Source organism: Rhizobium sp. RU36D (genome assembly GCF_900176345.1).
GTDB lineage: Bacteria > Pseudomonadota > Alphaproteobacteria > Rhizobiales > Rhizobiaceae > Allorhizobium.
The window spans coordinates 1-57,671 of the sequence record NZ_FWXU01000028.1 but is presented as its reverse complement, the minus strand read 5'-3'; the positions used below and the strand labels follow the sequence as shown (position 1 = coordinate 57,671).

Genomic DNA, 57,671 nt, shown 5'->3' with positions numbered 1-57,671 from the left:
GCTGCTAACTCTCGTGTTCTTGCTGCTCTGGGGCCGAAATCTGTTTGACTGGTGCCTGGGACGCCAGACTGCAGTTCTAGCCGGGGGAACGGCCCTCATGCTCGCCGGTGGCGGGTCCATTCTCGCGCTGGTGGCAGCCGGGATCATTCACCCAATCAACGAACTCAACGGTGCGACCAAGGACTGGGGACTTATCCGTCTGATCGCGGGGCACACGCTGATAGGCTTCGTCTTGTTCGGCCTTGTGGCGCTAACCGCCATGTCCATGGGCGCCCTCGTCCAGCGCCAGGCGGGTGGACGGGCCAGCCAGTGGCTATTTTACGGCTATCCTCTGGCCCTGCCGCTGACGGTGTTGCTGGCGGCATTCTTCATCGGGGATGGCATTGGCCGATGGCTGGCGCCGTTGCTCCTGGTGCTGTCGTGGACACCGCTGCTGGTTTGGCGGCCCGACCGGGCCGATTTGGTCAGGCTCCTGACTGTCCTCGGCGGCTGCGCGGTGCCGATCGCCTTATATGCATTGTACATGGCTCTGCTGTGGCACGGGCCGACAGAGACCCTGAGCAACGGCACCCAAGGCGACATCGCCCACAGCGCTGGCGTGATCCACACGCTGAAGGTCTCCCTCTATCCGCTGTGGAACCTGGCGGCAGAAGGCAATATACTGCCCTACGGCAATACACCACCGATGATTTATGGAGCGGCCTTCCTCAACGTTCCGGGCTTCGACGCCATGGCCTTCCTCACCTGCAGCAATGGGATCTTTTTCGGCTGCTGGCTGGCCAGCGGCCTTTATGGCGCGGCGAATGCGGCGCGGGAGCAGGGAGAACCGCTCCGCGATCCGTGGTTCGTCCTGCTGGTCACTGCCCTGGTGATGACGGCGACGCGCTATCCGAGCTTTGCCGTGGATTCGCCCGCCGTGCCGCTGGCCATACCGCTCATTTTCTCGGCCTTCGCTCTGCGGCCACTGACAGCCGGCAGTCCGATCGGCACGGCAGCGGCAGGAATGAGCATTGCCGCCGGTGCGGCCCTTTCCAAGATGGCGGTATTCGTCTCCTGGCCCCTGATCCTCGGCTTCGACCTTCTGCAGCTCTTCTTCAGACGACGGCCCACCCGGGGGCAGCTAACGGTTATTGTGATCGCGGGTTTGGTGGTGTTGGCAGTGGGGTCGGTTAGCCTCATCAACTGGGGGCGCGTCTACTGGCATCTCTACGTACCTGGGCCCGAGGTGCGTATCCTGCTGTTCAACCAGCATGTCTCAGATCCCATGGTGATCTTCATCTCCGCCCTGCGTGACCTTGGCTGGGTGGTGATCGGCCTTGCACTGCTGCGGGTGCGGCTAGGCTTTCTCTCTGCCGCCTACTGGTGCGGGTTTGCTGCCTATGTGGCCTATCCATACCTCTTCTACTCCGTCGCCATGCTGAATCTCCTCGGTGTGGCCCTGGCGGTCATCCTTTATAGGCAGGAGGTTCGCCGGGTCTGGCGCATGCTGCTGGCCGGTGCCGTGATGACGCTACCTTACATCGCAACCCGGGATTATGGCGGGTCGCAGACCTTCTTCGTTTGGGTGCCGGTGATGGTCGCCATATGCCTGTTCTCGCTGGCGCTGGAGGGCCGCCACTTCGTCTTCCTGCGGCGGGCCATGCTCCTGCTGATCACCGCGGGGATGGGATTGCTCGTGGTTGGCGTCGGCGCGGGTTGGGTGCGAATTGATCCCCAGTTCATGAACGGGGACAAGGACAAGCTGACCCCCGCCATGTACGACATGTGGACGAAGGTCCGCACCGATGTGGAAAAGGATGCGCTGTTGTTCACGGACCTGACCGGCCCAGAACAACGCATTGGGGACGGATGGAATTCCTATTCGGCCGTGGCAGAGCGACAGTTCTACTTGTCCTCCTGGTTCACCAGCTTCAACGACCTGCGGATCAACGTGGCGGAGCGAATGAAGCGGCTTGATATCAATGAGAAAGTGCTGAATGGCGAAATCTCGCCGGAGGCGACGGAACTGAAGCGTCAGTATGGGCACTATTATGCGGTCGTGCGCAACGCCCGCCAGGTGCCCGCCGACTTCACGCTGATTTATCGCAACCAGGACCTGAGTCTCTATCGGATCCCGACGGCGGTGGGGCATTGATCACTCAAGGGAGGGATTTCCCACTTTGACCAGGTGATCTACGCCTACCGCCGTGTTCGGTAGCGAACTTTGAACTGTCGGTATCGGCATTCACGCCCCTTTCAGGGCGTTCCTAAAGACGCACTTGTTCCGCATTCGTTTTGTTCTAGGATGAAGAAAAAACGAATGTCGGGAGGTTGGTATGTTGTTGTCGGCGCGGCAGGTTGAGATCATGGCCCTGGCCAAGGAGCAGGGGCGTGTCATGGTGGAGGAACTTGCGGTGCGCTTTGCCGTGACGCCGCAGACCATCCGCAAGGATCTGAACGATCTCTGCGACGAACGGGCGCTCAACCGCATTCATGGCGGAGCGGTGTTTCCCAGCGGCAATGAAAACGTCAAATACGAGGCCCGTCGCTCCATGGCGGCGCTGGAGAAGCAGGCGATCGGGCGCGCCGCCGCTGCCATTATTCCCGATAATTCCTCGCTGTTCATCAATATCGGTACGACGACGGAGGCGGTGGGCGAAGCCCTGATCGATCATCGCGAATTGATGGTGATCACCAATAACATCAATGTTGCCAATCGCTTGAGGATCTTTCCCTCGATTGAGGTGGTTATCGCCGGCGGCGTGGTGCGTGGATCTGACGGCGGTATCGTCGGCGAGGCGGCAGTCGATTTCATTCGACAGTTCAAGGTCGATTTCGCCGTCATCGGCGTCTCGGCGATTGATGAGGATGGGGCGCTGCTAGACTTCGATTATCGCGAGGTGAAGGTGGCGCAGGCCATCATGGCCAATGCCCGCCACGTCATCCTTGTGTCCGATGCCTCCAAGTTCGAACGCACGGCGCCGGTGCGGATCGGCCATATCTCGCAGGTCCACACCTTCATCACCGATCATTGTCCCAGCGCCTCGGTACGCGCGGTTTGCATTGATGGCGATGTGCGGCTGATAGAAACTTCTCAACCGGCCATTTCCTGAACGCGGCGGCTTTTATTTAAAGTTCGTTTGACATTCGTTTCATTTTCGAATTAGATATTCATGCTTTCGCAATTGCAAAAAACTAGTGCAGTGCGAAATGGGTGGGATGATGTCAGGCAAAACGGTTTTCGATATCTTTGTTGTAGGTGGCGGCATCAATGGCTGCGGGATCGCGCGCGATGCGAGCGGCCGCGGCTATTCGGTTGCCTTGGCGGAGATGAACGACTTCGCGTCGGGCACGTCATCCGGCGCAACAAAGCTGATCCATGGCGGCTTGCGCTATCTGGAGCATTACGAGTTTCGCCTGGTGCGTGAGGCTCTGATGGAGCGCGAGGTGCTGTGGGCCATGGCGCCGCACGTCATCTGGCCGCTCCGTTTCGTGCTTCCGTTCCAGAAGGGCGGCATCCGCCCGGCCTGGCTTATCCGTCTTGGCCTATTTCTCTATGATCACCTGGGCGGCCGCAAGCTTCTGCCGGCCACCAAGACTTTGGATATGCGGCGCGATCCCGCTAGCAAGCCGCTGAAGCCGATCTTCACCAAGGCGTTCGAATATTCCGACGGCTGGGTTGATGATGCCCGCATGGTGGTGCTCAATGCCCGGGACGCTGCCGATCGTGGCGCCACGATCCTCAGCCGTTACAAGGTCACGTCCGCCCGCCGGGAGAATGGCCTGTGGCAGGTCACGGTCCGGTCCAATGATTCGCGTGAGACCAGGACGTTTTCTGCGCGCATGCTGGTGAATGCCGCCGGTCCATGGGTGGACCAGGTGCTTGCCGGCGCGGTGGGTAAGAACAACGTGCACAATGTGCGCCTCGTGCAGGGCAGCCACATTATCGTGCGCAAGAAGTTTTCCGATCCGCGCGCATACTTTTTCCAGAACCCCGACAATCGCATCATTTTCGCCATACCCTATGAGGGCGAGTTCACCCTGATCGGGACTACCGACAGGGACTATCGCGACGACCCGAAGGATGTGAAGATCAGCGACGAAGAAGTCTCCTATCTCTGCAATGCGGCAAGTGAGTATTTTCAGGAGCCGGTGCGGCCCGAGGATATCGTCTGGAGCTATTCGGCGGTTCGCCCGCTCTATGATGACGGTGCATCCAAGGCGCAGGAAGCCACACGTGACTACGTGTTGAAGGTGGAGACGGACGGCGGCGTGCCGCTGCTGAACGTCTTTGGTGGCAAGTTGACGACCTATCGTCGCCTGGCCGAGCATGCGCTTGAGAAGATCAGCGAAGCGATCGGGGCTCGCGGCGGTCCCTGGACAGCCGGAAGCTCGCTTCCGGGCGGCGATTTTGCAGTGACTGCGGTCACAAAGCAGGTCCAGGCTCTCAGGGCCTCTTACCCCTTCATTTCGACCGTCTATGCTGAGCGCCTGATCCGATGCTACGGGACCAGGGCGCCCATGGTGCTTGGAAAGGCGAAATCTGAAGCAGAGCTTGGGCGGCTTTTCGGCGGTACGCTGTACGAGGCCGAAGTGCGCTATCTGATGGAATTCGAATGGGCTCGCACCGCGGAGGATATTCTGTGGCGGCGAACCAAGCAGGGCCTGTTCCTTTCGCGTGAGGAAGCAGCGGGCCTTGAGGACTATCTGGCAAGGGAAGCGGTTTTGTAGTCGTGTAGTCGCTTGCCGGTGGAGACATTGCCTGAGGGTTGGGAGGCCCGAGGACGAATGCTGGAATTGCGCAAAGTGTCGAAGATGGTCGGGAACGAATATCATATTCGTCCTACCGATCTGACATTGCAGCGGGGATCGCTGAACGTTCTGTTGGGTCCGACCCTGTCCGGCAAGACCTCGCTGATGCGGCTGATGGCCGGTCTCGACAAGCCGACCGGCGGTTCAATCCATTTCGACGGCGAAGACGTGACCGGTGTCGCGGTGCAGAAGCGCAGTGTCGCCATGGTCTACCAGCAGTTCATTAACTATCCTGCATTTACCGTCTACGAAAACATCGCCTCTCCGATGCGCATCGCCGGCAAGGATGCGGCAACGATCGACCGGGAAGTGCGCAAGGCTGCGGAACTGTTGCGTCTGACACCCTATCTTGACCGTCTGCCGCTCAACCTCTCGGGCGGCCAGCAGCAACGCACGGCGCTTGCGCGGGCCATTGTCAAGAATGCCAAGCTGGTGCTGCTGGATGAGCCGCTGGCCAATCTCGATTATAAGCTGCGTGAGGAATTGCGTGAAGAATTGCCGAAGCTCTTTGCCGAGTCGGGTGCGATCTTCGTTTATGCGACGACCGAGCCTGCGGAGGCGCTGCTTCTGGGCGGCAATACAGCCGCGCTCAGCGAAGGCCGGATCACGCAGTTCGACGAGACGATCAAGGTCTACCGCAATCCGGCCGATCTTCTGACGGCCCGCACTTTTGCCGATCCGCCATTGAACACGATTGATCTCGTGAAGTCCGATGGCAGCCTCTTGCTGGGCGATCGCAAGGTCATGGACCTGCCGGTGCACCTGACCGGCATTCCCAATGGTCCGGTCACCGTCGCGTTCCAGCCGCACCATGTTTTCCTAAAGCCTCGCAGCGGCACGATCGCTCTATCGGCCCGCACGATGGTTTCGGAGATTGCCGGATCCGAGAGCTTCATCCATCTCGACTATGCCGGATCGCGCTGGGTCATGCTGGAGCACGGAATTCACGACATCGATCCAGACCAGACGATCGATGTGCATTTGGAATTGCGGCATCTGATGGCGTTCGATCCCAGGACCGGCCGGTCGTTATCCGGCGCTGGCCACGAAGCGGAATAGGAGGCGAAGAGATGGCACGCATCAATCTTGAACATATTCGCCACGCCTATAACCAAAAGGCCAAAGCAGCCGGCGACTACGCGCTGAAGGAAGTGCATCACGAATGGGACGACGGCGGTGCTTATGCCCTGCTTGGACCTTCGGGTTGCGGCAAGACCACGCTGCTCAACATCATCTCGGGCCTGCTGCATCCGTCCGATGGACGCATCCTGTTCGATGGCGTCGATGTTACCGACTTGACCACGCAGCAGCGCAACATCGCGCAGGTTTTCCAGTTTCCCGTCGTCTATGACACGATGACCGTGTTCGACAACCTCGCCTTTCCCTTGCGCAATCGGCACGTTCCCGAGGCTGAGGTGAAGGCGCGCGTCGACCATATCCTTGAAATGACCGACCTTGCGGGCATGGCGAAACGGCGGGCCAACGGCCTGACGGCCGACCAGAAACAGAAGATCTCCCTTGGCCGGGGCCTGGTGCGGTCTGATGTCAATGCCATCTTGTTCGACGAGCCGCTGACGGTGATCGATCCCCATATGAAATGGGTCCTGCGGTCGCAGTTGAAGCGGCTGCATCGGCAGTCCGGCTTCACGATGGTCTATGTCACCCATGACCAGACCGAGGCGCTGACCTTCGCCGACAAGGTCGTCGTCATGTATGATGGCCAGATCGTCCAGATCGGCACGCCTGCCGAGTTGTTCGAACGGCCGAGCCACACATTCGTCGGCTACTTCATCGGCTCACCCGGCATGAACCTGATGCCGACAAGGATAGAGGGAGCGACAGCGGTTGTCGGCGACCAGCGGATACCATTGCAGGCACCACCGAAAATCGGTGCCGCAAGCCGCATCGAGCTTGGCATCAGGCCGGAATTTGTCCGGCTCGGTGGGGAGGGCATGCCGATCGAGATCCGCAAGGTCGAGGATATCGGGCGCCAGAAGATCGTGCGGGGAAGTTTCTGCGGCAGCCCGCTGTCGATCGTGCTTGCCGAAGACGACGCGATACCGGCCGATGCCAGGGTCACGTTCGATCCCGCGGCGATCGGGATTTATGCCGATAGCTGGCGCGCTGGGGTGGAGGGCTGACCATGGAAAAGACCTGGAACAACAGAGCCTGGTTCATGGTGCTGCCGGTGCTACTGCTGGTCGCATTCTCCGCCGTCATTCCGCTGATGACGGTCGTCAACTATTCCGTCCAGGATACTTTCGGCAACAACCAGTTCTTCTGGGCCGGCACGGACTGGTTCCTCGAGATCCTGAATTCCGACCGCTTCTGGGATGCGCTGATGCGCAATCTCATCTTCTCGATGATCATCCTGGCGATCGAGGTTCCGCTCGGTATCTTCATCGCGCTTAACATGCCGAAATCTGGACTCGGCGTTCCGGTCTGCCTCGTAATGATGGCGCTGCCGCTGCTCATTCCATGGAATGTCGTCGGCACGATCTGGCAGGTTTTCGGACGCGTGGATATCGGCTTCCTCGGCCACTATCTGACGGTTCTCGGCATCGACTATAACTACACGCAGGATCCTGTTGATGCCTGGGTGACCGTCATCGTCATGGACGTGTGGCACTGGACGAGCCTTGTTGTTCTCCTTTGCTATGCCGGCCTCGTATCGATCCCGGATGCCTATTACCAGGCGGCCAAGATCGATGGTGCCTCCCGCTGGTCGGTCTTCCGCTACATCCAGCTGCCGAAGATGAAGCGGGTGCTTCTGATCGCCGTGCTGCTGCGGTTCATGGACAGCTTCATGATCTACACGGAGCCGTTCGTCGTCACTGGCGGCGGACCGGGCAACTCGACGACATTCCTGTCAATCGACCTCGTCAAGATGGCAGTCGGCCAGTTCGATCTTGGCCCAGCGGCGGCGATGTCGATCATCTACTTCCTGATCATCCTGTTGCTGTCATGGATATTCTACACCGTGATGACCAACAGCGACGCACCGGCAAAGTGAGGGAGGGATCCATGGCCAGCACCAATAGAACCGGGCGCTACTCGTTCCTCGTCCCGACGATCTATATCATCTTCCTGATCCTGCCGATCTACTGGCTCGTGAACATGAGCTTCAAGAGCAATACGGAGATCCTGGGCACGTTTTCGCTTTGGCCGCAGAGCCCGACGATCCGCAACTACATGGTGATCTTCACCGATCCGGCCTGGTATAACGGCTATATCAATTCGATCATCTATGTGGCGCTGAACACGGTGATCTCGGTTTCCGCAGCTCTTCCGGCGGCCTATGCGTTCTCTCGCTACCGGTTCCTGGGCGACAAGCACCTTTTCTTCTGGCTGCTGACCAACCGCATGGCGCCGCCGGCGGTGTTCGCGCTGCCGTTCTTCCAGCTCTACTCGGCCTTCGGCCTCATCGATACGCATATAGCGGTTGCCATTGCCCATTGCCTGTTCAACGTGCCGCTGGCGGTCTGGATCCTGGAAGGTTTCATGTCCGGCGTGCCGAAGGAGATCGATGAGACGGCCTATATCGACGGCTATTCCTTCCCGAAATTCTTCTTCAAGATCTTCATGCCGCTCATTGCTTCGGGCATCGGTGTGGCCGCCTTCTTCTGCTTCATGTTCTCCTGGGTCGAACTTCTGATCGCCCGGACCTTGACCACAACAGACGCCAAGCCGATCGCGGCCACCATGACCCGCACAGTTTCCGCATCGGGCATGGACTGGGGCGTGCTGGCAGCCGCAGGTGTGCTGACCATCATACCCGGGGCGCTGGTCATCTATTTCGTTCGCAACTACATCGCCAAGGGCTTCGCCCTGGGCCGCGTGTGAGAGGAGAGCTGGGATGGACTTCTCCTGGATGGCCTGGACACTGCCGACGGCGCTGTTCTTCATCACAATTTTTGCCCTGATCGCCGGCATGGCGGTTTGGGAATACATGTCGCCGGGAGGCAATCCGCGGGTCGGCATATTGCGGTTCGAGACCACGCGAGGTGATCGCCTGTTCATTTCGCTGCTCGGCTCCGCATTCATTCATCTCGCATGGTTGGGTCTGGGAGGACCGAACCTGTGGTGGGCTCTCGCCCTGTCGGTGGTCTACGCGATCGGCGTATTCCGCTTCGTCTAGGGCAAGCCAAAACGGATGGCCGCGAAATCGGGCATCCGCACTGTTTGAACTGCAATCGCAAACCTTTGGGAGGATTATCATGCGACGGCAACTTCTGACGACAACGGCGGTGATGCTGCTGGCATTTACCGGCTCCGCATTCGCAGACATGGACGCTGCGAAGAAATTCCTGGACGCCGAGATCGGCGATATGTCCGTGCTGTCCCGCGCCGACCAGGAAAAGGAAATGCAATGGTTCATCGATGCCGCAAAGCCCTTTGCCGGCATGGATATCAAGGTGGTTTCGGAAACGATCACCACGCATGAGTATGAATCCAAGGTGCTGGCCAAGGCCTTCACCGAAATCACCGGCATCAAGATCACCCATGACCTGATCGGCGAAGGCGACGTGGTCGAAAAGCTGCAGACGCAGATGCAGTCCGGCGAAAACGTCTATGACGCCTATGTCAACGACTCAGACCTGATCGGCACCCACTGGCGCTACAAGCAGGCCCGCTCGCTGACCGACTGGATGGCGAACGAAGGCAAGGACGTTACCAATCCCGGCCTCGACCTTAATGACTTCATCGGCCTGAAATTCACCACCGCGCCTGACGGCAAGCTCTACCAGCTGCCCGACCAGCAGTTCGCGAACCTCTACTGGTTCCGCTACGACTGGTTCAACGATGAGAAGAACAAGGCCGACTTCAAGGCCAAGTATGGCTACGATCTCGGCGTGCCGGTCAACTGGTCGGCCTACGAGGATATCGCCGAGTTCTTCACCGGTCGCGAAATCGACGGCAAGAAGGTCTATGGTCACATGGACTACGGCAAGAAGGACCCGTCGCTCGGCTGGCGCTTCACCGACGCCTGGCTGTCCATGGCCGGCAATGGCGACAAGGGCCTGCCGAACGGTCTTCCGGTCGACGAATGGGGCATCAAGGTCGACGAAAACTCGCGTCCGGTCGGCTCCTGCGTTGCCCGCGGCGGCGACACCAACGGTCCGGCCTCGGTCTACGCCATCCAGAAGTATCTCGACTGGCTGAAGGCCTATGCGCCGGCCGCCGCCAACGGCATGACCTTCTCGGAATCCGGCCCGGTTCCGTCGCAGGGTGAGATCGCCCAGCAGATGTTCATGTACACCGCCTTCACCGCCGATCTGGTGAAGGACGGCCTGCCTGTCGTGAACGCGGACGGTACGCCGAAGTGGCGCTTCGCTCCGAGCCCGCATGGTGTCTACTGGAAGGACGGCATGAAGCTCGGCTATCAGGACGTCGGTTCCTGGACGCTTCTGAAATCCACGCCTGACGACCGCGCCAAGGCTGCCTGGCTCTATGCGCAGTTCGTCACCTCCAAGACCGTGGACGTCAAGAAGAGCCATGTCGGCCTGACCTTGATCCGCGAGAGCTCGATCCAGCACAAGAGCTTTACGGATCGTGCGCCTAAGCTTGGTGGTCTGATCGAGTTCTACCGCTCTCCGGCCCGCGTGCAGTGGTCGCCGACCGGCACCAACGTTCCGGACTATCCGAAGCTGGCACAGCTGTGGTGGCAGGCGATCGGCGACGCATCCTCGGGTGCCAAGACCGCACAGGAAGCCATGGACTCGCTCTGCGCCGAGCAGGAAAAGGTTCTGCAGCGCCTGGAACGCGCAGGCGTTCAGGGTGATATCGGTCCGAAGCTGGCCGAAGAGCATGACCTCGCCTACTGGAACAAGGACGCCGCCGCCAAGGGCAACCTTGCTCCGCAGTTGAAGATCGAGAACGAGAAAGAAAAGCCGATCACCGTCAACTATGACGAACTGGTCAAGAGCTGGCAGAAGTAAGCCAGCTTTGAGAAAGATCGCGGCGGGGCGCCATCTCGTCAACGCCGCATCGCAACTGATAGCTTCGGCCGGAACGTGATCTCACGTTCCGGCCTCTTTTTGTCTGGCTATGCGTTTATCCAGCCTTCGGCCATGGGATGATCGTGGGGCAAAGGCAATGACACGATCCGGCCGCTGCGTGCGCTGTCGTAGAAGGCCGTGATCAGCTCGATCGAGTGATAGCTTTCCTCGATCTCTGGCAGGAAGAAATCCGGCTGGCCTGTCAGCCGCCGATGGATGTCCGTGAAGAAACCCGGGAAGCGCGGCGGTATATGGGGCGCGGCTGCAACGATGGCATCGACCTCTGCTTGCCGGGCGGGGTCTGCGGCCACAAACCGCCATGGCACGGAGCAGACCTGATAGGGTTCATCACTTGACGTGACTGTGAGATGTTCAAAGCAGGCGCGAAACCGCGTGAGATTGCCGGCGCCGCCGAGAGTCACCGACGACGTGATCATGGCACCTTCGCTACTGCGCATGGCAATGGCTGCGCAGTCTTCCGTTTCCACGGTGTTCACGCGCGTTTCGGCAAAGGCGGCGACTTGCGTTATCGGCCCGACAAGATGGGTGGCGAGGTTGTGGATATGGCAGGCGTGGCTGACAAGAACGCCACCGAGTTCGCCGGCCCAGGTGCCGCGCCAGGGTTGTTCCTCGTAATAGCTGGGCGTTCTCTGCCAATGGGTTTCCATGGACAATACATAGGGGCGACCCAGAAGCCCAAGCTTCTTGAGGTCATGAAGCGCATAGTAGCTCGTGCCATAGCGATACTGGAACACCGGGAAGACGTGCCGGTTTGCTTCCTCCGCGGCCGTCTTGATGCGCCTGACATCGGCCATCGATCCGGCCAGCGGCTTCTCGCAAATGACATGCTTGCCGGCTTTCAGCGCCGTTATCGTGAAAGGCGCATGCATCCGTGGCGGCAGGCAGATATCCACGATGTCCACTGTCGCATCGGCCAGGACCTCGGCGAAGTCCGTGACCACTTGCGTTCCGGGAACCAGTTGTGCGGCTTCTTCCGCGCGTTCGCGATTGAGGTCACAAATGTAAGCCACCTCGAACAGATCGGGCAGCTCGGCATAGCCCACAATGTGTTGCCGACCGATGCCGGTGCCGATGACCGCGACACGGATGCGTTTGAGCATTAGAGATTTCCTTCAGCCAGGGCCTGCGCCTGCAAGGCTAGCTCGGTTGCAAGAAATGCGTGGGCCTGGCGCATGGCAGTCTCGGTGCCGTTTTCCCGATCGCTGATCAGCCTGGAAAAGAAGGGCTTCCCGGCCCCCCGCGCATCGAAGTGCTCGACCCCCGAGCGGTCGGCCAGGAAGACGTGATCCGTGCCGGGGCGACCGGAGATATCGATGTATTTGCGGAGTTCCAGATATCCCTCCGTGCCGAGGATCGTCATACGGCCATCACCCCATGTCGGCAACCCATCCGGCGTCAGCCAGTCCACGCGGGCATAGCCGCGCCCGCCATTGCCTTCGAGAAGCACCTCGCCGAAGTCTTGGAAATCCGGGCGATCCGGGTTTGCGACATTGCCGATATGGGCAGAAACCACGCGCGCTTCCGTCGAGCCCGTGAAATGCAGGAACTGATCGAATTGGTGGGCGCAGATATCCGTGAGGATGCCGCCATAGCGATTGCGGTCCCAGAACCAGTCTGGTCGAAGATGGCTGTTACGCCGGTGCGGCCCTAGTCCGACGGTCTGCACCACCTTGCCAATCCGGCCTTCTGTAATAAGCCGGTCGGCCAGCGTCACGCAGTCGACGTCAAGACGCTCCGAAAAGCACACCGTCCATCGGCGGCCGGTATCGGCCACGGCCTGCTTGATCTCGGCAAGCTGTGTCTGTGTCGTGCAGCCAGGCTTATCGACCAGCACGTCCTTGCCATGGCGCATCGCCGCGATGGCAATGCCAGACCGGTCGCTGTTGACAGCCGCGCTCAGGATGAGACCGATGCTGTCGTCCTCAAGGAGCGCTTGTGCGGATTTTTGAGGCGTATCCGGGTAGGACTCGCGAAAAACCTGGCAGAGCTTTTCCGGGGTCTCAGGACCTGTTGCCCAGCCCACACATTCCGCGCCGGCGTTTCGCAGTCCGTTCAGCATGCCATAGATATGATTGTGGTCGATACCGATGACGCCAACGCGCAACCTGGTAGCCATCATCATCCCCCGAGCTTGATGCCGCGAGACCGCAGCAAGGACTGGATATTGACGACGGAACCGCTGTCGATCGAGGCGTTTGCGGCGATGCCGGTCAGGATCGACCACGCACCGGCCACATGGTCGGAGGCGCGACCATAGCGGTCCGGCTCCATGCCTTCGGGGTCGAAGATGTAGCCCAGCATCACAGGGTCCGCGCCGCCGTGATGGCCTTTGCCCTTGGGCACTTCGAGCATGACGGGATGCTGCCCAGCCAGGTGCAGTTCGGTTGTGACCGCATCCTCGTCGGCATGGGCCCGCTCGCCGCCGAAGACGCCGTGCACTTCCACATGCCGGTGGGTGATATCGCCCTTGGTGCCCTGGAACTTGATCTCTAACCCCTCCCAAGGGGAATAGGCGGTGAGGGTGTAGTTGGCGGTCACGCCGCAGGCATAGCGGATATGCGCCTGCATCGTGTCCTCGATGCCGATCTCCGCATCGAAGACACAGAGATCACGGAAATAGCCGTCCTCGCCCTCGGCATCGAGGTACATCGTCTTCAGGCTCTCGTCCGCGGAGAGATCGAGTTCGAAATCGCACTTGTCGGCGACCGGACAGTGCGCGCAACGCGGTCCGCGCTCGGCGAGGCCGAATTCCACGGCCATTTCCGGGGTGTAGAAGGCGCGACGGCCTGAGGCGAGAACCTCCGTGGGTACGGAACCGAGCCACCAGTTCAGCAGGTCAAAATGATGGGTTGATTTGTGAACCAGCAGGCCACCCGAATTTTCCTTTTGCCGGTGCCAGCGGCGGAAATAGTCGGCGCCGTGAACGCGGTCGAGATGCCAGCGGAAATCGACAGCTGTCACCGTGCCGATCGCGCCGGAGGCGATGAGTTCGCGGATCTGGGTGCGCGCGGGCGAATAGCGGTAGTTGAAGGTCACCATGACCTTGCGGCCGGTGGCGGCCTGCGCATCGACGATCTTTTTCAGCCTGGTCAGGTCGATCGTCAGGGGCTTTTCGCAGATCACGTCGCAGCCGGCCTCGAAAGCCCTAACGATATAGTCCGCATGCAGGAAGTCCGGTGTTGCGACCACCACCGTATCCGGTTTCTGCTCCTGGATCAGCCGATCGAAATCCGAGGCGAGATAAGTGGCGACGCCGTTGGTCCCCGGTTTAGAGGCCGCCTTCGCCGCTTCGCCCAGCCGATGGGCGTTGCTGTCGCAAAGGGCCACGATTTCATGTTTGTCGGCGTAGTCATCGATAACGGAATCGCGGAACATCTTATGCCGCGAACCGCATCCAACAATGGCAATCTTCACTGGACTTTGCTCTCTTGCTCGAGGGGCTCCACGCGCTGGCCTGAAGCATCAAAATAATGAAGGTCGGACAGATCGAACCCGAGGGTGACCGGATCGCCGTTCCGATAGGGCTGCCGACCGCTGTCGCTGACAAGCAGCGTCTGGCCGGACGACAAGGCGATATGCAGCAGCGTTTCGCTGCCGAGATATTCGACGAGGCGGATGGTGCCTGGTGCCGTGACCTCGCCGCTGCCGATCCTGATTGAGCTCGGACGCACGCAGAGCGTCAGCGATGGATCTGCAGTCGGCAGATTGGGGATCTGGAAGATCGGCATGCCGGGAACACTGACGTCCGCCCGTCCGGCGGCGCGCGAGACGGTTGCCTGCAGCATGTTGATCTTCGGCGAGCCGATGAAGCCGGCGACAAACAGGTTCTGTGGCCTGGTATAGAGCTCCTGGGGCGTGCCGACCTGCTCGATCTTGCCTGCGCGCAGCACAACGATCCGGGTCGCCATGGTCATGGCCTCCACCTGATCATGCGTGACATAGATCATGGTTGTGCCAAGGCGATTATAGAGCGAGGCGAGTTCGGCGCGCATCTGGACACGCAGTTCGGCGTCCAGGTTGGACAGCGGCTCGTCAAACAGGAAAAGCTGCGGCTCGCGGACGATCGCCCGGCCGATCGCAACGCGCTGCTTCTGCCCGCCGGAAAGCTGGCGAGGCTTGCGGTCCATCAACGGCTCGATCTGCAGGATGCGCGCGGCCTCGGCCACACGGCGATCGACTTCCGCGCGCGGCATGCGGAAGTTCTGGAGCCCGAAGGCGAGGTTCTTGCGCACACTCATATGCGGATAGAGCGCATAGCTCTGGAACACCATCGACAATTCGCGCTTGGAGGCGGGCAGGTCGTTGACGATCTTACCGCCGATGGAGACTGTTCCATCAGTGATTTCCTCAAGCCCCGCGATCATGCGCAAGAGCGTCGATTTCCCGCAGCCGGAGGGGCCGACAAGCACCAGGAACTCGCCATCATGGATATCCAGGTTCAATCCCTGGATGATGGAAAGCGCTCCATAGCGCTTGCCGACGTTTCGAAGCGTCAATCCTGCCATGCGTTCAATCCTTACTTCATGCCTGACGTGGCGATGCCACGCACGATCAATTTCTGGAACAGGATGAAGAAGATCACGACCGGAACCAGGGATAGGACGGACATCGCGAACATCTGGCCATAGGCGGACTGGCCTTCCTGGTCGAGGAAGAGGCGCAGTGCCAGCGGCACGGTGTAGCTCTTGATGTCATTGAGATAGATCAGAGGTGCCAGGAAGTCCTCCCAGACCCAGATGAGCGAGAAGATGGCAGCCGTTCCCATGGCCGGCAGCGACAGCGGCAGGATGATCGCCCAGTAGATCTTGAAGGGCGAGCAACCGTCGATCATCGCTGCCTCGTCCAGCTCTCGCGGCAACTGCCGGAAGAACTGCACCATCAGGAAAATGAAGAAGGCATCCGAAGCGAGGAAGCGCGGCACTACCAGCGGAAGATAGGTATCGACCCAACCCAGGCTCAGGAACTGCACATATTGGGGAATGAGGACGACGTGATAGGGGATCATCAACGTCATCATCATCAGCGCGAAAAAGAAGCTGCGTCCCGTGAATTGCAGCCGGGCAAAGGCATAGGCCGCAAAGGAACAGGAGATCAGATTGCCGATGACCGACAGGCCGGTGACGATGGCCGAGTTCCAGTAGAACATGGTGAAGGAGATCGGCAGTGCGGTCCAGCCGTCGGTATAGTTCTCGAACTTGAAATCCGAAGGCCAGAGCGTGAGGCTGCCAAAGATCTCGTTTTCCGGCTTCAAGGACGACGCCAGCAGCCACAGCAGCGGATACAGCATCACGCCGGAAAAGACGATCAGGAACAGATGCTTGAGGATTCGGGCGTTACGTGCGCGCCGGTCACGCTGCAATCGCAACTCGTGCGCCACCCGGGCGGCTTCGTCCATCTGAATGGCGAGGTCGAGATTGCCGGTGGCCGCAGGTGATAGCGTCTGTTCAGTCACGGTCGTTTTCATAATGCACCCAGTATTTCGACGTGAGGAACGAGATCGCCGTGAAGATCGCGATGATGATCAACAGCACCCAGGCGAGTGCAGAGGCATAGCCCATGCGGAAGAATTTGAAGGCCTCGTTGAACAGGTAAACGGTGTAGAACAGCAGGCTGTCGGCGGGCGCGCCTGATCCGTTTGAGATGATGAAGGCACTGGAGAAGGTCTTGAACGCCTCGATGGTCTGCAGCACCAGATTGAAGAAAATCACCGGCGCCAGAAGCGGCAGCGTGATCCTGAAAAATTGCCGCCAGGGCGGGGTACCGTCGATCTCGGCCGCTTCATAGAGATCTCTCGGAATACCGCGAAGCCCGGCCAGGAAGATCAGCATGGGGGAGCCGAACTGCCACATGGCCAGCACCACGAGCGTATAGAGCGAGGTGTTCGGGTCGGTGATCCAGGCTGCGCCCTCTATGCCGATCATGGCCAGCACCTGGTTGACGACACCATCAGCCTCGAACAACTGCCGCCAGAGAATGGCGATGGCAATCGATGCTCCCAGGAGGGACGGCAGGTAAAAGATCGCGCGATAGAGCCCGATGCTGCGCAGGCCCTTGTCCAGCAGCATGGCTACCCCCAGCGCCATGATCAGGCGCGCGGGCACTGACAGGGCGACATAGGTGAAGGTCACTTCCAGTGCCTGCCAGAAGCGCCGGTCGCGCGTGAACATGTAATGATAGTTGTCGAACCCGATCCAGCGAGGATCGCTCACCATGTCGTATTTCGTGAACGACAGGTAGAGCGAAGCGAGGATCGGCCCGAGCGCCAACAGGAAGAACCCGAGAAACCAGGGGAGCAGGAAGACATAGGCCGGGGCATTGCGGGCCAGGAAACGACGCATCGGACAGACCTTGTTGCAGTATGGATGGATCCCGACCCGCTGGTGCAGACCGGGACCCTTGCCGCTTGGGAATTACTGCGCGCGTTCGATGATCGCCTGCGCGTCACCGATGAACAGCTCGGCGGCCTCCTTGGCATCCATGCGGGCCAGAACCACTTCCGTTCCCGTGCGCATGAAGGCATCGCGGACTTCCCCGGCACCCTTCGGTGCGGGCAGCGGCAGAGGCCCAACCTTGCCCTGGATCGCCTCGAAGTAATCGACCGAGAGCTTTTCGACCTCGGTCAGTTTGGGTGCAAGTGCCGCACGGACCTTGGGCGAGCAGGGGATGCCGCGCTCCAGTCCCAGAATGCCCGTGATGTCGGGATCGTTGACCCAGGCATTCATGTAGGCCATCGCCGCCTCGGTGTCCTTCGCGTCACGGGTCAGCGACAGGAACATCGACGGCTTGATGAATTGTCCTGGCTTGCCGTCCTTCTTGTGCGGCACCATGGCGGCGCCGATCTTGTCCTTGGCGGCGGCCTGGATGCCGACGAGCTGGTTGGACCAGAAGTGGGACATGGCGGTATCGCCCACGGCCACGCCCATTTCGACGATCGGCGCATCCAGGATGACGGTCTTTTCCTTGTTGCGCACGACATCCTTCTGGCGCAGATCCGCCCAGAACTGCCACCAGCCGGCGACGTCCTCGGCCGTTGCCGCGACCTTGCCCTCGGCATCGTAGAATTCACGGCCGTTCTGGCGCACCCAGGATTCGAACAGTTCGATCATGAGCGACATGTCATCGGAACCCTTGACCTTGCCACCGGTCTTGGCGGTGATGTCTTCGCAGGCCTTGGCGAAATCCTCCCAGGTCCAGTCGATCAGGTTTGCCGTGATCCCTGCCTCCTGGAATACCCTGGTATTGTGAACGATGACCTGGCTGTTGGAGCCGATATTGAGCGCGTAGAGCTTGCCGTCGACCTTGCCGCCATCGAGCGGCCCCTGGTCGAAATCGGCAATCATGAGGCTCTTGCCGGCGAAGTCGTCCAACGGCTGCAAGGCGCCGCGACGGACATATTCGAACAGGAAGCGGTAGTCCATCTGCACCAGGTCGGCCATGTTGCGGCCGGCGGTCTGGGTTGCCATCTTGGTCCAGTAATCCCCCCAGCCGATGGTCTCTCCTGAGACCTTGATGCCTGCATTCTTCTGCTGGAAGGTGTCGATGACGGCAAAGGTGCGCTTGTCACGCTCGGGATTGCCCCACCAGTAGTGGCGGATCGTCCGGTCGGCGGCGAGTGCCGGTGCGCTCAGCGCCGAGGCCGCAAGTCCCGCACCCATGGCACCCAGCATGCCGCGTCTGGTCAATTGTATCATGTCTATTTCCTCCTCTTGAACGGTGATTTTGCACCGCGTTCCCTTGGTTCTGCCGTGGGGCCAAGGCCACTCCTCCTGGCCATGACCCATTGCATTTACGAGTGCCTGCGCGGCCTCAGATATAGCTGCGCAGCAGTTCCGATAGGCACAGCATGGCCATCGCCTGCCCATAGGGCATCGATGTCAGCTTGATCTGCCGGTAAAAATCGAGGTCGTTGCCCATGGCGGTGCCGAAGGACACCTGCTGCAATTCGCCTTCAGGGCTGATGTTTTCGATGACGCCCTTCATCGCCCGCTCGGCGGTTTCCAGATAGGCGCTGTCGAGATAGCGCTTGCGCACGCTTTTCATCAGCCCATAGGCAAAGCCTGCCGTCGCCGAGGCTTCGAGATAGCTTGCGGGATCATCGATCAGCGTATGCCACAGTCCCGATGGGTGCTGGTGCTGCTTGAGGGCGGCGGCCTGGCGACCGAGCAGCGAGACGAGATGCCGCCGCACAGGGTCGTTTTCCTTCAGATCCACGAGCTCGATGAATTCTGGAATGGCGATCGTCAGCCAACTGTTGCCGCGCGCCCAGCGGGCCCGAGCGAAGTTATGGTTGCCGTCGAAGGTCCAGCCGTGAAACCACAGTCCCGTTTCCGTGTCGCACAGATACTGCGCGTGGACCAGGAACTGGTATTTGGCCTCTTCGACGAATTCAGGGCGATTGAGGATGAGACCGATCTTGGCGAGCGGGAGCACGCTCATCATCAAGGTATCGTCCCAGAGTTGCTGGTCGTTGACGTTGTTGTAGACGATATGTTGCAGCCCGCCCTCACGGGTGCGCGGCATCTCGTACATCACCCATTCGGCCCAGCGCTCAAGATAGGGTACCCAGCGCGGATCCGGCTTGATCTCATGAAGATGCGCCAGCGTCAGGAAGGGCGCGACGGTGTTGATGTTCTTGGTCGGGGTTCCCTCGGCCAGGCGCGCCTCGAACCAGGCGGTCATGATCTGCATGGCCTTCGGGCTGCCGGTCAGCTGCCAGTACTTGAACAGGCCGTAGAGGCCGATGCCATGGGTCCATTCCCATCCTGCCCAGCCTTTCGTGTCGATCACGCGGCCGTCTTCCAGGCGCAGCAGGAACTCGCCGGTGCGGTCCTCGATATTGACGAGGTTGTCCGTCAGTCTTTCGATGAGTTCGCACACCTCCCCGCGCTGAATAAAATGTTGTTTTTGCCTCAGCAGCGGATGCATGCGTCAATCTCTCCCCAAAGTCGATATTTTCGGAACATAATTTCGGAAAATAAGAAATCACAGTCCTTACGACTTTTCAACGCTGTTTTTTGCGTTCAAACTCATCAGCGTCAAGAGGCGACTAAGGGCCTGCCGAGAGCTTGACAGGAGCTTACCAAAAATTCCAGAATGCAATTTCAGAAAAAACAGAACATTCCCTATGTCCGATTCCAATCCCAAAGCGGAAAATGTTGCAGCGGTCCTGAAGGTCTTCGCTGTCATCGAGGCCCTTGTCGACGAGAAGCGCGTCAGCCTCGCGGATCTCGCGCAGCGCGCCATGACGTCCAAGACCACGGCGCATCGTCTGCTGCAGACCATGGTCGAGCTTGGCTATGTGGAGCAGGATGCCGAGACGGAGAAATACGGGCTGACCCTGAAGCTCTTCAGTCTCGGGGCGCGGTCGCTTAACGAGCAATCGGACCTTTTGCGGGTTGCCGATGAGGCGATGGGCAAGCTGTCGCGGGCGACCGGCGAGTCGGTCAATCTGGGCATTCTCGACGATCGCGACCAGAAGGTCGTCTACATTCACAAATATGATTCTGCCTTCAGCCTCTCGATGAAATCGACGCTGGGCCTGCGAAACCCGCTGCACAGCACCTCGCTGGGAAAAGCCTTGCTGGCCTGGCGGGGAGAAGACGAAATCCGCGAGCGCATCGGGAAAACGGAGCTTACGAAACTCGCGCCGCGCACCATCACCAGGGTTGACGACCTCTTGGAGCAGTTGCGATTGACCCAGGCGCGTGGTTTCGCGGAAGAGGTTGAGGAGAGCGAAGCGGGGGTCCGATGCATGGCTGTCCCGATCTTCAACTATCTCGGCAAGACAGTCGCGGCCATATCGATCTCCTTTCCCTTGTTCCGGTTCGATGAAGCCCGGAAAAGCGACTATGTATCCCTTTTGACGTCAGCTGGTCTGGCGGCGTCGACCGCTCTTGGCTTCCGGCAGACGAGCAAGTCTTAAGCCAGCGTCCCGACACTTTTCCACAGCCCCTGGCTGTAGCCTCTTCCCCGCTTGACAAAATCGCTGGCGATACTAGTCTGTGCGTAAATTGGTATGACCACTTGGCCAGATGACCAGTTTGACCGATGGGGAGGATCGGTGAGATGATGTTTTCCGCCGTTGAATCCCGTCGTCTTTACCGTCAGGTCGCCGACCAGATGCGCGGCCTCATAGAGCGTGGTGAACTGGTCGCGGGATCGCGTTTGCCGGCAGAGCGCGAATTGGCGCAGATGCTTGGCGTTTCTCGTCCGACCATCCGGGAAGCGTTGATCGTCCTCGAAGTCGAAGGCTTCATCGATATCCGGATGGGCTCCGGCATATATGTCGCGGTGCGAACGCCGCAATTGCCTGAATTGCCGGAGGATTTCGAGGGGCCTTTCGAGCTGCTGCGTGCACGGGCGGTGGTGGAGTGCGCCGTCGCAGAAGAAGCGGCGCGTCTCGCCAAGCCCGAACACGTGGCGATGCTGGATCAGAACCTGGCCCGCATGGCCGATGCGCTTGAAGATCGGCGCATGTCGCTGGCGCTGGACCGGGATTTTCATGTCGTTGTTGCCGGGATCATCTCAAACGCCACGCTGATCCGCTTCGTTGGCAGCATGCACGACATGCGCATGACGCCCTTTTTCGAGAAGCTCGCCAGTTATTTTGAGAACAAGGATACCTGGCGGGCGGCCATGGAGGAGCACCGCGTCATCCGCGATGCGATAGCGGCCGCCGATCCGGCTGCAGCCCGGGCCGCCATGCGCGCTCACCTGGAAAAATCGCAGCTTCGGCTTTCGGAGAGTTTTGAAGAGGACGCCGGAGATCGTGCAATTCCTGCCGCGTGGAGGCGCGTCGGCAGCATCTAAGCATCACTGACTTCACATTGGGAGGAGAAAACCATGAAGTTTGGAATGAAAACCCTGTTGGCAGCAACCGCTGTCCTGATGGCATCGGCGATCGGCGCGCAGGCGCAGACCGTGCTCAAGTGGGCGCATGTCTATGAAACATCCGAGCCTTTCCACACCGAGTCCGTCTGGGCTGCCGAGGAAATCGCCAAGCGCACCGAAGGCCGTTACAAGATCGACGTGTTTCCGGCTTCGCAACTCGGCAAGGAAGCCGATATCAACCAGGGCCTCAAGCTCGGCACTGTTGATATCATCATTTCGGGTTCGAGCTTCGCATCCCGCGAGTATCCGCCGATCGGCGTGACCTATTTTCCCTACACCTTCCGCGATCCGAGCCATCTGATTGCCTATACCAAGAGCGATGTGTTCAAGAACCTGGCTGCCGGCTATGAGAAGGCTTCGGGCAACCACATCACGGCCGTGACCTATTACGGTACCCGCCACACCACGTCGAACAAGCCGATTGCCAAATGCGCTGACATGGCCGGGCTGAAGATGCGCGTGCCTGACGTGCCGGCCTATCTTGCCATGCCGCGCGCCTGCGGCGCCAACACCACGCCGATCGCGTTTGCCGAAGTCTATCTGGCGCTGCAGAACGGCACGGTCGAAGCGCAGGAAAATCCGTTGACGACCATCGAAGCCAAGAAGTTCTTCGAAGTGCAGAAGCATATCGTCCTGACGGGCCATATCGTCGACCACCTGAACACTGTCGTGTCCAAGTCGCGCTGGGCGAGCCTGTCCGATGAAGACAAGAAGATCTTCACCGAGGTGATGCAGCAGGCTGCCGAGCGTAGCACCAAGATCATCGAGGAGCGTGAAAACGGCCTCGTCGCCAAGTTCAAGCAGAGGGGCATTGACGTTGCCGAGGTCGACAAGGCCGACTTCGAGAAGACCGTGATGGAAAAGGTGAAGATGGAAGACTTCGGCTACAAGAAGGAAGACTGGGAAGCGATCCGCGCCGTCAAGTAACTATCGTCGGCCGGCAGTCCCCTCATAGGCTGCCGGCCTCAGATTTCCTTTTTGCCGGATACATCCATGGCCAAAGAAATTCACACGCCGATAACGGCCGAAGAGCTCGCGCATACCTTTGATGAGGGCGTGCCAGAGGTTAATCTCTCCGATTATGCCTTTGAAGACTGGATCACGCTCATTGTCTTCTGGCTGATGGCGGGCTGCGTCTTCCTGCAGTTCTTCACCCGCTATGTCCTGAACAATTCCTATGCTTGGACCGAGGAGATCGCGATCAACTGCCTGATCGGCGTGGTGTTTCTTGGCTCCGTGATGTGCGTTCGGGTGTCGCGCCATATCCAGGTGGACGTGCTGTATCACTATCTGCCAGCGCGGGCCGCGCGGGCCATGGCGATCTTCGTTGATCTCGTCCGCATCGGCTTCTTTCTCTATGCCTGCTGGTTGATGTGGCGCTATGTCGAGATTGTCGCCGACGAGCGCATGGTCACCGTGGACCTGCCGCGCAACATCGTTTTCTACAGCGTCATGCTCGGCTTCGTGCTGATGCTCGGACGCTCAATCCAGGTTTTTATTGCCAATCAGCGTCGCGGCTATTCCGTGCTTGAACGGCCGGAAGAATTTCAGAAGGTCGAGGACTGATCGATGCTGCTTCTCGTTGGTGCTTTTCTTGTCCTGATGGTCGTCGGCGTGCCGGTCGCCATCTCCATGGCGGTCGCATCCGTCCTATATCTCGTCATTTATGGCGTGGCCCCTGACATCATCGCCGCCCAGCGCATGATCGCGGGTGTCGAGAGCTTTCCGCTGCTCGCCGTTCCCTTCTTCATCCTGGCCGGCAATCTGATGAATTCCGCCGGAGTCACCGGCCGCATCTATTCGTTTGCCGTTGCCCTTGTCGGCTGGATGAAGGGTGGTCTTGCCCAGGTCAATATCATTGGATCGGTGATCTTTTCCGGCATGTCCGGCACGGCCTTGGCTGACGCCGCCGGCATCGGCACGATCGAGATCAAGGCGATGAAGGATCACGGTTATCCCGTAGAGGTCGCCGTGGGTGTCACCGCCGCTTCTGCGACGCTTGGACCGATCTTTCCGCCGTCGCTGCCCTTCGTGATCTATGGCATGATGGCCAACGTCTCGATCGGCGCCCTGTTCATGGCCGGCATTGTGCCGGGCGTGGTGATGACGCTGCTGATGATGCTTACTGTCGCTATCTTCGCCTATCGGCACGGCTGGGGGTCGGATACGCCCTTTGTCTGGAAGAAGCTTCTATCCGCTTCGCTCGAGGTCGCCGTCGTCCTTTCGGTGCCGATGGTGATCTACATCCTCATGGCGCTCGGCCTCTCCATGAACCTGGCGGTCGGTATTGCCTTGGTCGTGCTGCTGGCGCTGGATTGGTATTTCGATTTTTCGGCCGTTATGGCGCTGATGACGCCGGTCATCCTGATCGGCGGCATGACCATGGGCTGGTTCACGCCAACCGAGGCCGCCGTTGCCGCCGTTCTCTGGTCGCTGTTCCTCGGGCTGGTGCGCTACCGCACTATGACGTTCAAGACGCTGTCCAAGGCCACGTTCGATACCATCGAAACGACCGCCTCGGTGCTGTTCATCGTCACCGCCGCATCGATTTTTGCGTGGCTGCTGACGGTGAGCCAGGCGGCCCAGGTGCTTTCGGGCGCCATACTCTCGATCACCGAAAACAAGTGGGTTTTCCTGATCCTGGTCAACCTGCTGATGTTGTTCGTCGGCTGCTTCCTGGATACGATTGCCGCAATCACCATCTTGGTGCCGATCCTCTTGCCACTGGTATCGCAGTTCGGGATCGATCCGGTGCATTTCGGATTGATCATGACGCTGAACCTGATGATCGGGCTGCTTCATCCGCCCCTGGGAATGGTCTTATTTGTGCTATCGCGGGTGGCCAAGCTTTCGGTTGAGCGTACGACGATGGCCATCCTGCCCTGGCTGGTGCCGTTGTTCATTGCGCTGATCCTGATCACCTTCGTTCCGGCCATCACCCTGTGGCTGCCGACCGAACTGGGGCTGATCCGCTGATGGGCGAAACGGCCAAACAAACGCGCGTCGCCCGCCTCTATGGCGAGCGCGACCTGAGGGTGGAAACCGCTGAGGTCGCGCAGCCCAATGCCGGCGAAGTGCTCCTGCAGATGGCCGCCGCAGGGATCTGCGGCTCTGATCTGCATTATTATCAGGACGGCGGATTTGGTCCGGTGCGTGTGCGGGAGCCGATCATTCCGGGCCATGAGGCGGCGGGCTATGTCGCCGCCCTTGGGTCCGGCGTGTCGGGCTTGGCCATTGGCGACCTGGTTGCGGTCAATCCCAGCCAGCCCTGCGGCCACTGCCGTTTTTGCCGCGAGGGCCTGCGCATTCATTGCCTGAACATGCAGTTCATGGGCAGCGCCATGAAGCTTCCCCATACGCAAGGCATGTTCCGGGATTGGCTGGTCGTGCCCGCGATACAATGCGTCCGCGCTGGTCCAGACGTCAGTCCGGGGGAACTGGCCTGCGCGGAACCGCTCGCCGTTTGCCTGCATGCGGTTTCGCAGGCCGGCAACCTCCTGGGCAAGCAGGTATTGGTAACAGGAGCCGGGCCTATCGGGGTGCTGGTGGTGGCGGCGGTGCGCCATGCCGGTGCGCAGACGATTGTGGTCACGGATCTTGCCGATGCGGCACTCGAAAGAGCCGCTGCCATGGGCGCCACGCACACCATCAATGTCGCGAAAGGTGCCGTCGGCCTTGCTGCCTACGAAGCCGACAAGGGGCAGTTTGATGTGGTGTTTGAGTGCTCGGCCGCCGAGCCAGCGTTGCGCACCGCAATTGCGACAGTGCGGCCGCGCGGGACGATTGTCCAGGTTGGCGTCACAGGCGATATAAAGCTTCCGCTCAATGCTCTGGTCGGCAAGGAGATAAGGCTGGTGGGATCGCAACGCTTCGATGCAGAATTTGCGACGGCTGTTGACCTGATTGCCTCGCGCCGGATCGACGTGCGGCCGATCATATCCCATAGCTTTTCCGTTGCCGATGCGGTGGCCGCCTTCGAACAGGCCGGCGATCGTTCTGCGGCTTGCAAAGTTCAACTCAGTTTTCTGCCCTGAAGGAGTTTTCATGCGACATACGTGGCGTTGGTTCGGTCCGGTGGATCGGGTAAGCGTGCAGGACGCGGCCCAGGCAGGTGCTGTCGGGATCGTCAGCGCCTTGCACCATATTCCGACCGGAGACGTGTGGCCGGTCGATGAGATTGCCAAGCGGCAGGCGGAAATCCGGGCAGGCGGGCTCTATTGGGACGTTGTGGAAAGCGTTCCCGTCTCCGAAAGCATCAAGACGCAGACCGGCGCCTGGCGCGAGCACGTCACCAACTGGCAGGAAAGCCTGAGGCGGCTATCGGCCGCGGGCATCAAGACGGTCTGCTATAACTTCATGCCTGTCCTGGACTGGACGCGCACGGATCTTCGGTGGGAAGTCCGGCATGGGGCACGCGCCATGCGCTTCGACCGCATCGATTTCGTCGCCTTTGATATCCATCTGCTGCAACGGCCCGGTGCTGCTGACGATTACGATGCCGAGACATGCGAGCAGGCCAAGCAGCGCTTTGACGGCATGACAGATGAGCGCAAGCAGGGCTTGTCGCGCAATATCGGCGCGGGCCTGCCCGGTTCGGCCGACGGTTACAGCCTGCCGCAGCTGCGCGAGCATCTCCTGACCTATGCCGGCATCGATAGGGAGAAGCTGCAACGTCATCTCGTCGATTTCCTGACGGAGGTCACGCCTGTCGCCGAGCAGGTCGGCATCAACATCTGTGCCCATCCTGACGATCCGCCATGGGCACTGCTCGGCCTGCCGCGCATCCTATCCACCGCTGACGATTACGCCCATATGCTCCGGCAGGTGGATAGCCCGGCCAATGGCGTGACGTTCTGCACCGGCTCTCTCGGCGCCTTCTCCGGAAACGACCTGCCGGCCATGGTGCGGCAGTTTGCATCGCGGATCCACTTCGTTCACCTGCGCAATGTGCGCCGCCAGGAAGACCGCACGCCCTGCTCGTTCTATGAGGACGAACATCTGGAGGGCAATACCGACATGGTAGCCGTGATTGCCGAACTCCTGGCCGAGGAGAAGCGGCGGCGCGCGGCTGGCCGGGCGGATCATGAGATCCCGATGCGGCCAGATCATGGACAGGAAATTCTGGATGACCTGACGCGCGGCGCGCAGCCCGGTTATCCGGCCATCGGGCGTCTCAAGGGTCTTGCGGAACTGCGCGGCATTGAGCGGGCGCTGTCGCATCCGGTCCACGGGCTGTGCTGATCATCTCCTTGGTCATTCCGGGCGGCGCCAAGACGCGCGCCGTCCAGCATCCTCTTCGTTCGCTGCGAATGCTGTAACGTCAGGCCCTGCGAACAGTCGAGCGCCAGATGAGCTCCGTCTTGAGCGTGAGGGTCGTCACGGCTTCGCCTGATCCTTGTTCCGGAGGCGAGGAAAGCCACGCGACCGCTGCTTCCGAAATTCTATCGACGGGCTGTGAAAACGTGGTCAGATCGTAGGAAAGCCATGCGGCCTGTTCGATATTGTCGAAGCCGGCGACGCAGAGATCCTGCGGAATGGACAGGGAAAATTCTTGGCGCGCAGCGTCCATGAAACCACAGGCAATGAGATCCGTGGCACAGAACACGGCATCCGGCCGCGGCGTGCGCGACAGCAGATGCTGGGCCAGCGTCTTGCCCGCCTCATAGCCTGTCTGCCCATGCCTTGCCACTTGCACCTCCAGCCCAGCACGTCGGCCGGCCTCGACGAAACCGCGCTCCCGCGCCATCAGGCTCGGGGTGCCGGACTGGGAATTGGCGAAGGCAAGATGCCGGCAACCGGCCTGCAGGAAGGCGTCGAGAATATGCGACGCGGCATCGGCATCGTTCATGTTGATCCGCAGTGGACCCTGCTGGTCGTCGTCACGATTGATCAGCACCAGCCGCAGCCCGCTCTTGAGGCATTGCTGGGTGATCGACTTGTCCGGCATGCCCGAAAGGATGATCGAGGCATCCGCACGATAGCGGATCGCCTGGCGCAATGCCCTGTCGACGCTGCCATCGGAGCGGTCCGTGTTGATCAGCATCGCGATCTTGCCGGCGTTCTGCAGCCTCTCCGTCAGCGCGCTTACCAGCGTGGCGCGGTAGGGCGTCGACAGTTCCGAAACGATAAGGCAGACGATGCCGGATTCGTTGCGCATCAGGCCTCGGGCCAGATGGTTGACCTGGTAACCCAATGCTTCCGCGGCGGCCAGAACCTTTTCCCGGGTTTCTGGCGAGACGCTCGCACCGGGCGTAAAGGTACGCGATACCGCAGAACGGGAAACGCCGGCGCGCTCTGCCACCTCGCGTGCGCTGACGAACTCTTTTTGCGACATGCCCAGTCTCCGCCTTTGCGCGATCTTTGCACCGTGCTGCAAAGGCGTGCAATCGCCCTTGCCGTGAAATTTTTATGACAAAGCAAGGGGATGATCTCTTTGAGCCCCTACTACTTACCGCGTGAGCCCCATCTGCCTTGCCGACGTCGGCAACAGATTTATCAACACTCCTTAGCATTTCGGCTGTATTGCCATCATAGGATCGCAGGAGAGACCGGATGATCGGCGCCTATTTCCGCTCCTTGTCCCAGCGGAACCTGAATTTTCGCATGGTTGTTGGCCAGGGCTTCGTCTCTCGCATTGTCGAAAGGCCGGGGCTTTGGATGACGGCAGATGAGCTTGACGCGCTCGCCGCGGAGTTACGGCAGGTGGCGGCGGCGACGCTGCCCGGGGGCGAACTCACCTATGGCGTGTTTGCCGCAGACCGGGAACGGCTGAAACAGACCATCCTCACGATCGTCTATGAGCGAAAGAGCGGCAGGCCGGTCGCCTTCAATGCGCTGGCGCTGATGGATCTGCAACTGCATGGCAAAAAGGCGCGGGTGCTGCATCTTGGCCTTGTCATGGTCGATCCCACTGTTCGAAGCCAGGGCTTGAGTTGGGTGCTCTATGGACTGACCTGCTTCTTCCTCTTCCTGCGAAACCGGTTCAGGCCCATCTGGATCTCGAATGTGACGCAGGTGCCAGCCGTGGCTGGCATGGTCAGCGAAATCTTCTCGGATGTTTATCCTTCGCCGAGACCAGGCGCCCGGCGCAGCTTCAGTCATCTGCTGCTGGCGCGACAGATATCGCAGACGCAGCGCCATGTCTTTGGCGTGGGCGCCGAAGCCGGGTTCAACGAAGGTGAGTTCATCTTCACCAATGCCTATACCGGCGGTTCAGACGACCTGAAGAAGAGCTTCGAGGACGCGCCGAAGCATCGCGATCCGATCTACAATGTCTTTTGTGCGGAAAAGCTGGATTATGACAGGGGGGACGACCTGCTCCAACTGGGGCAGATCGACCTGCGCGCCGCACAGTATTTCCTCACGAAATCAGTACCGCGAGGGTCGCTCGCCGGTCTTGCCGTAACAAGCTTCCTGGTGCTGATGCAGCGCATCGCACTTCCCGTGCTGCACTGGGCCGATCCCTGGAGCCAGTGGGGTATCCTGCGGCCCTGGAGGGATCGGAGATGATCGACGGGAAGCTCGTCGCCGATAGCATCATATCCCTCAGCGCCTTTGTTGGCCTCGTGATGTTCATCTCGGTGCTGCGCACCCGAGATCGAGACGACCCGCTTTATCCGCGCTTTCGCTTCGGACTGTCAGTCCTGGCGATCGTCATGCTGTCGCGCGTGATGAATTGGGTATTCCCGAGTTCGCTTGCGTCCTTCGTCACGCTGGCGGCGGCCGGCACTATCCCCCTGGCTGCCTTGCTCATTACGGAAGGCCTGATGCGGCGGCACGCTCCGCCGGGGCTCAAGCTTTTTGCTGCGGCAGGAATGCTGCTGTTTCTTGTCCTGGCCGTCCTGCCGATCCCCGATGATGCTGATTGGCTGGATCTGCTGCTGTTCGGCTTCCAGCTTACGATATTCATCGCCATCGGGGTCATGGTGGTCACGCGGGACAGGTCGCAACTCTCGGCGTCGGAAAACAAGACGATCGAACGCCTTGGCTTGTCTCTGCTGATCATCGTGCCGACGACGGTGACGGACTATCGTTTCGAAGGCTTCGATTTGCCGGTAAGGCTGGCCGGCATCGCCATCCTTTGCCTGTGCTGGTTCGGCATTGGCATCGGCCGGCCGGAAACCCGTCATCGCGATACTGTCACGTCGTTCGCGGTCCTGGCGGCCGCGGCCGGTGTCGCCGGCGCCAGCCTGGCATTAATCGCCGGCCTGGATTTCGCAGGCCTGATCCAGGCCATTGCGATTACGCTGAGCGTTCTTCTCGTGGCGGTCATCTGCAATGACAGCCTTTCTCTGCGGGCCGAGGACCGCCGGTCGTCCCTGCTGAAATATCTAGCGCAGGGTGACATCAGCGACGGCGGCCGGTTTTTGACGGGTCTGCGAGACTACCTGAAGGTCGACGGCGCCCTGATTGTCGAGGGATCCGATCTCGACGATTTCGACCAGGACGGTTTGCGCGAGGCTCTGCTGCGCTATCCCGTGCTGTCTGCCGGTGACCTGCGCGGGATAGCGGTTGCAGCGGATGCGCGCGAGCAGCTTCAATCGTTGCTCGATCGCTACGAGGCGACATTCCTGATGCTGACCCGCGAGGCGCCGCTGCAAATCGTCGTCCTCAACATGCCCTCCTTGACCGTGAGTGCCGCGACGCGGATCGAGTTGCAGGCGGTCCAGCGAATGGCAGTCCTGATTTCCCGCTAGGGTCTGTCGCGGAAAAGTGGGCCCGGTTTTGCCACCGGGCCCCTTCTCCTTTTCGGGGTGCTATGCGGCCGTTTGAGCCTCCGCCAGCGCCTTGACCTGCCGTGTCGCAGCGACGAAGTCGATCTTGCCGGAGCCGAGCACTGGAACGGTCCCAACGATGATCTCTGAGGGAACTGCGAGTTCGGACATGCCCTTGGCCTTGGCATGGGAGAGCAGGTCGGCACGGCTGGCGCCGGGCTTGTCGGTCAGCAGGACCAGTTTCTCACCCTTGCGTGGATCGGGCAGGTTGACCGTGACCGAGAGATGGCCGGGCCAAACCTCGCCAGCCAATGCCTCGACCGCAGCCATGGAAATCATCTCCCCACCGATCTTGGCAAAGCGCTTGGCGCGACCCTTGATCCGGACGAAGCCGTCGCCATCGATCGTCACGATATCGCCGGTATCATGCCAGCCATCGACCAGCGGCTCGATTATGCCGGGGTTTTCCACCCTGAGATAACCGGCCATCACATTCGGTCCCTTTACGAACAGACGCCCGCCTTCTTCGACGCCCGGCACCGGCTCGAGCCGGCTTTCCATGCCGGGCAGGATCTTGCCCACGGACCCCGGCAGGTTAAACATCGGCGTATTGATCGAGATGACCGGCGCTGTCTCGGTCACGCCATAGCCTTCCAGAATCCGGATGCCGAATTTGTTCATGTAGGTCTCGCGCGTGGAAGCCTTGACCGGTTCGGCGCCGGCGAAGCAGTAGCGGATCGAGCGGAAGTCATAGGGGTGCGCGGTCCGTGCATAGCCGTTGAGGAAGGTGTCGGTGCCGAAGATGATGGTGGCGTTCGAGCCATAGATCATTTCCGGTACGATGCGGTAGTGCAGCGGCGAGGGATAGAAGAAGACGGGCACGCCCGAGATCAGCGGCAGGACCGTACCTGCGGTCAAGCCGAAGGAGTGGAACACCGGCAGGATGTTGAAGACCTTGTCGCTGGAGTTGAAATCGATGCGGGCGGCGGCCTGGGCTGCATTGGCCAGGATATTGCGATGGGTCAGCACCACGCCCTTGGGTGTGCCTTCAGAGCCCGAGGTGAAGAGGATGACGGCCGGATCATCGGCCTTGCGCTCGACCCGGCTTCGCGAGCGGGAAATCAGACCGCGCAGCTTGTCGCCAAGCCCGATCGTCTGGCGCAGGTCATCGAGATAGACGATCGAGACGGTGTCCCTGATCTGCTCGATGACCATGTCGAGCTTGGCCTGCTTGATGAAGGCGCGCGACGTGAGAACGGTCCTGACGCTGGCGGCAATGCAAGCGGAGCGTATGTTGGCCGGGCCTGCCGTGAAGTTGATCATGGCGGGAACCTTGCCGGCCGACATCAGGGCCAGCACGGTGACAACGGCGCCGTTGGCATTCGGCAACATCACGCCAAGGTTTGTCTCCGCGGGATAGAGTTCTTCGAACTTGCGCGCGAGGACCGCGGTGCCGGTGAGCATTTTGCCGTAGGAAAGGCCGCCCGTGACCGGGTCCTCGACGGCGAGTTCTCGCATTCCGCGGGATTTTGCCATGGCGATGACGGCGTCGAGAACCGTCCGATCCGTGGAGGTGGTGTTGAACACCAGTTCCGACATGGTCTGGTAGAGGGCGGCACCGGCTGCCATGCGCCGCTTGCGGCCGACGAGGTCCTGCGGCACCTCAAGGCGGCGCGGCGGCAGGATGGTGACCTTGACCTTTGGGAACAAACTGCGGCGGACATGCATGGAGCTCAGGCGCGAGAAGAAGCTGCGTTCCAGGCCGTCGATCCGGATCGGCACTACCATGGCCTTGGTCTTGTCGGCAACCATGGCCGCGCCGTCATAGACCTTCATCAGGCTGCCGGTGACCGTGATACGGCCCTCGGGGAAGATCACCAGCGGATTGCCCTCGTTGACGGCCTTGATCAGGACGCGGGTTGCCATCGGTTTGGAAGGGTCGAGCGGCATCGCCTTCATGTTGCGGATGAAGGGACGCACCCACCAGCGCGTAGCGATATTGGTGTCGATGGCGAAGACCGGTTCGCGTTCCGTCAGTGTCACAGCCAGGGGGCCGTCGAGGAAGCTGACGTGGTTCAGCGCCAGAATGGGAGCATCGCCAGCGGCTTTCAGGTTTTCCAGGCCCTCGACTTCAAGCCGATGGAAGGCGCGAAACAGGATCGAGACGAAGTCCCGGAAGGCATGGGTCGGCAGGTATTTCAGCATGATGCCCGCGGCCGCCAGATTGGCGAGGGCAAGCAGCAGCAGGATCATCGAAAGGCCAAGGCCGATGGCCTGGAGGATAGCCAGGGCAACTCCGCCTGCGGCCATGAAGCCGGCGGACATGACATTGACGGCAGCGACGGCGCGGGCGCGTTCTTCCTCCTTTGCCCAGGCCTGGACGGCGGCAAAGGTCGGGACCACGAGAAAGGAGCCGGCGATAGCGACACCCGCAAGATCGATTGCGGTGCGAATGGTGCCAGGCGCGGCAAAGAAATCGGCAAGCGATACATGGATGACGTCCGCTTGCTGTCCAAGGGTGGTATAGGCGAGATCGAGGCCGAACAGAGCCATCAGCAGGGTGCCGACCGGCGCCGGCAGGAGCACGATGCGACCCGCCGACATCCAGGCGGCGATGGCCGATCCAACAGCGACCGCCACGGCAAAGACCGCCAGATAGGCGGTGACGGCGATTTCACCACCGCCGAGTACGTCCTTCACAAGAGGCGGCAGCAGCGACAGGATGATGGCACCGACCAGCCAGAACCAGGAGACCATGAGGCCGGCACGGAAGATGCGGCTGTCCTGTCGGGCCGTTTGCAGCAGTTCCAAGGTCGACTTCAGCACATTGCGGTCGATGGCGATATCCGGCGCGCTGCTGCCCGTGGAGGGGATCAGCGTGCTTGCAAGCCAGCAGAGGATAGCGAGCCCCAGCATCATTGGGCCAAACAGCAGCACACTGGCGCCGCCCGCCGAAGCAAGGCCGCCGACGATGGTGCCGCCAAGGATGGCGATGAAGGTCGCGGCTTCGATCCAGGCATTGGCCTTGGGCAGTTCCGCGCGCTTGAGATGATCGGGCAGGATCCCGTATTTGATCGGGCCGAACAGGGCGGAAATGACCCCGAAGATGAAAAGCGAGATCATAAGCAGGGTGACGGAGTGAAGCCCCATGCCGATGACGGCAAAGACGGCGGCACCGATCTCGGCAAGCTTCAGCCGGCGCGCGATCAGGGCCTTGTCATATTTGTCGGCCAATTGTCCGCCGAGCGCCGACAGCAAGAGGAATGGCGCGATGAAAACCACGCCTGCAACGGTGATCAGTGTGGCGGCCTGATCCGCTGCCAGCGTGAACAGAATAAGAAAAACCAGGGTGTTCTTCAAAAAGTTGTCGTTGAACGCAGACAGAAACTGCGTCCAGAACAAGGGGACGAAGCGCCTTGATGTCACGATATTATCAGACATGCATTCCTCCGGCTGGCGGCCTGTGTGATTTCGGTTGTCGTTCCCTGTTTCAGTCGGTATATGAACGACGTTCAAAAATTCTTACCGCAGCATTGTGAGACTTTCAAGAGAAATTTGAACACTGTTCAAAATTGAGGTTGTGATGACAGACAAGCGTCAGGCGAAGCGCCAGAAACTGAGGGATGACCTGTTGCGTGCCGCCGCCGACAGGATAGAGAGGGATGGGCTGGCAAAACTGCGGGCACGCGACCTTGCCAGCGATGTCGACTGCGCCCTTGGCGCTCTCTACAATGTCTTTGCTGATCTGGACGACCTGATCCTGCATGTAAATTCGCTGACGCTGCATGCGCTGGATGACTGTCTTTCGCACGTAGAGCATGCGCATCAGGATGCACCGCCCCAGGAGCAACTGATCGCCCTAGCGCATGGCTATCTCGATTTTGCGATGGCGCATCGAAACTCCTGGGCCGCCCTCTTCGATCACCAGATGCCTGACGGTGCTTCCGTCCCGGATTGGCATCTCAACGAGCACGCGGTGTTGTTTACGCATATCATCAGGCCGCTTGGGCAGCTCATGCCCGGTCTTGACCCAGAAGAAGCGGCGCTGACGGCGCGGGGCCTGTTCTCGGCCACCCATGGTGTCGTGGCCTTGGGACTGCAGAACCGATTTTCCGCGGTGCCGCCGGACAAGATCCGGGAGATGCTGGTGCTGCTGATCGGTGGCTTTGCGCGGTCAGCCTCCTTCTGACCATCACGATAAAATTTGAACGACGTTCATTTTGCTCTTGACGGTGACCGCAACAAACCTCATATTCGCATTATGAACGATGTTCATAAATGAGGAGCTGATATGTTGAAGCTTGTAACGACCTTGATCAGAGGCGCGGCCGCGCGCCATGAAGACCTGGTCACAAATCATTTCGCCATCGACCTGCTGCAGGAAAAGGTCCGGGAATCTGATGATGTGCTGCGCCGCGCCAAGGACACCTTGGCCCTGCTGATCCTGAAGGAGCGACAGGAACGGCGATTGCTCGACGTGGTGCTTGCGCGCAAGGCTGACCTTGAAAGCCGCGCAACCCTGGCGCTGGCGGGTGGTAGCGAAGACATGGCGCGAGAGGCGGCTCAGGCTATCGCCGACCTCGAAAACGAAGCCCGGGCCCGATCGGCGGCGGTCGAGCGGCTGCGTGAGCGCAGCGATCGAATGCGGTTATCCCTGGAGAAGAACCATCGGCGCATCATCGACCTGAAGCTTGGTGTGATGACGGCCAAGGCGGTTGATGCCGAACGCAAGGCGCAGGCTTCCATGAACCGCATCATCGGTCGCAACGAACCGATCCGCGAAGCCGAAGAACTGATCGCCCGCGTGCTGGGCGCCGATGATCCCGTTGAAGAAACAGAAATCCTTGAGGGCATCGACCTGAGCCTTTCCCACAGCAACATGCAGGACCGCCTGGCGGCGGCAGGCTACGGCGCTCCGACCAAGGTGACAGCAGCAGACGTCCTGCGTCGCCTGCAGAATTCAGCCCGGCCAGCGTGATCGCGCCGGATCGCAGTCAACACATATAGTCGAAGGGGATAGTCTCATGAAATCGAACAGCGTCTACATCAACTTCAATGCCTTGGGTATCGCGATGGCCTTTGTCATGCTGGGCCTTTCGATCTGGCTGGCGCCGGTCGATCTTTCCACCAAAGGTTTCTGGGCCATGGGTGTGTTCCTGCTGACGCTCAGCCTCGTCAACTTCGTGAAATACCGCATGGATGAGCGGGCCACGCAGGAGCGCGTCAACATGATCGAGCAGGCCAAGACCGAGCGCTTGCTGACGGACTTCGTCCGCGAGAGCTGAGCCATCTCCACGGCATTGGCCGGTGGGGCGGCACCAGCCGCCCGCCGGATTGGCTGATTTACAGCCCTACCTAGCGGCCCAATTGGCGCCGCGGCGGAAGATGGTCTTCATCTCGGGGTGCTCGAATTCCTTGGCGACGTGACCGAGCGATGAGTAGAAAACCCTGCCATGGCCGTATTTGCGCTTCCAGACCACAGGCATGGTGACGCCATCGATCCACCAGGCGTGCTCACCGTTGAAGGTGGTGGTCGCCAGGACCTCGTTCGACGGATCGACATGCATGTAATATTGCTCGGAGCGATAGGCGAAATCCTGGATGCCCTGCATCAGCGGATCGTCGGGCCGGGTCACCTGAACCGTGTAGTCGATGATGTTGCCGGGATGGGCGACCCATTGCCCGCCGATGATGAACTGGTACTCCACGCTGTCGCGGAACGCGTCGCCGGTGCCGCCATGATAACCGGCAATGCCCACGCCGCTTTCGATCGCCGCGGCAAGGTTCTTCACTTCTTCCTTCTCGATCTTCGACATGGTCATGATCGGCACGATCAGCGAGAGATCATGGATCGACGGATCGGCAAAGGCTTCCGTGGTGGGCTCCAGATCGACCTTGAAGCCATCCTCCTGCAGCATGTCCCTGATGATATGGGCGCATTCCTCCGGCTCGTGCCCGCTCCAGCCGCCCCAGACGATAAGTGCTTTCCGCATTTTACTGTTCCTCCCGGTCTCGTTATCGGCCGACACGGCGATCCACCAGGTCTTCCGACAGTGATGCCGGCAACTCGATACGGATGGTGACCTCGATTGTGGCGCCGGTGTCTGCTCTGCTGGAACGGATCTATCACCTCCAGCCCGTTCAGCGCCATGTCTGTGACGCTGAAGGAGCGAAAATTGCCATCACCATTGGGATGCATGGTTTCTTGGCGCTCAACGCCCCGCCTTTCCCAAGATAGCCTATCGGACACCCAAAATGATTGAGGTCCGGTAGGATAAGCGTGGCTTCAGCTGCCGTTAATTTTCACAGAAGAGACGAAACAAGCGTCACCGGAGTTGGAGACATCACTTGCCTTGGTCGGTGAAGAACGGTTGTAAAGCTGCACCGAGAACTTCGTATCCGGGGGGCGCTGGATGAACGAGATCTGGCAGGAAATTCCCGCACTGCACATCTTTCATTTCGGACGGCGGGTTGCCCGATTGCTGAAGTGGATCTGCAACGATGCCGCATGACATCTGGTAATCCACGTTGACGGTCGTCAATTTGGGATAAAGGTCCTTCAGGGTGCGAAGCTGAGCGTTCAAAGAAAGTCTCTGCTCCTGCCGGCCTGTAAAACCCTCCTCCCTCGGCAGAACCTCTACAATGGTAACGCTAACATTCGGCCACATTTTGTAGATCCTATCCAGGATCTGCTTCGTGGCCACGAGTACGGCACAGGCAGGGGCGCTGTCGCCGAGATTGTTGGTTCCCATGAGCAGGACGACGCGCTGCGGGTTCAACGGCTGCAGATTTGTATCCTGCAGACGCCAGAGAATGCTTTGCGTCCTGTCTGAACCAACCGCGAACTTGAAGGAGCTCTTGCCACCAGTATACTTGTTTATGATGGCTTGAGGCCAAAACTGAAAAATAGAGTCCCCAATAAAAAGAATATCTGTGCTCTTCGGTATCAGCTCCTTAAGCTCTCTGTAGTACTTCAAGGATACCCCTCGTTGAGGCGGTACGGGCGTCGTCGCGACGTCGACCTCTGATTCTTCGCAGCTCGGTGTTGGAAGCCTCGCCTCTTTGGTGGAAGCTTCTGATTTAGTAACATCGGCAAAAGATGCAGAGCTTGAGGCTAGCAGAATTGCAAAAGCGCTAATTATTTTAATCGTCCACGATCGGTGCATGGCGGTGTTCCATCTATTTCGCGTATATGACAAACTAAATTTGCTGCAGCACAACATAAGTGAGCGTTCCATGCCAATTCAAGCCCGACAGGTTCAGAGTAACAAGCTTGAGATCATTCAGATCCTCCGTGCATTCGCAGCACTCTTGGTCGTTGTAGATCATTCCTTGCTAACCCTCATTGATCGAGTGTCATTGGACGTTTGGTTCCGTGAGTTCGCCGTGGCTGCCGGTGGCTTCGGCGTGAGCTTATTTTTCGCCATAAGCGGCTTTATCATGGTTTACACAACCTATGACAAGCCAAGGGGCGCGATTGCAGGCTGGCGTTTTATGCTCAACCGGATTCTTCGCGTTGTACCACTCTATTGGCTCTGCTCCACAATCTATCTCCTTAAGTGCCTCGTTGAAGGAAAATCCTTCACGATGACAGAAATTCTGAAATCCTACCTATTCGTGCCCTATCTAAATCCAGATGGAAAATTTCAACCTTTTTATGGGCTTGGCTGGACCCTAAACTACGAGATGTTCTTCTATCTCTTCTTTGCCGCCACGATCATGTTCAGCTCTCGTGTCGCAAGCTCATTGGTATTTTGTGCGGCGTTTGGGCTTCTGTTCGTATTCACCGATTTTGCTGCCCGTCAAGGCGTGGAACTGCCCGATCCTGTCGTGTTCTGGGGTTTGCCCATTATCCTGTACTTCGTTTTCGGCGTTCTGATTGGCCTCGCCTACTACAAGTGGCCATCGACCCAGCGACTGGCAGTATCCAGTGTTTCCGTTATCGTCATCCTGGGTGCAGCGTTTCTTGCTCTCATGACAACCGCCGTTGCTTCAGGACTTGTAGAGGAGGTGGTTGCACCCGTCCTCATAGCTATTCTGATGATCGTGGCTGTTTTCGGGCGTGTATCAAATCCGGAGCAAAGGTTCTGGTCGGCGGCATCAAAGATCGGTGATGCGTCCTTTAGTATCTACCTCACCCATAGCTTCATTCTGGGGCCGGTGGGACGCGCCTGGGGCCTTATCGGTTTGGACGCACGCCATTGGCTGTTGTTCTGCGTGGCGTGCGCCATTCTGAGTATAATTGTTGGCCTGGCAATGTATAAATACGTTGAACGGCCCCTTGGTGCGCGGCTTAAGAAGACATTTTTGTGATATAGATTTTAGTATCTATCACAACCGTGGGAGCGGCGTGTGCTGAATTATTTTATCGCAGATAGTGCGGACCTTCTGGCATTCTCAACGGCTATTGTATCGTTCTGTTCGCGCAAGGCGAACATCATGATCATGACCTGCGAAATCAAGAGCGACTTTGATCCGATGCTGAGCGCTGTGAGCGTCGACATGATGAAGAAAGCTACGGTGTAGCGAGCCCCAGGATATCCGTTGCGCGCCCACTGAAACAGCAGCCTGTAGGTGGAATAAACCAAGAGGATCGTCAAAGGCAAACCATAGACATAGATCATCGCGATGACCGAGATCTCGATCCCGAAGGGGGTCTGTAGAATGGTCAGGTAATAGGCTCTTGCGGGTCCCTCGACGCCAATCAACCATTCCTTCAACTGCAATAGTTCAAGAAGCGTCAAAGCGGCAAAGCGCGTATTGGTGCTGTCAGTCGCGTTTATGAAGCGATCCAGCAGAGCATCTGTCACACCAAGCAGTGTTAGTATGGCGAAAAATAGAAATCCGGAGACCACCAGTGCCATTGAGCGTATGCTTTGCCGCACTTTGGCTCTCACCACCAGGCCACTGTGCCGGAGGGCATAGACGCCCGTGATAATGACGACAAATGCAAGTGAAGCGCGTCCGCCAAATGCAAAAATAGCCGCCGCGTGCAGCGCCATTTGCGCGAGATAAGCTGCCGGTAGGCCTAGTGTAATCTGCCGGGTAATCATCGCCAGCAAGAATACTCCTGTTAGCAATGCGTTTAGCAGTGGATGACCCAGCATCGCTGTGGGCCGTCCGTCAAACGTAATGACTTCGTCACTGACGTAATAAGGCAGCAGGCGCCAGGACGTGGCGAGTTCCGTCAGGCCAATTAGGGAGTTAACAAGGAAAAATCCCAGAATGAACTTGTAGATAAACTGCCTGGTGCGCGACCCGGCAAATTGCAGCACGTAGGCAAATATTGCTGGAGAGAGAAATGTAACGATGGCTGCCGATATGTCGCCCGTCCCGGAGCGCGAAAGTACGAAGGTTGCGAATGTGGTTGCCAGGCCGGCAGCCAAGGGCAGGCGGTAAGTGCCTTTGATCCAGGACGGGATTTCGGCTTTGCCTAAGTTGCGCAGCATGAACGTCAGGCCCACGGCAACCAAACCGACGTAAAAGGATGGGTGCAACTTCTCAAGTGTGCTCCCGCCTGTGCCCATGTAGTTGATGCCGATGAGATTAAGCAGGCTGTTTGGCAGCAGGAACAAGGAAACCGGTATCATCCTGATCATGAATTGAAGCATTGGCTAGCCTTGTTCCTGTATCCGTATGCGTGCCATTTTTGGTGGTATTCTCTCAGCCGGTGCCCTATCGAGGCGATCAACTCGATCTTGGGCCTTATGTGGCTTTTCAGCCCTGACGTGCTTATCATGTTGAAAAGACTATCGCACCTCGATTTATAGTCCTTGTGTCATCCATCCAACGATCGTGTTTACCAAATCTTAAGTTCGCGCCAGCGCTATGTTGCGGCTGCGAACGCAGTATGTTTCTATCACGTCATCGTTGATAGATTGAGAGTGCGACAAACGCCTGCCATTCTTTCATCGTATGGCAAAATCTACTTTGATCATGATTCAGATTCGACCGTGTGCTGGATAGGCTGCGTTGCAGGCTGGGAGGGGACCATCAGCGGTACGGGCGAGATAGCAACTGGGGCCTGACGGGCAATATGGCGATAGACGTTTTGATGATCGGTTTGCGCAGTGTGGCCGGCACCCAAGGGGGTGTTGAGTCCCATGTCCATCACCTGTCGCGGGAGATGGATAGGCTGGGTCTCAATGTGGCTGTCACGGTACGCACCCCCTATGCGCCTCCCGGCCAGACATTGCCCGGCACGCGGGTCAAGGTGGTGCGCCTCTGGGCGCCGCGTTCGACGTCCACCGAGGCTTTGACACACAGTTTCCTCAGTGTCCTCTATGCGGCGGTGACGCGGCCGCGGGTCGTTCATATCCATGCCGTGGGACCCAGCATGGTCATTCCGTTTGCCCGCCTGCTCGGGCTCAAGGTGGTGACCACACATCACGGCGAGGACTATAACCGCGAGAAATGGGGTCGTGTCGCCAAGTGGATGTTGCGCTGCGGCGAGGTTTTCCAGGCGAAATTCTCGAATGGCATGATCTGTGTTTCCAAGTCGCTTTCCGCGCGGCTCAGCCAGCAATATGGTCGGCCCTTCACCTATATTCCGAATGGTGTGGTGAAGCCTGAAAAGCTATCGCCGTCGGGTGTGCTGTCCGAACTGGGCATTGAGCCGAACGGCTACATCGTCACCGTCAGCCGTCTCGTGCCGGAAAAACGGCATCTCGATCTGATCGAAGCCTTTTCGAAGATGAAAGACAGCGGTCTGAAGCTGGTGCTTGTCGGGGCTGCCGACCACAAGTCAGCCTATTCCCAGCAGGTCATCGATGCGGCGTCGCGGACATCAGGCGTGATTCTGGCCGGCTTCCGGAAGGGCGCCGAGCTGCAGGACCTGTTTGAAAATTCAGCTGTTTTTGCCCTGCCATCCACTCATGAAGGCCTGCCGATCGCCTTGCTTGAGGCCATGGCGCATGGCTGCAAGGTCGTGGTCAGCGACATTCCTCCGCATCTGGACCTCGAATTGTCTCCCGACAACTATCACAAGGTCACGGATGCAGACGATCTCTCGGCAAAAATCGCCAAGCAGCATGTTGCGGATGGCTCCCGACAGGATTGGAGCGGCAAGCTCCAGCAGTTCCGTTGGGATGTGATCGCGCTGAAATCCGTGGAAAAATATCGTTCCATCGACCCGCGCATCGGCGCTGCCGCGTTTTCTTCAGATGTGGCGGCCACCGCGGTAAGCGATTAAAACGACTTACTAAATCGCCTGGCTCTTTTCCGCCGGTGCTCTGAAGGGCGCCGGCGGTTTTATGTTTTTTAGGTCCTTTTCGTCCCCGCTGCCGCCGCTAGGCCTAGGCTTGCTCCCGTAAACCGAACAGGAGCAAGGCATGGCGAATTACGAAATTCATCTCTGCAGGAGCGGTACCCAATCCGTTTTCGGCGCGGGTATTCCTGTCGCGCTCGCGCGCTATGACCACCACGTCGTCGGCACTGCGACGACGACACCTGCCACGCCTGACATCGAAGCGACCACCAGCAACCAGATCTGGGTGGTAACGGCAATCGATGCGGCAATCCGCGTCGATTTCGAAGACATCGTGACGGCGACGACCGGCTGGCTGGTGCCATCAGGGCGAACCCGCGAATTCGGCTCTGACATCGGCCAGACGCCGTCGGTCATGCTGGCAAGCTAATCCTCCCCCATTCACCTCAACATCTGCGAAAGGAGTTCAGCAATGCTGGGCCTTGGACTTGGACTTACTCTTGGAAGCAGCGCTGGCACCGGCACTTCCCCGCCGGCTGGCTATCAGGAACTGCAGGGAATGCGTCCCGACGGCGGATATGCTGCCCTGCAAGGCGAACTGCCGCTCGACGGCGCGACCACCCTCTACGGAAAGGTGGCGTGAGATGGCCGGAGAGATCGAGAAGCTGGACCTGATCGAAGCCACCCATGGCGTCGGCCACGATATCCATGGCTATGCCGGGCGCTTCCAACTGGCCGACCGCCCGGTCCGGATCACGACGCAAGGGGCAATCCGCGTCAACGAACTCGGCTACGAGCGGGTCATCGCGCCGGCCATCATCAACATCAAGCCGCTTTTGAAGGAGATTGCATGAGCAAGGGCTTACTCTTTGGCAGCGCGGTGCCTCAGGCATTTCGCCTCGATCCGGGGGAGGCGCGCTATATCCCGGGCTTGCTGGATGTGCTGACCGAGCATTCCGATATCTGGGTGTTCGACAATGACTTCCAGCCTGCCGCTATCCAGCCGACGCAGGGGTCGTTCAATCTTGCGCCAGCGCAGGCCGCAATCGCAAGGGCCCAGGCGGCCGGGATTGCATGGCGCCTGCATCTGCTGGTCTATCCGGTGCATGACATGCCCTGGATCAACAGCACAACGCTGACGAGCTCGACCTACAAGTCGATCATCGATGCGCATTTGACGGCGGTCGCGTCAATTCCGGGCGTGCAGTCGGCCTTCAATATCGACGTCACCAACGAGATCTTCGACGGCAACAACACGCTGCCCGGCGGTTACCGGCCGAACCAGTGGTACACCGCGTCGGCGCCAGGCACGGTCCCGTCATCGGCTCCGGGTCCCGGCGTCTTCGACGGACCGGATTGGGTGGCCTACACTTTCCTGAAGGCTCGGCAGTTGTGGCCGAACACGCCGCTCTATTTCTGCCACGACCAGACGGAGCAGATCACCTCGATCTACCACGTCAACCATAACGCCAACATCCTGAACTTCCTGACCAAGGCACTGGCCGCCGGCATCCCGATCGACGGCTTCAACATGCAGGGGCATCTGGGGCTGATCCGGGGCTTTGACGCGCCGAAGCTGAAGGCCTTCATGTCCGCGATCAAGAGCCTTGGCCTGAAGATCATGATCGGTGAGCTGGATTGCCGAACCGGCAACGACACCTTCGCCAACTACACGACGTACGAGTATGACCGGCGATGCTCCGAACTCATCCGCCGCTTCCTCGATGTGGCGCTGCCCTTCCTGGAGCCGGGCGATCCGATCCTCTCCTGGGGAATGTCTGACATCCGCAATCCCTGGACAGTCGGCGAGCGACCCTTGCCGCTGGACGTCTTCTATCAGCCCAAACAGCAATATGCCGCAATCCGCGATTCTTTGAAGAAAGCGATCTGACATGAGCAATATCAAGGATAACCTGACCGCAATCGTTTCCCCCAATGCGGACAACGACCTGACCCAGGGCTATGGGCCGGGCTCCGAGTGGTACGACCTTTCCACCGGCTCGCTTTGGAAGTGCCTGGATGCCACGGCCGACGCGGCATCGTGGATCCCGGTTGCCCCGGAATATCCGGGTTGGCCTGTTGGTGCGTATAAGATCCCGATGCACATCACGTCGGTATCGGACAGCAGCGCCATCACGGCCGATTTGCTGACGATGCAGCCGATCCTCATCCAGCGGCGCACGCTGATCGACCAGATCGCCATGCGGGTGGTGACGATCCAGTCCGGCGCCGCGGCGCGCCTCGGCCTTTACAATACCGATCCGGTGACGCGTCAGCCGGCAGCGCTGGTGGTGGATGGCGGAGAGCTCAATCTCTCCGACTTCTCGGGCGATCGCTGGCGCACGGTCAATGTGATGCTCAATCCGGGCATCTACTGGACCGCATGCATCATGAAATCGGTCGCTACCATGCCGACGGTGCGGCGTGTCGGTGGCGCAAGCTTCGGCCACTTCCTGGCGGGCGATATGACCGAAGTCGGCTCTTCCGCAGCCTATCGCTATCTAAGCGCATCCCGTGCCTATGGCGCTTTGCCCAGCACGGCGCCGACGATGGCCCGTGACAGCGGGACCCACGGCCCGATCCTCTCGCTGCGCGCCGCCATGTAAGCGCGGTCGTCAAGCCGCCCGTCGAAAGGCGGGCGGCTCAGCCGGGGGGGGAGGGTTCAGGCCTTTGCCCCGGTTCCCAGGATATTTTCAAGCACATCCCAATAGGCCTTGATCGCGGGAGCCAGCCGGTAGCGTGCCGCGCCTTCCAGGGCCTTGTCGGCATAGTGCTGCCGCACAGTATCGTCCGTCATCAACTTCAAGGCTTCGGCCATCGCATCGGCATCGTTGACTGGCACCAGGACCCCATATTTTGCCCGGTAAACCGAAGTTACAGTCATGGCGCCTTTTTCGTCCAGGATCTCGGAAGGGCCCGACAGGCAGTTGGTGGAGATAACCGGCGTGCCCAAGGTGATGGCCTCTGCAAGACCATTCGGGAAACCCTCGGCATTGGAGGGCAGCGCGTAGGCATAGGCATGACGCACGATCGGGAAGGGGTTCTTGGCAAAGCCGGGAAAGAAGACCCGTTCGCCGATACCGAGGTCGCTGGCCTGCTTTTCCAGGTCGGGGCGAAGGGGGCCTTCGCCCAGGATCACCAGATCCAGGTCCACGGCCGATTTCGCGAACGCATTCAGCAGCATGCCGAAATTCTTGTTCTCCACCAGGCGACCGACCGCCACAAAATAGGGTCGATCAGTCGGCGCGCGTTCTGGGCCTTCGCTCATCTGCCAGATGGCATCCGTATCCATCGGGTTGGGAATGATCACATTCTTGCTGTCTGCCACGCCGAAGTTTTCGACGAGGTCGATGGCGATGCCGGCCGAAGGGCAGATGATCTTGTCCGCGCGGGGATAGAAAAGGCGCGTCAGGGCCTTGGCAATCTGGCCGGACCGGGTCTTTGGATGGTGACTTGATGCATTCACCCGCTCGCTGATGACGGCCTTGTAGCCAAGCAGGCGCGCCGCGACGACGTTTATGAAGTTGGAGCGGGACAGGAAGCTCAGGCACACCGCGGGCTTGAGCTCCCGCATCAGCTTCAGGCCTTTCCACATGCCCTTGGCAAGCGAGAAGTGGGTGTCCAGCCGATGGACGGTGACCCAATCCGGCAGCTCGTAGGCCGCCTTTTCCTCGTCGAGCAACACGACATGGATGTCATAGCGCCGCGCCCATTCGCCGGAGTTGGCGATCAATCGCGCCATGATGCGCTCGGCGCCGCCACCGGCCAGTGAGTTTATCATGAAAACGACTTTGGCAGACATGGCATACCTATCGCAGCGCTTGAGAGGTTGGCGTTTATCGGATCAGCCTGGAAGCTTGTAGGTCTGGGTTACCACATCTTTCCAACCAGACCGTTGCGCACGCAGCAGGGCGCCCTGTGCCAGACGCTCTCGCTCCACCGGGTCGCGGTAAAGCTTCAGGATCGCCGCAGCAATGGCGGCGCTGTCGTTCTGCGGCACGAGAATGCCCGTTTCCCCATCATCGATCGCATCGGGAACGCCGCCGACATTGGTGGCGACCGAGGGTACGCCGAGCGCTCCGGCTTCAAGATAGACCAAGCCGAAGCCCTCGACTGCGCCATCTGCGGTGAAGTAACCGGGCAGGCAGAAGAGATCGGCCGCCGACAGCGTCAGTTTCACATCGCGATCCGCCAGCTTGCCGGCGATGACCGTTTCGCATGGCAGTTCCTTGGCTGCGGCGCGGACTTCCGCCTCGTATTTCGGATCAAGGAGGGGGCCGACAATCTGCCATTGCACCTTTTCCAGCACGTCCGGCGGCAGCATGGCCAGAGCCTTGGCAAGAACCAGGTGGCCTTTTCGCGGGACCACGCGACCGAGCGAGGCGATCACGAACTTGTCTGCCGGGATGTTCCGCTCCTGACGTGCGGCCTCCTTGCTGACCCGTGCGTTCAACCAGTTTTGCGATACGCCAAGGCCGATCGCGCGAACCCGCTCCTTGGACAGGTTGAAGCCCTCGCGCAGCAATTCGCCGGTATAGCGGCTGTTGGCGACATAATCTGCCCAGCCGCTCCAGAACCGCATCAGGCGCAGCAGGATGGCGCGCTTGGGGTTCTGCATGAAGGTCACTTCGGTGCCGTGGAAGGTCAGCACGCATTTGGCACTGCGGCGATAGCGCGACAGCGCCAGCGGGATGAAGAACGGCCAGTCCGCAGCATGGACGATATCAAAATCCCGCTTTTCCGCTGCGATCTTGCGAACCAGCGAAACCTTGGCCGGGATGTCGCGCATCTTGTGCTCGCCGCCGGGGTAGCGGATCACCTTGAACGGGAAGGCCTTGTCCTTTTCCGTCTGGTCCTCGCCATAATCCGCCGCGACAACCGTGACATCGTGGCCCAGTTCGCAGGCGGCGAGCGCCATCTCAAGAGAATAGGTGCCAATTCCGCCAAGGCGTGGAGAGAATTCGCTCGAAAGGAGAAGCAGCTTCACTTGGACACCTCTTGTTTGGCTTTGGTCTTGCGCGCCAGGAGCTTGCGCGCACGCTCGCTGCAGATCTTCGGAAAGAATGCGATCAGCAATGCGGCATAGAGGGCAAATCCCATCGCCACCTGAGCCGCCAGGATGAATGGCGACGTAGTCGTCGGCAACGCCAGCACCGCCAGCATCATCAGCACGGCCGCCCCGATAATCCGAAAAATGGTCCAGGCAGGGAAGGGGAAGCCGAATTTCAGGCCGGCAATCAGAAGGCTGGTGGCCCAGGTCAGGATGGCCGTGACCAGAGGACCCAAGACGGCGCCCCAAAGACCGAAATTCAACAAGCCAACATAGGTCAAGCCGACGGCCAGCACCAGATCCACCGTTGCAATCATGGTGACGTAGCGCGGCTTGGACCGGATCAGGAAAACCTGATCCGTCGTGTGAGAGCGCAGGTAGCGGAACAATCCGCACAGCGTGGACAGCGGAAGCAGGACATAGGCGGTTTCCCGCATCACTTCCGGCAAGAACGAGTTGATGACGGATGTGTTGATGCCGATCAGGCCACAGGCCACCGGCGCCACGGCAAGGGCGACAAGCGTCATGTTGGTGGCGAGCTGCTTGTAGGCTGCGTCCAGCCCTTCCTGTTCCATCTTGCGAACGGCGAGCGGATAGGCGCCCGCGGTCACGAGCATGACGGCGAAGCTCGATGCCCGGATGCCGAGACCATAGCTGACGGCGAAAATACCTGTAGCCGCGATGCCGAGGGTGTGGTCGACGATGAAGCGCGGGGCATTGAGCGCCACAACCGCGAGCAAGGATCCGGCGGTCACCGGAAGTCCGAACATGACAGCGCTTTTCAGAACTGACATGTCGGGCCGTCCGGCACCGCGCCCGACATCTGTCTGGCTGATGACAATGAGGATGCCGATCAGTTGCGGCAGCATCATCGCCAGCAGGACATATTCCGCCGTAGCAGAGACATAGAGGCTGACAATGATCGAAAGCACCAGTCCGATGGCCGGGAAGACGGCCTGCAGGCAGGTGTATAGCAGGATCTTCACATCAGACCTTGCCCGCTCGGCGAGATAGGCCGCGAGGGAGCGGACCGTCACAAACGTCGTCACCGAGAAATAGAAGAACGGGGTAATCGGTTCATCGAAGTAGTAATGGCTGATCACCAGCATGATCAGGATGTGGGCTACGGTGGAGCCTAGGATCGCCACCAGTTCTGCGCGTCGAAAGCCGGACCGCTGCTCTTGCGTGGAATAGCGCGGCAGGTAGCGCAGCATGAAGTGGGACCACCACATGAACAGGCCGGCAAATAGCACGTCCTGCATGGCGACGACCAGGGTCGCAATGCCGACTTCTTCCACTGGCAGCAGATGCGCCCAGATCAGCACGGAAAGAAGTTGCACCGCCGGAGCGATGATCTGCGCGGGAAGATAGAGCCATGTCTGTTTCAGCAGCATGCAGGAACCGGATCAACTGTTGTAAGGAGGAGCAGTCTTTGCCTGCTCGCTTTTCGAACGACTACCAAGATGAGGCATGCTGTATCGTGATTTCCAAACCACGCGGATCGGCAGTAAAGTGGAGGAACTTCCCTGTCGATTTTACAGTCATGACGGAGCGCTTTACGGCCATTCGTCCTCTATCCATGGAAATAGTCATGAGGTTCATAATCAAACGAATGCCAGATAGACGACCCTTGGGCCCGTCGACTTGGTGGAAACATGCGCCGCATCAGCCCTTTTGCGCTTGCGAAGTCAAGATCAATGCGGGTTGAATCACCTGACATCGTTAAGGCTGGCGCTGTCCTCGGCATGCAAGATACCCCGCATTAAGCTCTCCAACCGATAATGCCCCTGTGATTGTTGCATTGCAATAACGCGTGCCTGTGCGGTGCAGCGATTTTTCGTGGGGTGACGGTTTGTCGCCTCCTGTCCGCCATCAAGCCGTGGTTAGCATCCGAATCGAAGACACTCTCCGTGGGAAAGGAGCGCGCATGGTCCAGAATCGCAACCGCCGTCAGTTTTTGAAAACTGCAGCGCTGGCATCGGCCGGTCTGGTTTTGGGGTCTGCTCCTATGCCCGGTTTCGGCAATATCAGGCTCGATGATAGTGCCAGCCCGCTCGGCGAGCAGAAGAAGATTGCCGCTGCGGCACGGGCCGCCGGGATTACCTTTGGCGTCGCGATCCAGTCCGACAGGCGCATTAGCAAACCGGGGCCGGAGGGCAAGGGCACGCTCGCGGATTTCATTCGTGAAAACAGCGAGTTGTACGTGCCGGGCATCGCCTTTCTGCCGGAGCATTTTCAGCCCAAGGAAGGCTATTTCAACGTCGGCATGGCCAGCGCCTTCATCAAGCGTGCCAAGGCGGACAAGAAGCAGTTCCGCATCCACAGCATGCTTTATCCGGGGCACGATCCTGCATGGGTCTACCAGGCAGTCAACCGCGATAACTGGCGCGAGAAGATGGATCTGCATTTCGAGGTGATGGCCGCCGTGCCGGGCATTCACGACTGCGTGAACCTGGATGTCGTCAACGAGTTGATGGAAGCCAACCAGAAAGACACGGATGGTTACCGACCGAATGCCTGGTACAAGGCTGCCGGCGGACCGGAATACGTGACATACGCGTTCAAGAAGGCCCGCAGCCTGTTCAAGGACAAGCCGCTCTATTGGTGCCACGACCACACCGAACAGATCACGGACGGCTATCACGTGCGGCAGGTCTCGTATGTCTTGGCTGCCCTGGAACGTGCTTTGGAGGATGGGGCTCCGATCGACGGATACAACATGCAGGGTCACCTGCAGTTTCGTCTGGGTTTTGACGAAAAGCGGCTGCGGGATTTCCTGACGGACCTCACAAAGAATCTCGGCCTGAAGGTCATCATCGGCGAGCTGGATTGCCGCACAGGCTATATTATTGATCGCCAGACGGATACACGTTTGCCGCAGGATTACTCCGCAGAGGAGTATGACAGCAAGGCGGCCGACCTGGTGGAAAGGTTCCTGAATGTATCGCTTCCCTTCGTGAAGGATACCGGCAAACAACTGCTCACATGGGGGATTGCCGATGTCGACAATAGTTGGGAGCCGGGAACTGCGCAAAATATCCCAATTAACGAACGGCCTCTCTTGTTCGATTATTCGTTCAGGCCAAAGCCGATGCACGAGGCGATCAGAACATCCCTTCTGGAACTGATCGAAGGCCAGTAAAGGCCAGTATATGCCTGTATAGGCCAGTATAGGGTTGAGCACATCGGCCACATCCGGTAGGATTCGAGGCGGGGACAGATCGTTCCTCTCTCGTGAATCCTGATTGCGTTCAAATTCCTGTTACGTCCCATGAATCAGGATGACAGTTCGCGCAGGCGGATGGTCTAGTCTCCGCCGGGCGCCGCGCTCTCAAAGGAGATTTTGATGAATCGCATAATGACGATCGCAATTGCTGGCGTATTTGTAATGGGTCCCTTGGCGCCGGCCATAACCGGGCCGGCTTTGGCTCAGGCCTCTGCCGAGACCATACCCTCTGATCGGACCACGGATGATATCGGCGCTGAATTGCGCAAGACCGAGCCTGGATCTCGGGCAGACGGACTGATCGGCGCGCTGACAAAGCGGGCCGAGGCCGGAGATTCGGCCGCGATGCGGATACTGGGCGGCCTCTATCGTGAGGGCCGTCTTGTGCAAAAGGACGCTGAGAATGCCCTGAAGTTCTTCGAGCAGGCGATCGAACTGGGTGACAACAGCGCCCTGACCGCTGCTGGCGACCTCTACTATCGCAGTGGTAAGGAACTGGGTCTGGATCCAGTCAAAGCGATTGGCTTCTACCAGAAGGGCGTCGAGGCCGGCGACCGCTGGGCCATGGCGAGCCTGGGAGACGTGTATCGCGAAGGCAAGATCGTGGCGCAGGACCTGCCAAAGGCGCTTGCGCTTTATCAGCAGGCGCTCGGTCTCGGCAACGAGGCGGTGAATACCAAGATCGGTGATCTCTATGCCCGCAATGGCAAGGATTTGGGTGTCGACCCCGCCGAAGCTGTAAGCTTTTACCAGAAGGGCGTTGATTCCGGCGATCGTTGGGCGATGGCGAGTCTCGGCGATGTCTATCGCGAGGGCAAGATTGTGCCGCAGGATTTGCCGAAGGCGCTTGCGCTTTATCAGCAGGCGCTCGCTCTCGGCAACGAGGCCGTGAACGCCAAGATCGGCGACCTCTATGCCCGCAACAGCAAGGAACTGGGTGTCGAGCCTGCAGAAGCGGTGAGCTTCTATCAGAAGGGCGTTGATTCCGGCGATCGTTGGGCCATGGCGAGCCTCGGGGACGTCTATCGGGAAGGCAAGATCGTTCCGCAGGACCTGACGAAGGCGCTTGCACTTTATCAGCAGGCGGTCGCGCTCGGAAATGAGGCGGTCAATACCAAGATCGGCGATCTCTACGCCCGCAATGGCAAGGATCTGGGTGTCGACCCTGTCGAAGCTGTGAGCTTCTACCAGAAGGGCGTCGATGCCGGCGATCGCTGGGCGATGGCCAGCCTTGGGGACGTCTATCGGGAAGGCAAGATCGTGGCGCAGGACCTGCCCAAGGCGCTTGCGCTCTATCAGCGGGCGGTCGCGCTCGGAAATGAGGCGGTGAATACCAAGATCGGCGACCTCTATGCTCGCAGTGGCAAGGATCTGGGTGTCGAGCCCGCCGAAGCTGTAGGCTTCTATCAGAAGGGCGTCGATGCCGGTGACCGCTGGGCTATGGCCAGCCTCGGGGATGTCTACCGGGAAGGCAAGATCGTGCCGCAGGATCTGCCGAAGGCGCTGGCGCTTTATCAGCAGGCTCTCGCGCTCGGCAATGATTCCGTGAACACCAAGATTGGAGACCTCTATTATCGCAGTGCTACAGACCTTGGCGTCGCTGCTGTTGATGCGTTGAGCTTCTACCAGAAAGGGGTCGAGGCCGGTGACCGTGGCGCCATGGCGAGCCTTGGCGATGTCTATCGCGAAGGCAAGATCGTACCGCAGGACTTGGCCAAAGCTCTCTCATTTTATGAGCAGGCGGCCGCCTTGGGCCACACGGGTGTGTTCACCAAGATCGGTGAGATGCACTATCGCAACTTTCTCGAGTTGAAGCTGGATCCGGCTCAGGCCATCGGCTTTTACCAGAAGGGCGCTGACAGCGGCGATAGCTGGGCCATGGTCGGCCTGGGCGACCTTTACCGGGAAGGCAAGGTCGTGCCGATGGATGCCAAAAAGGCGCTGTCTTATTACGAGGCCGCGGTGAACGCTGGAAACCAGCGGGCGCGCGTCTTTGCGGCAGATCTTCTTCTCAAGGGCAGCGCAGCGGATCAGGTTCGCGGGATCGAAATGGCCAAGGCGGCAATGGCGGACAAGCTTCCGTCCATTGCGCCTGTCTGGGCGGATGCCCATCTATACGGACGCGGCATGCCGGCCAATCCCAAGGCCGCGGAACGCATCCTGCGAGAAGCCTCGGAGCAGGGTGACATGGCGGCCACCATCCGGCTGGTGCAGATCTATTCCGAGGGCGCTACCGGGCTTCCGAAAAATCTTGCACGGGCTATGGAACTTCTCGATCAAGCAGCAAGTCGTCTGGCGCCTGAGCGTTTTGCCCAGGAGCAACTGGTCTTGATTGGCATGTCCGCCAAGTCCGCCAAGCAGATGCAGGAATTCGCAGCAGGACTCGATCAACTTCCGCCGGCCGGCCAGGCATCGGTGGTCGGGCGGATTTCCTGGCGAAACGAGAACGCCTTTATCTATGCCTTGCAGAAATTGATGAAAGAAAATGGCGCCTATAGCGGGCCGCTGAATGGCATGCTGACGTCGTCGACAATATCAGGGCTTTACAGCGAGTGCCTCAAGCTCTCCACGACATCGGTTTGCAATGCAGGACCGCTTAGTCGGGAAGTCCGTCCGCTGCTCAGCAATATGTTCCGTTTGCGGGCCGGCATTTGAGGCCTGGCTTCTAGACAATAAAAAACGCCGGCTGATCAATCAGCCGGCGTTGCAGCGCTAATGGACTGCGTCGATTATCGCGTCCACTTCATCGGGTCGGAAGACGACACCGAGATGTAACGGTAGCCGGACTGGTGCCGCTTGACGATGTTCGGGCGCAGGTTGTCCAGCACATACTCGCCCGAGGACGTCTTGACGAGCAGAACCGCATGTCCTTCACCGCTCTGGGTGCGGACCACCGCGACGCGCAGGGCGGAAGCAGGAAGGCCGGCACGGATCAGGCGCTGACGCTTGGTCATCACGTAATCGTCGCAATCGCCTTCGGTGGCCGAAATCCGCCATACATCCGACTTGTCCTGCTTGGGCTTGATCTGGCGATTGACCGAAGAATTGACGGACGAAATGATGTTCTTGATCTTCGGGCTATAGGAAACCTGCGAGACAGAACTTGCCTTGCACTGGTCCGGATGCTCAATGCAGAAGAGCTGGAACTGAAGCGGCGGCAGCTTCTTGCCGCTGAAATCGTGTTGGCGGGCAAGCGAGCCGAGAGGCGCCGCATTGACTGTGCCGATCTGAGTGGACGCAATGGCCGCGAAAACCGCGAGTGCGCCGAGAGCTTTCTTCATCATCATGATTGTCCCCGTTCGAATGGTCGTTTTGACCGTTTTTTCCGGCTCTTCTTCCGCCGATGGGGAGACGATAGGGCATCAGTACCTCCAGTCCGCTTAAACAGGTCCGTACAATTTTATCGTATCTGCGCTTTTTCGATGTTTCATTTTGGAACAAGGACTTGGAAGAGCAAGCAGCAACCTCGGATATTTACCAAAGTGCTAACAAGACCTTCCCTATCCGCACCAAAATTAAGACAGTGACTTGATTGCTGCGGCGCATGATGCTATTTCAAATACAGACTTATAGGAGAGAACCATGAGAAAAATTTCATTTGCAGTCGCTGCAGCAGTCCTGGGACTGTCCTTTGCTCCGGTCTACGCTCAGGCTCCGGCTACCCCGGCTGCCGTTGTTGCTGCTTGCGCAGCAGGCGGAAACTGTGCCGTGATCGTTCAGGCATTTCTTGCAACCGTTCCTGTCGCTGAGCGCGCGGCAGCTATCGGCCAGGTAACCGTATCCCTCGGTAACGCTGCCGTTGCCGGTACGGTTTCCCGTGACGTGGCAGCTGCTGGTGTTGCTGCTGCTGCCGAACAGGCGTCTGGCGCACAGCAGGTCGCTCTGAACAACGTCGTTGAGACGCTGAACAATCCGGCTGCTTCCACGGAAGACATCGCGACCGCTTCCACCAATCCGGGCGCATCCGGCAGCGGCGTTTGATCTGGAATGCATTGCTGATTTTAAAATGCGCAAGCTTGGCTTGCGCATTTTTTTGTGTTTGACGAATTGTGGTGATGTTTTTGGCGGTCCTGCTTTTGTTGGCGGTGGTCGCTAATTTGTTTTTTGGTGGGGGTGGAAGTGGCGCGCGCTAGTCTGGAATTAGCCTCCGTTGCCTGTCTGATGTGTGTGGCATTGGGAGGTCTCGCGACATACCGTGAATCGGCAGCCTTGACCTATGGTGTCCAGGGCGGCGAACGTATTTACGAGCGGATTCGGACCGGCGACATAAGCCTCGGATATTCATACTATTCCAAGAAGCGTGTGATGGTCAGCTGCCTGGATGGCATGTCGCCGTTCAGCATGGCAGTGCGGGCGCCCGAACAGAGCGAAGCCTTTGTAAAGAACTGTCAGGCGCTTTCGGCCGATATACTTGCTTCCACGCCTGTTGACAGTCTCGCCTGGGCTGTGACGGCGAGGGTCGCGTCTGTCGTGAAGGACGCGGCCTTGATGAATAGCGCGCTGATGAACTCCCAGGCGACCGCGCCGAGCGCCGAATGGCTGGCAACGATCCGGGTGGGAATTAGCGAGGCAAACTACGGTTTGCTCGACCAGGCCAATAAAGACGTCAATGCCAAAGATCTCGGTGTTCTGGTTGTCAGCAATTCCGGCGTTGCCGCCATAGCGGATCGTTACTGGAAAGTTCCTGAGTTCAAGGAGCGAATAACGACCGTCGTTTCAGCTTTACCCGACTACGAGCAGGCGCGGTTCCTTGCCTATATAAGAAGAGCCGCTAAATAACGCTGTCGAACCGCGACCGGCCATACTTGTCCCGTCTCAATGCCTGAATTTTCCGCAAGAGCTGAAGCTAGATGAAATTTTCCAATGGCCCGTCCCGTGCAAGGGCTAACACCATTCTCATGTGGGTCACCCTTATCGTGACGGCATTGGTGCCGCTCGCTCTTGGCGGCAATAGGCCCATGGCTTGGACCGTGACCCTCACCGTGCTCGCACTGGCTGGTCTGATCTATCTCCGCACGATCATATCGCTGCAGGCCAGCATGACGATCCCGCTCAGCGAGCTTCGGCTTCGCGTCGGCTTGATCAGTATATTCCTTGTCTACTGTTTCATACAGTTGCTGCCGATCGCACAGTGGTTGCCCAGCGGGCTTGTATATCTGCCCCCAGGCGTTCCTCCACTAAACTCGATAAGCGTCTCGCCACCGGAATCGCTTTTGAACCTGATCACCTGGTTCAATGTCTTCTTCGTCGGCTATTTTGCGATGCAGGCAGGCGGCAATGAGCATCGCTCGCATCGAATGATCGGTTATCTGTTCTGGATCGCGGTGGCGCACGCCATTTATGCTTTCCTGCTGTTTCATGAATTCAACGATTCTATTCTGTTCATGCCCAAGTGGACCTACCAGGGTTCCATGACGGGGGCTTTCGTGAATAGAAATACCTTTGCCACTTTCCTGGCTTCGGGTGCCGTTCTCGGCCTGGTGACCATCGCCTACAAGATGGAAACCCAGCGGAAGTCGTTCCTGGGCTGGTTGTCGCTCAAGCAGGGCATCGTGTTGCCGGTGCTTGGCTGGATCATCATCATGGCAGCCCTGGTGTCCACCACGTCCCGCATGGGCTTGCTGGTCGGGATCGCCGGCGTTGTCCTGACATCCACGATGCTGCTTTTGAAGCGGTCAACGAGTGGCGCCGGTGGGCTCTGGAGGCGCGTCTTACTTGGGGCATTGCTACTCATCGCGGTCGCTGCGCTCTTTGGCCTTTACGGGGCCGGCACGCTCGAACGTGTTGGATCGGTGGAGCGCGAGGCGGACTATCGGTTCGAGCTTTATGAGCAGGTATGGGCCATGGTGATGACCCGTCCATGGACCGGGTATGGTGGTGGCGCTTTCGAGCTATCATTCACGATGTTCCATCACGGCCCGTTGAGCTTTGACCTGATCTGGCAAAAGGCGCACAACACCTATCTCGGTCTGTTTGCGGATTATGGTCTTGCCTTTGGCAGCCTTCCGATCCTCGTCATGTTCATCTCGCTCCTCACCCAGCTTCGGAAATATTTTACATCAGCCACAGTAGATTACCCAACAATCGCATCCATCTCGGTTATCTGTATCGCCGCGCTTCATGCGCTGGTTGATTTCAGCCTCGAGATTCAAGGATACGCATTGTACTTTGCGGCAATTGTGGGTATCGGCGTCGCGCGCACGATTGCCGCCCGACCGGCTGATGGATGATGGTATGAAGGAACTGCTTAAGCGTATTTTTACCAAAACGCAGCCTGAGGTCGAGCAGGCAGGCCGACAGCGTCTGGTCTTCGACAGCCCACCGGAAACTGTCTATGCCATCGGAGACGTCCATGGATGTCTCGCAGCGCTGAAACGGCTGGAAAGCAAGATTGTCGCGGATGCGGCCAATCGGGACGGTCGAAAGCTCCTGGTTTATCTCGGCGACTATATTGATCGCGGTCCGTCGTCGGCCCAGGTGATTGACCATTTGCTCGCCCGCCCACCTGCCGGGTTCGAGCGGGTATGCCTAGCCGGCAATCACGAAGAAATGTTTCTGGATTTCATCCAATCCGACTACCGTCAAAAGGATTGGCTTGCCTTCGGGGGCGAGGAAACCCTGGCGTCCTATGGTGTGTATGTGGGGGCACAACCTGCCAGCCAGTTGCCGCTGAGGGTCCGAAGCTGCGTGCCGGACGAGCATCTTCAGTTTCTCAGGTCGCTGCCAATCATGCTGAAGGCCGGCAAGAACTGCTTTGTTCATGCCGGGATCGACCCCGCCCTGCCGTTGGACAAGCAACAGGATTCGGTGTTGCAATGGTCAAGGCCAAAGGATTTTGCCTGGTCCGGACAAAATATCGGCATGACAATCATTCACGGCCATACGCCCGTACAGACTGTCGACATTACGCCCTCTCGCATCAATGTGGATATTGGCGCCTATCGCGGCGGAGTTCTTGCCGCTGTTCGGCTGGCTGGAGACGAGGTGACCGTCATATATTCCGATTAACCATCACGTTTCATTCGCTTTGCGAATAAGTCCGATTCTGATACAGCCTGACTTACAACTGCAATGCCCGCGGCGCGGGGCACGAGGACGTTATGGAACAAGATATTGATGTGAGAAACATCGTCGGCCTCCTGCGGAGGCAGGCATGGGTCATAACGTCGGTCGTGCTAATATTCCTCGTTGTCACGGCGATCATCGTCTATTCCATTACGCCGAAATATACCGCGACGACGAAGGTTATCGTCGATGTCGCTGCAAAAGATCTTTTGGATCCGAACGAACAGACGGTTTATTCTTCCAACGACATCAACGCCCGTGTCGAGAGTGAAGTCGAGATCTTGCAGTCGGACAATGCGATCCTGAAGGTCATCAACGACCAGAACTTGCTGGCCGATGAAGAATTCGGTGTTTCCGTCGGGTTGATGGATCAGATCAGGGAATACTTCAACCTGACGAACCCGCAGCAGTCGTCTGGAGACGAGTTGCTGGCGCAGACCTTGCAGAAGGTCCGCGCCGCGGCAAGCATCGGACGGCGTGACCTGACTTACGTCATTGGCATTTCGTTTACCTCAAGGGATGCTGAAAAGGCCGCGCGGCTCGCCAATGCCATTGCTGCCGCTTATATCGAGCAGCAGGTGCAATCCAAGGTGTCGCGCACGCTCGCCTCGCGCAACATCATCCAGGGCCAGTTGGGGCAGGCAAATGCTGCGATCGTCGACAGCGAGCGGAATTTCGACGAGTATCTGTCGAAGAACCTTGACAGGAT

At 59.2% G+C, this 57,671-nt stretch carries 52 protein-coding genes (1 of these 52 running past the window's edge); 35 read left to right on the top strand and 17 right to left on the bottom strand.

What is annotated here, in order from left to right; all coding sequences use genetic code 11:
- From B9A97_RS24820 to B9A97_RS24780, 9 genes are all read left to right on the top strand, one after another.
- Positions 1–2,134: the 3' portion of a hypothetical protein gene (locus tag B9A97_RS24820; RefSeq protein ID WP_143530701.1), read on the top strand. The gene continues 440 nt to the left of window position 1, outside the view; only the last 2,134 of its 2,574 coding nucleotides appear in the window; its start codon lies beyond the left edge, outside the window; its stop codon occupies positions 2,132–2,134.
- Positions 2,135–2,315: 181 nt separating this feature from the next.
- Complete coding sequence (locus tag B9A97_RS24815; protein WP_084368510.1) at positions 2,316–3,092, top strand: DeoR/GlpR family DNA-binding transcription regulator; 777 nt, start codon at positions 2,316–2,318, stop codon at positions 3,090–3,092.
- Between the two features lie 109 nt (positions 3,093–3,201).
- A complete protein-coding gene (glpD, locus tag B9A97_RS24810; RefSeq protein ID WP_084368527.1) occupies positions 3,202–4,710 on the top strand; it encodes a glycerol-3-phosphate dehydrogenase in 1,509 nt (502 codons plus the stop codon).
- Positions 4,711–4,767: 57 nt separating this feature from the next.
- Entirely contained in the window at positions 4,768–5,850 is a 1,083-nt protein-coding gene (locus tag B9A97_RS24805; protein WP_084368509.1) for an ABC transporter ATP-binding protein, read from the top strand.
- 11 nt (positions 5,851–5,861) lie between these two features.
- Complete coding sequence (locus B9A97_RS24800; protein ID WP_084368508.1) at positions 5,862–6,932, top strand: ABC transporter ATP-binding protein; 1,071 nt, start codon at positions 5,862–5,864, stop codon at positions 6,930–6,932.
- 2 nt (positions 6,933–6,934) lie between these two features.
- Entirely contained in the window at positions 6,935–7,804 is an 870-nt protein-coding gene (locus B9A97_RS24795; RefSeq protein WP_084368507.1) for a carbohydrate ABC transporter permease, read from the top strand.
- A gap of 11 nt (positions 7,805–7,815) precedes the next feature.
- Complete coding sequence (locus B9A97_RS24790; RefSeq protein WP_084368506.1) at positions 7,816–8,634, top strand: carbohydrate ABC transporter permease; 819 nt, start codon at positions 7,816–7,818, stop codon at positions 8,632–8,634.
- A gap of 13 nt (positions 8,635–8,647) precedes the next feature.
- Entirely contained in the window at positions 8,648–8,929 is a 282-nt protein-coding gene (locus B9A97_RS24785) for a DUF2160 domain-containing protein (RefSeq protein WP_084368505.1), read from the top strand.
- Positions 8,930–9,008: 79 nt separating this feature from the next.
- A complete protein-coding gene (locus B9A97_RS24780; protein WP_084368504.1) occupies positions 9,009–10,730 on the top strand; it encodes an ABC transporter substrate-binding protein in 1,722 nt (573 codons plus the stop codon).
- Between the two features lie 107 nt (positions 10,731–10,837).
- On the opposite strand, the gene B9A97_RS24775 is transcribed toward B9A97_RS24780, so the two are convergent.
- The 8 genes from B9A97_RS24775 to B9A97_RS24740 all read right to left on the bottom strand — a co-directional run bounded on the left by B9A97_RS24775 (position 10,838) and on the right by B9A97_RS24740 (position 19,736).
- Positions 10,838–11,911 (bottom strand): Gfo/Idh/MocA family protein, encoded by a 1,074-nt coding sequence (locus B9A97_RS24775; protein WP_084368503.1) that lies wholly within the window; start codon positions 11,909–11,911, stop codon positions 10,838–10,840.
- Positions 11,911–12,927 (bottom strand): Gfo/Idh/MocA family protein, encoded by a 1,017-nt coding sequence (locus B9A97_RS24770; protein ID WP_084368526.1) that lies wholly within the window; start codon positions 12,925–12,927, stop codon positions 11,911–11,913. The genes B9A97_RS24775 and B9A97_RS24770 overlap by 1 nt, the downstream gene beginning before the upstream one ends.
- Positions 12,928–12,929: 2 nt before the next feature.
- Positions 12,930–14,186 carry a Gfo/Idh/MocA family protein gene (locus tag B9A97_RS24765; RefSeq protein WP_244564354.1) on the bottom strand — a complete coding sequence of 419 codons (1,257 nt, stop codon included), beginning with the start codon at positions 14,184–14,186 and terminating at the stop codon, positions 12,930–12,932.
- A 35-nt stretch (positions 14,187–14,221) separates the two neighbouring features.
- Positions 14,222–15,316, bottom strand: a complete 1,095-nt coding sequence (ugpC, locus tag B9A97_RS24760) for an ABC transporter ATP-binding protein (protein ID WP_084368501.1) — start codon at positions 15,314–15,316, stop codon at positions 14,222–14,224.
- Positions 15,317–15,327: 11 nt separating this feature from the next.
- Positions 15,328–16,098 carry a carbohydrate ABC transporter permease gene (locus tag B9A97_RS24755; protein ID WP_244564356.1) on the bottom strand — a complete coding sequence of 257 codons (771 nt, stop codon included), beginning with the start codon at positions 16,096–16,098 and terminating at the stop codon, positions 15,328–15,330.
- A gap of 157 nt (positions 16,099–16,255) precedes the next feature.
- A complete protein-coding gene (locus B9A97_RS24750; RefSeq protein ID WP_084368499.1) occupies positions 16,256–17,149 on the bottom strand; it encodes a carbohydrate ABC transporter permease in 894 nt (297 codons plus the stop codon).
- Positions 17,150–17,221: 72 nt separating this feature from the next.
- A complete protein-coding gene (locus B9A97_RS24745; RefSeq protein ID WP_084368498.1) occupies positions 17,222–18,502 on the bottom strand; it encodes an ABC transporter substrate-binding protein in 1,281 nt (426 codons plus the stop codon).
- Between the two features lie 115 nt (positions 18,503–18,617).
- Positions 18,618–19,736 (bottom strand): beta-galactosidase BglB, encoded by a 1,119-nt coding sequence (locus B9A97_RS24740; RefSeq protein ID WP_084368497.1) that lies wholly within the window; start codon positions 19,734–19,736, stop codon positions 18,618–18,620.
- A 199-nt stretch (positions 19,737–19,935) separates the two neighbouring features.
- Between B9A97_RS24740 and kdgR the strand changes: the two genes are divergently transcribed.
- The 7 genes from kdgR to uxuA all read left to right on the top strand — a co-directional run bounded on the left by kdgR (position 19,936) and on the right by uxuA (position 26,942).
- Positions 19,936–20,733: a DNA-binding transcriptional regulator KdgR gene (kdgR, locus tag B9A97_RS24735; protein ID WP_084368496.1), complete on the top strand. Its 798-nt coding sequence runs from the start codon at positions 19,936–19,938 to the stop codon at positions 20,731–20,733.
- A 146-nt stretch (positions 20,734–20,879) separates the two neighbouring features.
- Positions 20,880–21,620: a FadR/GntR family transcriptional regulator gene (locus B9A97_RS24730; RefSeq protein ID WP_084368525.1), complete on the top strand. Its 741-nt coding sequence runs from the start codon at positions 20,880–20,882 to the stop codon at positions 21,618–21,620.
- Positions 21,621–21,653: 33 nt separating this feature from the next.
- Complete coding sequence (locus tag B9A97_RS24725; protein WP_084368495.1) at positions 21,654–22,628, top strand: sialic acid TRAP transporter substrate-binding protein SiaP; 975 nt, start codon at positions 21,654–21,656, stop codon at positions 22,626–22,628.
- 66 nt (positions 22,629–22,694) lie between these two features.
- Positions 22,695–23,267, top strand: coding sequence for a TRAP transporter small permease (locus tag B9A97_RS24720; RefSeq protein ID WP_084368494.1), 573 nt, complete (start codon positions 22,695–22,697; stop codon positions 23,265–23,267).
- A gap of 3 nt (positions 23,268–23,270) precedes the next feature.
- Entirely contained in the window at positions 23,271–24,677 is a 1,407-nt protein-coding gene (locus tag B9A97_RS24715; protein ID WP_084368493.1) for a TRAP transporter large permease, read from the top strand.
- Positions 24,677–25,735 (top strand): L-idonate 5-dehydrogenase, encoded by a 1,059-nt coding sequence (locus tag B9A97_RS24710; RefSeq protein WP_084368492.1) that lies wholly within the window; start codon positions 24,677–24,679, stop codon positions 25,733–25,735. Before B9A97_RS24715 ends, B9A97_RS24710 begins: the two co-directional genes overlap by 1 nt.
- 10 nt (positions 25,736–25,745) lie before the next feature.
- Positions 25,746–26,942, top strand: a complete 1,197-nt coding sequence (gene uxuA / locus B9A97_RS24705; protein WP_084368491.1) for a mannonate dehydratase — start codon at positions 25,746–25,748, stop codon at positions 26,940–26,942.
- A 79-nt stretch (positions 26,943–27,021) separates the two neighbouring features.
- On the opposite strand, the gene B9A97_RS24700 is transcribed toward uxuA, so the two are convergent.
- Entirely contained in the window at positions 27,022–28,035 is a 1,014-nt protein-coding gene (locus B9A97_RS24700) for a LacI family DNA-binding transcriptional regulator (protein ID WP_084368490.1), read from the bottom strand.
- A gap of 218 nt (positions 28,036–28,253) precedes the next feature.
- Here B9A97_RS24700 and B9A97_RS24695 point away from each other — a divergent pair, with 218 nt between their 5' ends.
- Positions 28,254–29,210, top strand: a complete 957-nt coding sequence (locus B9A97_RS24695; protein WP_143530699.1) for a hypothetical protein — start codon at positions 28,254–28,256, stop codon at positions 29,208–29,210.
- Positions 29,207–30,397 carry a hypothetical protein gene (locus B9A97_RS24690; RefSeq protein ID WP_084368489.1) on the top strand — a complete coding sequence of 397 codons (1,191 nt, stop codon included), beginning with the start codon at positions 29,207–29,209 and terminating at the stop codon, positions 30,395–30,397. The genes B9A97_RS24695 and B9A97_RS24690 overlap by 4 nt, the downstream gene beginning before the upstream one ends.
- A 60-nt stretch (positions 30,398–30,457) precedes the next feature.
- Here B9A97_RS24690 and B9A97_RS24685 read toward each other — a convergent pair whose 3' ends face one another.
- Positions 30,458–33,856: an acyl-[ACP]--phospholipid O-acyltransferase gene (locus B9A97_RS24685; RefSeq protein WP_084368488.1), complete on the bottom strand. Its 3,399-nt coding sequence runs from the start codon at positions 33,854–33,856 to the stop codon at positions 30,458–30,460.
- Positions 33,857–33,998: 142 nt separating this feature from the next.
- On the opposite strand from B9A97_RS24685, the gene B9A97_RS24680 reads away from it, so the two are divergent.
- The 3 genes from B9A97_RS24680 (at position 33,999) to B9A97_RS24670 (ending at position 35,700) form a co-directional block, all read left to right on the top strand.
- Positions 33,999–34,604, top strand: a complete 606-nt coding sequence (locus B9A97_RS24680) for a TetR/AcrR family transcriptional regulator (RefSeq protein ID WP_084368487.1) — start codon at positions 33,999–34,001, stop codon at positions 34,602–34,604.
- Between the two features lie 102 nt (positions 34,605–34,706).
- Positions 34,707–35,393, top strand: a complete 687-nt coding sequence (locus B9A97_RS24675; protein WP_084368486.1) for a PspA/IM30 family protein — start codon at positions 34,707–34,709, stop codon at positions 35,391–35,393.
- Between the two features lie 46 nt (positions 35,394–35,439).
- The gene (locus tag B9A97_RS24670; RefSeq protein WP_084368485.1) at positions 35,440–35,700 is read left to right on the top strand and encodes a YiaA/YiaB family inner membrane protein; all 261 of its coding nucleotides are present in this window, start codon (positions 35,440–35,442) and stop codon (positions 35,698–35,700) included.
- A 66-nt stretch (positions 35,701–35,766) separates the two neighbouring features.
- Here the strand turns inward: B9A97_RS24670 and B9A97_RS24665 are convergent, their stop codons facing one another.
- Positions 35,767–36,408, bottom strand: a complete 642-nt coding sequence (locus tag B9A97_RS24665) for a ThuA domain-containing protein (RefSeq protein ID WP_084368484.1) — start codon at positions 36,406–36,408, stop codon at positions 35,767–35,769.
- Between the two features lie 351 nt (positions 36,409–36,759).
- Positions 36,760–37,392 (bottom strand): GDSL-type esterase/lipase family protein, encoded by a 633-nt coding sequence (locus tag B9A97_RS24660; RefSeq protein WP_179145392.1) that lies wholly within the window; start codon positions 37,390–37,392, stop codon positions 36,760–36,762.
- Positions 37,393–37,480: 88 nt separating this feature from the next.
- Between B9A97_RS24660 and B9A97_RS24655 the strand changes: the two genes are divergently transcribed.
- On the top strand, positions 37,481–38,728 hold the full coding sequence (locus B9A97_RS24655; protein WP_179145391.1) for an acyltransferase family protein: 1,248 nt from the start codon (positions 37,481–37,483) through the stop codon (positions 38,726–38,728).
- Positions 38,729–38,775: 47 nt separating this feature from the next.
- Here B9A97_RS24655 and B9A97_RS24650 read toward each other — a convergent pair whose 3' ends face one another.
- Positions 38,776–40,026 carry a VpsF family polysaccharide biosynthesis protein gene (locus B9A97_RS24650; RefSeq protein ID WP_084368482.1) on the bottom strand — a complete coding sequence of 417 codons (1,251 nt, stop codon included), beginning with the start codon at positions 40,024–40,026 and terminating at the stop codon, positions 38,776–38,778.
- 425 nt (positions 40,027–40,451) lie between these two features.
- Between B9A97_RS24650 and B9A97_RS24645 the strand changes: the two genes are divergently transcribed.
- The 6 genes from B9A97_RS24645 (at position 40,452) to B9A97_RS24625 (ending at position 44,227) form a co-directional block, all read left to right on the top strand.
- Positions 40,452–41,606: a glycosyltransferase family 4 protein gene (locus tag B9A97_RS24645; RefSeq protein ID WP_084368481.1), complete on the top strand. Its 1,155-nt coding sequence runs from the start codon at positions 40,452–40,454 to the stop codon at positions 41,604–41,606.
- Between the two features lie 139 nt (positions 41,607–41,745).
- A complete protein-coding gene (locus tag B9A97_RS24640; RefSeq protein WP_084368480.1) occupies positions 41,746–42,051 on the top strand; it encodes a hypothetical protein in 306 nt (101 codons plus the stop codon).
- Positions 42,052–42,093: 42 nt separating this feature from the next.
- Positions 42,094–42,264: a hypothetical protein gene (locus tag B9A97_RS29935; RefSeq protein WP_179145390.1), complete on the top strand. Its 171-nt coding sequence runs from the start codon at positions 42,094–42,096 to the stop codon at positions 42,262–42,264.
- A 1-nt stretch (position 42,265) separates the two neighbouring features.
- On the top strand, positions 42,266–42,475 hold the full coding sequence (locus B9A97_RS24635) for a hypothetical protein (RefSeq protein ID WP_084368479.1): 210 nt from the start codon (positions 42,266–42,268) through the stop codon (positions 42,473–42,475).
- Positions 42,472–43,512 carry an endo-1,4-beta-xylanase gene (locus tag B9A97_RS24630; RefSeq protein WP_084368478.1) on the top strand — a complete coding sequence of 347 codons (1,041 nt, stop codon included), beginning with the start codon at positions 42,472–42,474 and terminating at the stop codon, positions 43,510–43,512. Before B9A97_RS24635 ends, B9A97_RS24630 begins: the two co-directional genes overlap by 4 nt.
- A 1-nt stretch (position 43,513) precedes the next feature.
- Positions 43,514–44,227, top strand: coding sequence for a hypothetical protein (locus B9A97_RS24625; RefSeq protein WP_084368477.1), 714 nt, complete (start codon positions 43,514–43,516; stop codon positions 44,225–44,227).
- A gap of 56 nt (positions 44,228–44,283) precedes the next feature.
- On the opposite strand, the gene B9A97_RS24620 is transcribed toward B9A97_RS24625, so the two are convergent.
- The 3 genes from B9A97_RS24620 to B9A97_RS24610 are packed head-to-tail and all read right to left on the bottom strand — an operon-like array spanning position 44,284 to position 48,065.
- Entirely contained in the window at positions 44,284–45,423 is a 1,140-nt protein-coding gene (locus B9A97_RS24620; RefSeq protein WP_084368476.1) for a glycosyltransferase, read from the bottom strand.
- A 42-nt stretch (positions 45,424–45,465) separates the two neighbouring features.
- Entirely contained in the window at positions 45,466–46,608 is a 1,143-nt protein-coding gene (locus B9A97_RS24615) for a glycosyltransferase family 4 protein (protein ID WP_084368475.1), read from the bottom strand.
- A complete protein-coding gene (locus B9A97_RS24610; RefSeq protein ID WP_084368474.1) occupies positions 46,605–48,065 on the bottom strand; it encodes a polysaccharide biosynthesis C-terminal domain-containing protein in 1,461 nt (486 codons plus the stop codon). The genes B9A97_RS24615 and B9A97_RS24610 overlap by 4 nt, the downstream gene beginning before the upstream one ends.
- Before the next feature lie 533 nt (positions 48,066–48,598).
- Between B9A97_RS24610 and B9A97_RS24605 the strand changes: the two genes are divergently transcribed.
- Both B9A97_RS24605 and B9A97_RS24600 read left to right on the top strand, forming a co-directional pair.
- Positions 48,599–49,813 (top strand): endo-1,4-beta-xylanase, encoded by a 1,215-nt coding sequence (locus B9A97_RS24605; protein WP_084368473.1) that lies wholly within the window; start codon positions 48,599–48,601, stop codon positions 49,811–49,813.
- A 204-nt stretch (positions 49,814–50,017) separates the two neighbouring features.
- Positions 50,018–52,552 carry a tetratricopeptide repeat protein gene (locus B9A97_RS24600; RefSeq protein WP_084368472.1) on the top strand — a complete coding sequence of 845 codons (2,535 nt, stop codon included), beginning with the start codon at positions 50,018–50,020 and terminating at the stop codon, positions 52,550–52,552.
- A gap of 74 nt (positions 52,553–52,626) precedes the next feature.
- On the opposite strand, the gene B9A97_RS24595 is transcribed toward B9A97_RS24600, so the two are convergent.
- Positions 52,627–53,184 carry a transglutaminase-like cysteine peptidase gene (locus tag B9A97_RS24595; RefSeq protein ID WP_084368471.1) on the bottom strand — a complete coding sequence of 186 codons (558 nt, stop codon included), beginning with the start codon at positions 53,182–53,184 and terminating at the stop codon, positions 52,627–52,629.
- Between the two features lie 295 nt (positions 53,185–53,479).
- Between B9A97_RS24595 and B9A97_RS24590 the strand changes: the two genes are divergently transcribed.
- The 5 genes from B9A97_RS24590 to B9A97_RS24570 form a co-directional block, all read left to right on the top strand.
- Positions 53,480–53,878: a hypothetical protein gene (locus tag B9A97_RS24590; protein WP_143530697.1), complete on the top strand. Its 399-nt coding sequence runs from the start codon at positions 53,480–53,482 to the stop codon at positions 53,876–53,878.
- 228 nt (positions 53,879–54,106) lie between these two features.
- The gene (locus tag B9A97_RS24585; RefSeq protein ID WP_143530696.1) at positions 54,107–54,676 is read left to right on the top strand and encodes a hypothetical protein; all 570 of its coding nucleotides are present in this window, start codon (positions 54,107–54,109) and stop codon (positions 54,674–54,676) included.
- A 71-nt stretch (positions 54,677–54,747) separates the two neighbouring features.
- Entirely contained in the window at positions 54,748–56,127 is a 1,380-nt protein-coding gene (locus B9A97_RS24580) for an O-antigen ligase family protein (RefSeq protein ID WP_084368468.1), read from the top strand.
- Between the two features lie 4 nt (positions 56,128–56,131).
- The gene (locus B9A97_RS24575; protein ID WP_179145389.1) at positions 56,132–56,905 is read left to right on the top strand and encodes a metallophosphoesterase family protein; all 774 of its coding nucleotides are present in this window, start codon (positions 56,132–56,134) and stop codon (positions 56,903–56,905) included.
- Positions 56,906–56,997: 92 nt separating this feature from the next.
- Positions 56,998–57,671, top strand: a 674-nt coding sequence (locus tag B9A97_RS24570; protein WP_244564353.1) for a Wzz/FepE/Etk N-terminal domain-containing protein, incomplete at its 3' end; no start/stop codon positions are given.

Bases quoted from the DNA above. Each gene is read 5' to 3' on its own strand.
- B9A97_RS24815 (WP_084368510.1), top strand. From the start codon at position 2,316: ATGTTGTTGTCGGCGCGGCAGGTTGAGATCATGGCCCTGGCCAAGGAG.
- glpD (WP_084368527.1), top strand. From the start codon at position 3,202: ATGTCAGGCAAAACGGTTTTCGATATCTTTGTTGTAGGTGGCGGCATC.
- B9A97_RS24805 (WP_084368509.1), top strand. From the start codon at position 4,768: ATGCTGGAATTGCGCAAAGTGTCGAAGATGGTCGGGAACGAATATCAT.
- B9A97_RS24800 (WP_084368508.1), top strand. From the start codon at position 5,862: ATGGCACGCATCAATCTTGAACATATTCGCCACGCCTATAACCAAAAG.
- B9A97_RS24795 (WP_084368507.1), top strand. From the start codon at position 6,935: ATGGAAAAGACCTGGAACAACAGAGCCTGGTTCATGGTGCTGCCGGTG.
- B9A97_RS24790 (WP_084368506.1), top strand. From the start codon at position 7,816: ATGGCCAGCACCAATAGAACCGGGCGCTACTCGTTCCTCGTCCCGACG.
- B9A97_RS24785 (WP_084368505.1), top strand. From the start codon at position 8,648: ATGGACTTCTCCTGGATGGCCTGGACACTGCCGACGGCGCTGTTCTTC.
- B9A97_RS24780 (WP_084368504.1), top strand. From the start codon at position 9,009: ATGCGACGGCAACTTCTGACGACAACGGCGGTGATGCTGCTGGCATTT.
- B9A97_RS24775 (WP_084368503.1), bottom strand. From the start codon at position 11,911: ATGCTCAAACGCATCCGTGTCGCGGTCATCGGCACCGGCATCGGTCGG.
- B9A97_RS24770 (WP_084368526.1), bottom strand. From the start codon at position 12,927: ATGGCTACCAGGTTGCGCGTTGGCGTCATCGGTATCGACCACAATCAT.
- B9A97_RS24765 (WP_244564354.1), bottom strand. From the start codon at position 14,186: ATGTTCCGCGATTCCGTTATCGATGACTACGCCGACAAACATGAAATC.
- ugpC (WP_084368501.1), bottom strand. From the start codon at position 15,316: ATGGCAGGATTGACGCTTCGAAACGTCGGCAAGCGCTATGGAGCGCTT.
- B9A97_RS24755 (WP_244564356.1), bottom strand. From the start codon at position 16,098: ATGCTGTATCCGCTGCTGTGGCTGCTGGCGTCGTCCTTGAAGCCGGAA.
- B9A97_RS24750 (WP_084368499.1), bottom strand. From the start codon at position 17,149: ATGCGTCGTTTCCTGGCCCGCAATGCCCCGGCCTATGTCTTCCTGCTC.
- B9A97_RS24745 (WP_084368498.1), bottom strand. From the start codon at position 18,502: ATGATACAATTGACCAGACGCGGCATGCTGGGTGCCATGGGTGCGGGA.
- B9A97_RS24740 (WP_084368497.1), bottom strand. From the start codon at position 19,736: ATGCATCCGCTGCTGAGGCAAAAACAACATTTTATTCAGCGCGGGGAG.
- kdgR (WP_084368496.1), top strand. From the start codon at position 19,936: ATGTCCGATTCCAATCCCAAAGCGGAAAATGTTGCAGCGGTCCTGAAG.
- B9A97_RS24730 (WP_084368525.1), top strand. From the start codon at position 20,880: ATGTTTTCCGCCGTTGAATCCCGTCGTCTTTACCGTCAGGTCGCCGAC.
- B9A97_RS24725 (WP_084368495.1), top strand. From the start codon at position 21,654: ATGAAGTTTGGAATGAAAACCCTGTTGGCAGCAACCGCTGTCCTGATG.
- B9A97_RS24720 (WP_084368494.1), top strand. From the start codon at position 22,695: ATGGCCAAAGAAATTCACACGCCGATAACGGCCGAAGAGCTCGCGCAT.
- B9A97_RS24715 (WP_084368493.1), top strand. From the start codon at position 23,271: ATGCTGCTTCTCGTTGGTGCTTTTCTTGTCCTGATGGTCGTCGGCGTG.
- B9A97_RS24710 (WP_084368492.1), top strand. From the start codon at position 24,677: ATGGGCGAAACGGCCAAACAAACGCGCGTCGCCCGCCTCTATGGCGAG.
- uxuA (WP_084368491.1), top strand. From the start codon at position 25,746: ATGCGACATACGTGGCGTTGGTTCGGTCCGGTGGATCGGGTAAGCGTG.
- B9A97_RS24700 (WP_084368490.1), bottom strand. From the start codon at position 28,035: ATGTCGCAAAAAGAGTTCGTCAGCGCACGCGAGGTGGCAGAGCGCGCC.
- B9A97_RS24695 (WP_143530699.1), top strand. From the start codon at position 28,254: ATGATCGGCGCCTATTTCCGCTCCTTGTCCCAGCGGAACCTGAATTTT.
- B9A97_RS24690 (WP_084368489.1), top strand. From the start codon at position 29,207: ATGATCGACGGGAAGCTCGTCGCCGATAGCATCATATCCCTCAGCGCC.
- B9A97_RS24685 (WP_084368488.1), bottom strand. From the start codon at position 33,856: ATGTCTGATAATATCGTGACATCAAGGCGCTTCGTCCCCTTGTTCTGG.
- B9A97_RS24680 (WP_084368487.1), top strand. From the start codon at position 33,999: ATGACAGACAAGCGTCAGGCGAAGCGCCAGAAACTGAGGGATGACCTG.
- B9A97_RS24675 (WP_084368486.1), top strand. From the start codon at position 34,707: ATGTTGAAGCTTGTAACGACCTTGATCAGAGGCGCGGCCGCGCGCCAT.
- B9A97_RS24670 (WP_084368485.1), top strand. From the start codon at position 35,440: ATGAAATCGAACAGCGTCTACATCAACTTCAATGCCTTGGGTATCGCG.
- B9A97_RS24665 (WP_084368484.1), bottom strand. From the start codon at position 36,408: ATGCGGAAAGCACTTATCGTCTGGGGCGGCTGGAGCGGGCACGAGCCG.
- B9A97_RS24650 (WP_084368482.1), bottom strand. From the start codon at position 40,026: ATGCTTCAATTCATGATCAGGATGATACCGGTTTCCTTGTTCCTGCTG.
- B9A97_RS24645 (WP_084368481.1), top strand. From the start codon at position 40,452: ATGGCGATAGACGTTTTGATGATCGGTTTGCGCAGTGTGGCCGGCACC.
- B9A97_RS24640 (WP_084368480.1), top strand. From the start codon at position 41,746: ATGGCGAATTACGAAATTCATCTCTGCAGGAGCGGTACCCAATCCGTT.
- B9A97_RS29935 (WP_179145390.1), top strand. From the start codon at position 42,094: ATGCTGGGCCTTGGACTTGGACTTACTCTTGGAAGCAGCGCTGGCACC.
- B9A97_RS24635 (WP_084368479.1), top strand. From the start codon at position 42,266: ATGGCCGGAGAGATCGAGAAGCTGGACCTGATCGAAGCCACCCATGGC.
- B9A97_RS24630 (WP_084368478.1), top strand. From the start codon at position 42,472: ATGAGCAAGGGCTTACTCTTTGGCAGCGCGGTGCCTCAGGCATTTCGC.
- B9A97_RS24625 (WP_084368477.1), top strand. From the start codon at position 43,514: ATGAGCAATATCAAGGATAACCTGACCGCAATCGTTTCCCCCAATGCG.
- B9A97_RS24620 (WP_084368476.1), bottom strand. From the start codon at position 45,423: ATGTCTGCCAAAGTCGTTTTCATGATAAACTCACTGGCCGGTGGCGGC.
- B9A97_RS24610 (WP_084368474.1), bottom strand. From the start codon at position 48,065: ATGCTGCTGAAACAGACATGGCTCTATCTTCCCGCGCAGATCATCGCT.
- B9A97_RS24605 (WP_084368473.1), top strand. From the start codon at position 48,599: ATGGTCCAGAATCGCAACCGCCGTCAGTTTTTGAAAACTGCAGCGCTG.
- B9A97_RS24600 (WP_084368472.1), top strand. From the start codon at position 50,018: ATGAATCGCATAATGACGATCGCAATTGCTGGCGTATTTGTAATGGGT.
- B9A97_RS24595 (WP_084368471.1), bottom strand. From the start codon at position 53,184: ATGATGATGAAGAAAGCTCTCGGCGCACTCGCGGTTTTCGCGGCCATT.
- B9A97_RS24590 (WP_143530697.1), top strand. From the start codon at position 53,480: ATGAGAAAAATTTCATTTGCAGTCGCTGCAGCAGTCCTGGGACTGTCC.
- B9A97_RS24580 (WP_084368468.1), top strand. From the start codon at position 54,748: ATGAAATTTTCCAATGGCCCGTCCCGTGCAAGGGCTAACACCATTCTC.
- B9A97_RS24575 (WP_179145389.1), top strand. From the start codon at position 56,132: ATGAAGGAACTGCTTAAGCGTATTTTTACCAAAACGCAGCCTGAGGTC.